The organism is Okeania sp. (assembly GCF_035285525.1).
Lineage (GTDB): Bacteria > Cyanobacteriota > Cyanobacteriia > Cyanobacteriales > Microcoleaceae > Trichodesmium.
Window position 1 is genome coordinate 1 of sequence record NZ_JAYKGW010000235.1, and the last position, 57671, is coordinate 57671.

The 57671-nt window shown below is 34.8% G+C and carries 48 protein-coding genes (1 of these 48 running past the window's edge); 19 read left to right on the plus strand and 29 right to left on the minus strand.

The annotated features are described in order from the left end of the window. Window positions 1–188: 188 nt before the first annotated feature. The 8 genes from VKJ25_RS22135 to VKJ25_RS22170 form a co-directional block, all read right to left on the minus strand. Window positions 189–584, minus strand: coding sequence for a four helix bundle protein (locus VKJ25_RS22135; protein ID WP_324238814.1), 396 nt, complete (start codon window positions 582–584; stop codon window positions 189–191). Between the two features lie 409 nt (window positions 585–993). Next, window positions 994–3477, minus strand: coding sequence for an ATP-dependent DNA helicase RecG (recG, locus tag VKJ25_RS22140; protein ID WP_324238815.1), 2484 nt, complete (start codon window positions 3475–3477; stop codon window positions 994–996). A gap of 407 nt (window positions 3478–3884) precedes the next feature. After that, complete coding sequence (locus VKJ25_RS22145; RefSeq protein ID WP_324238816.1) at window positions 3885–4892, minus strand: hypothetical protein; 1008 nt, start codon at window positions 4890–4892, stop codon at window positions 3885–3887. Window positions 4893–5542: 650 nt separating this feature from the next. After that, a complete protein-coding gene (tsf, locus tag VKJ25_RS22150) occupies window positions 5543–6202 on the minus strand; it encodes a translation elongation factor Ts (RefSeq protein WP_324238817.1) in 660 nt (219 codons plus the stop codon). 393 nt (window positions 6203–6595) lie between these two features. Beyond that, complete coding sequence (gene rpsB, locus VKJ25_RS22155) at window positions 6596–7414, minus strand: 30S ribosomal protein S2 (protein ID WP_324238818.1); 819 nt, start codon at window positions 7412–7414, stop codon at window positions 6596–6598. A 242-nt stretch (window positions 7415–7656) separates the two neighbouring features. Further along, window positions 7657–8322: an HAS-barrel domain-containing protein gene (locus VKJ25_RS22160; RefSeq protein ID WP_324238819.1), complete on the minus strand. Its 666-nt coding sequence runs from the start codon at window positions 8320–8322 to the stop codon at window positions 7657–7659. An 815-nt stretch (window positions 8323–9137) separates the two neighbouring features. After that, window positions 9138–9332 (minus strand): NAD(P)H dehydrogenase subunit NdhS, encoded by a 195-nt coding sequence (locus tag VKJ25_RS22165; RefSeq protein WP_324238820.1) that lies wholly within the window; start codon window positions 9330–9332, stop codon window positions 9138–9140. Window positions 9333–9549: 217 nt separating this feature from the next. Then, entirely contained in the window at window positions 9550–10620 is a 1071-nt protein-coding gene (locus tag VKJ25_RS22170; protein WP_324238821.1) for an Mrp/NBP35 family ATP-binding protein, read from the minus strand. Window positions 10621–12034: 1414 nt separating this feature from the next. On the opposite strand from VKJ25_RS22170, the gene hemF reads away from it, so the two are divergent. The 3 genes from hemF (at window position 12035) to psb29 (ending at window position 14648) form a co-directional block, all read left to right on the plus strand. Continuing rightward, a complete protein-coding gene (hemF, locus tag VKJ25_RS22175; RefSeq protein WP_324238822.1) occupies window positions 12035–13069 on the plus strand; it encodes an oxygen-dependent coproporphyrinogen oxidase in 1035 nt (344 codons plus the stop codon). Window positions 13070–13144: 75 nt separating this feature from the next. Then, the gene (locus VKJ25_RS22180; RefSeq protein ID WP_324238823.1) at window positions 13145–13519 is read left to right on the plus strand and encodes an STAS domain-containing protein; all 375 of its coding nucleotides are present in this window, start codon (window positions 13145–13147) and stop codon (window positions 13517–13519) included. Window positions 13520–13928: 409 nt separating this feature from the next. After that, on the plus strand, window positions 13929–14648 hold the full coding sequence (psb29, locus tag VKJ25_RS22185) for a photosystem II biogenesis protein Psp29 (protein WP_324238824.1): 720 nt from the start codon (window positions 13929–13931) through the stop codon (window positions 14646–14648). Between the two features lie 732 nt (window positions 14649–15380). Here psb29 and VKJ25_RS22190 read toward each other — a convergent pair. From VKJ25_RS22190 to VKJ25_RS22200, 3 genes are all read right to left on the minus strand, one after another. Further along, window positions 15381–15920: a late competence development ComFB family protein gene (locus tag VKJ25_RS22190; RefSeq protein WP_324238825.1), complete on the minus strand. Its 540-nt coding sequence runs from the start codon at window positions 15918–15920 to the stop codon at window positions 15381–15383. 200 nt (window positions 15921–16120) lie between these two features. Further along, window positions 16121–16999 carry a M23 family metallopeptidase gene (locus VKJ25_RS22195; RefSeq protein WP_324238826.1) on the minus strand — a complete coding sequence of 293 codons (879 nt, stop codon included), beginning with the start codon at window positions 16997–16999 and terminating at the stop codon, window positions 16121–16123. 796 nt (window positions 17000–17795) lie between these two features. Then, window positions 17796–18008, minus strand: a complete 213-nt coding sequence (locus tag VKJ25_RS22200) for an Hfq-related RNA-binding protein (protein WP_324238827.1) — start codon at window positions 18006–18008, stop codon at window positions 17796–17798. 270 nt (window positions 18009–18278) lie between these two features. On the opposite strand from VKJ25_RS22200, the gene dapF reads away from it, so the two are divergent. The 8 genes from dapF (at window position 18279) to VKJ25_RS22240 (ending at window position 28406) form a co-directional block, all read left to right on the plus strand. Continuing rightward, window positions 18279–19115: a diaminopimelate epimerase gene (gene dapF, locus VKJ25_RS22205; protein WP_324238828.1), complete on the plus strand. Its 837-nt coding sequence runs from the start codon at window positions 18279–18281 to the stop codon at window positions 19113–19115. 498 nt (window positions 19116–19613) lie between these two features. After that, window positions 19614–20759, plus strand: a complete 1146-nt coding sequence (locus tag VKJ25_RS22210) for a hypothetical protein (protein WP_324238829.1) — start codon at window positions 19614–19616, stop codon at window positions 20757–20759. Between the two features lie 497 nt (window positions 20760–21256). After that, window positions 21257–21517 (plus strand): hypothetical protein, encoded by a 261-nt coding sequence (locus VKJ25_RS22215; protein WP_324238830.1) that lies wholly within the window; start codon window positions 21257–21259, stop codon window positions 21515–21517. Window positions 21518–21820: 303 nt separating this feature from the next. Continuing rightward, complete coding sequence (locus VKJ25_RS22220) at window positions 21821–22117, plus strand: hypothetical protein (protein WP_324238831.1); 297 nt, start codon at window positions 21821–21823, stop codon at window positions 22115–22117. A gap of 232 nt (window positions 22118–22349) precedes the next feature. Continuing rightward, window positions 22350–22511: a hypothetical protein gene (locus VKJ25_RS22225; protein ID WP_324238832.1), complete on the plus strand. Its 162-nt coding sequence runs from the start codon at window positions 22350–22352 to the stop codon at window positions 22509–22511. A gap of 211 nt (window positions 22512–22722) precedes the next feature. Further along, complete coding sequence (locus VKJ25_RS22230) at window positions 22723–22953, plus strand: FeoA family protein (RefSeq protein WP_324238833.1); 231 nt, start codon at window positions 22723–22725, stop codon at window positions 22951–22953. A 353-nt stretch (window positions 22954–23306) separates the two neighbouring features. After that, window positions 23307–25133: a ferrous iron transport protein B gene (feoB, locus tag VKJ25_RS22235; protein WP_324238834.1), complete on the plus strand. Its 1827-nt coding sequence runs from the start codon at window positions 23307–23309 to the stop codon at window positions 25131–25133. A 414-nt stretch (window positions 25134–25547) separates the two neighbouring features. Beyond that, complete coding sequence (locus tag VKJ25_RS22240) at window positions 25548–28406, plus strand: chloride channel protein (protein ID WP_324238835.1); 2859 nt, start codon at window positions 25548–25550, stop codon at window positions 28404–28406. A gap of 431 nt (window positions 28407–28837) precedes the next feature. On the opposite strand, the gene argJ is transcribed toward VKJ25_RS22240, so the two are convergent. The 5 genes from argJ to wecB form a co-directional block, all read right to left on the minus strand. Next, window positions 28838–30079 (minus strand): bifunctional ornithine acetyltransferase/N-acetylglutamate synthase, encoded by a 1242-nt coding sequence (argJ, locus tag VKJ25_RS22245; protein WP_324238836.1) that lies wholly within the window; start codon window positions 30077–30079, stop codon window positions 28838–28840. A gap of 91 nt (window positions 30080–30170) precedes the next feature. After that, window positions 30171–30617 (minus strand): DUF29 domain-containing protein, encoded by a 447-nt coding sequence (locus VKJ25_RS22250; protein WP_324238837.1) that lies wholly within the window; start codon window positions 30615–30617, stop codon window positions 30171–30173. Between the two features lie 626 nt (window positions 30618–31243). Then, a complete protein-coding gene (locus tag VKJ25_RS22255; protein WP_324238838.1) occupies window positions 31244–32836 on the minus strand; it encodes a glycoside hydrolase family 57 protein in 1593 nt (530 codons plus the stop codon). 380 nt (window positions 32837–33216) lie between these two features. Continuing rightward, entirely contained in the window at window positions 33217–35370 is a 2154-nt protein-coding gene (locus tag VKJ25_RS22260; RefSeq protein ID WP_324238839.1) for a macro domain-containing protein, read from the minus strand. Between the two features lie 659 nt (window positions 35371–36029). Next, window positions 36030–37142 carry a non-hydrolyzing UDP-N-acetylglucosamine 2-epimerase gene (wecB, locus tag VKJ25_RS22265; RefSeq protein WP_324238840.1) on the minus strand — a complete coding sequence of 371 codons (1113 nt, stop codon included), beginning with the start codon at window positions 37140–37142 and terminating at the stop codon, window positions 36030–36032. Between the two features lie 1281 nt (window positions 37143–38423). Between wecB and VKJ25_RS22270 the strand changes: the two genes are divergently transcribed. After that, the gene (locus tag VKJ25_RS22270) at window positions 38424–39956 is read left to right on the plus strand and encodes a diguanylate cyclase domain-containing protein (RefSeq protein ID WP_324238841.1); all 1533 of its coding nucleotides are present in this window, start codon (window positions 38424–38426) and stop codon (window positions 39954–39956) included. Window positions 39957–40202: 246 nt separating this feature from the next. Here VKJ25_RS22270 and VKJ25_RS22275 read toward each other — a convergent pair whose 3' ends face one another. The 6 genes from VKJ25_RS22275 to VKJ25_RS22300 form a co-directional block, all read right to left on the minus strand. Further along, a complete protein-coding gene (locus tag VKJ25_RS22275) occupies window positions 40203–40784 on the minus strand; it encodes a molybdenum cofactor guanylyltransferase (RefSeq protein ID WP_324238842.1) in 582 nt (193 codons plus the stop codon). A 453-nt stretch (window positions 40785–41237) separates the two neighbouring features. Beyond that, window positions 41238–41606, minus strand: coding sequence for a hypothetical protein (locus VKJ25_RS22280; protein WP_324238843.1), 369 nt, complete (start codon window positions 41604–41606; stop codon window positions 41238–41240). 276 nt (window positions 41607–41882) lie between these two features. Continuing rightward, entirely contained in the window at window positions 41883–42647 is a 765-nt protein-coding gene (cobA, locus tag VKJ25_RS22285) for a uroporphyrinogen-III C-methyltransferase (RefSeq protein ID WP_324238844.1), read from the minus strand. A 26-nt stretch (window positions 42648–42673) separates the two neighbouring features. Further along, window positions 42674–43516, minus strand: coding sequence for a FeoA family protein (locus VKJ25_RS22290; RefSeq protein WP_324238845.1), 843 nt, complete (start codon window positions 43514–43516; stop codon window positions 42674–42676). 1200 nt (window positions 43517–44716) lie between these two features. Beyond that, entirely contained in the window at window positions 44717–45376 is a 660-nt protein-coding gene (locus tag VKJ25_RS22295; RefSeq protein WP_324238846.1) for a glutathione S-transferase family protein, read from the minus strand. A gap of 200 nt (window positions 45377–45576) precedes the next feature. Further along, entirely contained in the window at window positions 45577–46299 is a 723-nt protein-coding gene (locus tag VKJ25_RS22300; RefSeq protein ID WP_324238847.1) for a tRNA1(Val) (adenine(37)-N6)-methyltransferase, read from the minus strand. Between the two features lie 214 nt (window positions 46300–46513). Between VKJ25_RS22300 and VKJ25_RS22305 the strand changes: the two genes are divergently transcribed. Both VKJ25_RS22305 and VKJ25_RS22310 read left to right on the plus strand, forming a co-directional pair. Beyond that, the gene (locus tag VKJ25_RS22305; protein ID WP_324238848.1) at window positions 46514–47434 is read left to right on the plus strand and encodes an aromatic ring-hydroxylating dioxygenase subunit alpha; all 921 of its coding nucleotides are present in this window, start codon (window positions 46514–46516) and stop codon (window positions 47432–47434) included. Window positions 47435–47536: 102 nt separating this feature from the next. Then, a complete protein-coding gene (locus VKJ25_RS22310) occupies window positions 47537–48004 on the plus strand; it encodes a hypothetical protein (protein WP_324238849.1) in 468 nt (155 codons plus the stop codon). A 687-nt stretch (window positions 48005–48691) separates the two neighbouring features. Here VKJ25_RS22310 and VKJ25_RS22315 read toward each other — a convergent pair. Both VKJ25_RS22315 and VKJ25_RS22320 read right to left on the minus strand, forming a co-directional pair. Next, window positions 48692–48973 carry a PepSY domain-containing protein gene (locus VKJ25_RS22315; protein WP_324238850.1) on the minus strand — a complete coding sequence of 94 codons (282 nt, stop codon included), beginning with the start codon at window positions 48971–48973 and terminating at the stop codon, window positions 48692–48694. 258 nt (window positions 48974–49231) lie between these two features. After that, entirely contained in the window at window positions 49232–49549 is a 318-nt protein-coding gene (locus VKJ25_RS22320) for a hypothetical protein (protein WP_324238851.1), read from the minus strand. A gap of 286 nt (window positions 49550–49835) precedes the next feature. On the opposite strand from VKJ25_RS22320, the gene VKJ25_RS22325 reads away from it, so the two are divergent. From VKJ25_RS22325 to VKJ25_RS22345, 5 genes are all read left to right on the plus strand, one after another. Next, window positions 49836–51293, plus strand: a complete 1458-nt coding sequence (locus VKJ25_RS22325; RefSeq protein ID WP_324238852.1) for a multicopper oxidase family protein — start codon at window positions 49836–49838, stop codon at window positions 51291–51293. A 142-nt stretch (window positions 51294–51435) separates the two neighbouring features. Next, window positions 51436–51993, plus strand: coding sequence for a DUF411 domain-containing protein (locus VKJ25_RS22330; protein ID WP_324238853.1), 558 nt, complete (start codon window positions 51436–51438; stop codon window positions 51991–51993). A gap of 308 nt (window positions 51994–52301) precedes the next feature. Next, window positions 52302–52949 carry a DUF488 domain-containing protein gene (locus VKJ25_RS22335; RefSeq protein WP_324238854.1) on the plus strand — a complete coding sequence of 216 codons (648 nt, stop codon included), beginning with the start codon at window positions 52302–52304 and terminating at the stop codon, window positions 52947–52949. A 157-nt stretch (window positions 52950–53106) separates the two neighbouring features. Continuing rightward, entirely contained in the window at window positions 53107–53553 is a 447-nt protein-coding gene (locus VKJ25_RS22340) for a DUF488 domain-containing protein (RefSeq protein ID WP_324238855.1), read from the plus strand. Continuing rightward, complete coding sequence (locus VKJ25_RS22345) at window positions 53541–54215, plus strand: dual OB domain-containing protein (RefSeq protein ID WP_324238856.1); 675 nt, start codon at window positions 53541–53543, stop codon at window positions 54213–54215. The genes VKJ25_RS22340 and VKJ25_RS22345 overlap by 13 nt, the downstream gene beginning before the upstream one ends. A 221-nt stretch (window positions 54216–54436) precedes the next feature. On the opposite strand, the gene VKJ25_RS22350 is transcribed toward VKJ25_RS22345, so the two are convergent. The 5 genes from VKJ25_RS22350 to VKJ25_RS22370 form a co-directional block, all read right to left on the minus strand. Continuing rightward, complete coding sequence (locus VKJ25_RS22350; RefSeq protein WP_324238857.1) at window positions 54437–54772, minus strand: XisI protein; 336 nt, start codon at window positions 54770–54772, stop codon at window positions 54437–54439. Continuing rightward, entirely contained in the window at window positions 54760–55176 is a 417-nt protein-coding gene (locus tag VKJ25_RS22355) for a XisH family protein (protein WP_324238858.1), read from the minus strand. Before VKJ25_RS22355 ends, VKJ25_RS22350 begins: the two co-directional genes overlap by 13 nt. A gap of 320 nt (window positions 55177–55496) precedes the next feature. Then, on the minus strand, window positions 55497–56264 hold the full coding sequence (locus VKJ25_RS22360; protein ID WP_324238859.1) for a ParA family protein: 768 nt from the start codon (window positions 56262–56264) through the stop codon (window positions 55497–55499). Next, window positions 56224–56571, minus strand: coding sequence for a ParA family protein (locus tag VKJ25_RS22365; protein WP_324238860.1), 348 nt, complete (start codon window positions 56569–56571; stop codon window positions 56224–56226). Before VKJ25_RS22365 ends, VKJ25_RS22360 begins: the two co-directional genes overlap by 41 nt. 222 nt (window positions 56572–56793) lie before the next feature. Continuing rightward, window positions 56794–57671 carry the final stretch of a heavy metal translocating P-type ATPase gene (locus tag VKJ25_RS22370; RefSeq protein WP_324238861.1) on the minus strand. Its footprint extends 1399 nt past the window's final position, so the window shows 878 of its 2277 coding nt (coding positions 1400–2277); its start codon lies beyond the right edge, outside the window; the stop codon is at window positions 56794–56796.

The window sequence follows — 57671 nt, forward strand, 5'->3', positions numbered from 1 at the left end:
AAGGAGGGCAAGGAGGGCAAGGAGGGCAAGGAGGGCAAGGAGGGCAAGGAGGGCAAGGAGGGCAAGGAGGGCAAGGAGGGCAAGGAGGGCAAGGGAGAAAAAAAGCTAATGCAGAGTTTTAGGCGTGTTAGTCTACTACATGAACTTTTTGAGGGTTATAGTTATAGATATTTGTGATGTAACGTAGCTCAACCAATTAACCAATTTTCTGGACTATTAATCATTTTAACTAATCCGCTCAAAACTTGATTATATGTATGAAATAATTCTCTTCCTTGTTCTATAGACATATAACCACATTTAACAGCAAACTTCAGCCAAACTTGGCTTTCTGCGCTTTCTGCTTCACAATCACTTAATTTAGCTACAAATGCTGCTTTATATCTTCTCTTTCTCCAAGCTTCTGCAAAATTTGCACAAACTGAGCGAGAAGAACGACGAATTTGATCTGTTAAAGAATATCTCTCTTCCACAGGAAACTTTTTTGATACCTCAAAAATTGTCATAGCTGCACCAAATGCTTTTCGATAAATAACTAAATCTTCGTGAGTTGTAATTTTCTTTGTTTCTGCTCCCTTATCCACTTTCCCTCCAGTTGTTAAGTTTTACCATCTTAATCCACTTTATCTCCCTTATCCCCCTTGTTCTCCCTGTCTCCCTTGTTCTCCCTGTCTCCCTTGTTCTCCCTGTCTCCCTTGTCCTCCTCATCCTCCTCATCCTCCTCATCCTCCTTGTCCTCCCTGTCTCCCTTGTCCTCCTTGTCTTCCCTTGTCCTCCTTGTCCTCCTTGTCTTCCCTTGTCCTCCTTGTCCTCCCTGTCTCCCTTGTCCTCCCTGTCTCCCTTGTCCTCCCTGTCTCCCTTGTCCTCCTTGTTCTCCCTGTCTCCCTTGTCCTCCTTGTCCCCCTTGTCCTCCCTGTCTCCCTTGTCCTCCTTGTCCTCCTTGTCCTCCCTGTCTCCCTTGTCCTCCTTGTCCCCCTTGTCCTCCCTGTCTCCCTAATTCAAAATAGAACCTCCCATCATTTTCTCATATCGCAACTCTAACTCCCTCTTCAACAAAGGTAAACTATGCAAAGTTTCATCTTTCTCCATCACCCGAAAAGCAGCACCCCGCGCCAACTCCAAAACCTCCTGATCTTCGACCAAACTCGCTAAAGCAAAATCGGGCAACCCCGACTGTTTCGTTCCCAAAACCTGCCCAGGACCACGCAAACGCATATCCATCTCGGCAATAAAAAATCCATCTTGAGACTGCTCCAAAACACTCAATCTTTCCACAGCATCGGTGGAACCTGCACCTCTCATTAATAAACAATAAGACTTATGAATACCACGCCCTACTCTTCCCCGCAACTGGTGTAACTGAGATAAACCAAATCTTTCGGCATTTTCAATTAACATTACCGTCGCATTCGGAACATCTACCCCCACTTCCACCACAGTTGTAGATACTAATATCTGAGTTTCATTATTCCGAAATGTACTAATAGTTTGCTCTTTTTCGGCACTACTCATTCTGCCATGAAGTAAACCTATTTGAAACTCTGGAAAAACTTTTTCTGCTAATTTTTGATGTTCTTCTACCGCAGATTTAACATCCAATTTTTCGGACTCTTCAACTAAGGGTAAAACGATATAAACTTGTCTACCTTGAACAATTTCTCGGCGGATTAAATCATAAGCTTTTTTACGTTGTCTGCCAGTTAAAGTTGTAGTTTGAATTGGTTGTCTTCCTGGTGGAAGTTCGTCTATTTGACTAACATCTAAATCTCCATGTAATGTCAAAGCTAATGTTCTAGGAATGGGAGTTGCTGTCATAGCTAAAAAGTGAGGAGATTCACCTTTTTGTTGTAATTTTGCTCTTTGTTGCACCCCAAATCTGTGTTGTTCATCTATTACTACTAAACCTAATTTATGAAAATTTACTGCATCTTGAATTAGAGCATGAGTACCGACTAAAACAGGCAATTCTCCAGTCTCCAGTTGAGCATGAATTTCTCGACGCTTTGCTATTTTTGTGGAACCAGTTAATAATTCCACAGGCAAATGTAAGAGATTAAACCAACTAACTAATTTCCGATAATGTTGTTCTGCTAATACTTCTGTCGGTGCCATTAAAGCAGCTTGATAACCAACTTGAATAGCTGCTAACATAGCTACAACTGCTACTACTGTTTTTCCAGCTCCCACATCTCCCTGTACTAATCTTTTCATTGGTTCGGGTTTTTGTAAGTCGTTAATAATTTCATTAACTACTCTATTTTGAGCATTAGTTAATTGAAATGGTAGTAGTTCATAGAATTTATTAATCAGTTCTCCAGTCACAGGTAAAGCTATTCCTATTTCTGTAGTTTTTTGCATTTGCCGACGTTTTAATAAACCTAATTGTAAGTAGAAAAATTCATCAAAAACTAACCGCCGACGAGCTGCTGCTAAACAATCTCTATCTATAGGAAAATGAATATTTTTAACAGCATTTTTTAAGTCTATTAATTGATATTGATTCAGAAAACTTTCGGGCAATGTTTCTGACAAATTTTCTGCTGCTGGTAAAACAGCAACCATTGCTTTTCTGACAACATCCGCTCCGACTCCATCCGTTAAAGGATAAACTGGTACTAAACGACCAATTTTCATAGATTCAATTTGACCACCTTCACTATCAAGAACTTCAATTTCTGGATTATCTAAATTCTTCCCATATTTGTTTTCTTTTACTAAACCTGAAGCAGCAACAGTTGCACCGACTGGATAGAATTTTTTTTGCATCATTTGCCAACCTTTATTACTAAATCTAGGTCCGGCAAAAAAGCGACTAATTTTAATTTGCCCTGTGGCATCGGTAATAGTAAGTTCAAGAATAGTTAATTTCTTATTTTTCGGACTAGAAAAACAATTAAACCTTTTGATTTTGCCAATAATAGTAACAGTTTCTCCCGCTTCCAAATCCCGAATATTAACTTGCCGAGCATAATCAATATGATCTCTAGGATAATAATAAAGTAAATCTCTAACTGTAAATAAACCTAAACTTTTCAAGCGATCGCTATTTTTAATTCCGATACCTTTGACATCTTTAAGAAGCTGTTGTAATTCAAAATTATTAGTATATCTTTGGGAAAAATTGGAATTATTTTGCTGTATTTTGGCAGTGACTTCTAATGAATTTAATTCTGATATGTTTGTTTCTTTTTTCGTTGTCCATAAATATTGCATTTTATTTAAAAAATGCCTAGTTTTCTCCACTAAAAATTCTCGTTCCTCCCTAGTCATTCCTGGATAAGAAGTAAACTTTTGAGATAATTCCTGAAATTGATTCTGATAAACTTGTAATATTATTGGTACTTGACTTAAACTAATACTCAAAAAATCATTAAAAATATATTGTCTACCTTGGATATTTTGAAATCCACGTTCTGCTTCTACCAACAAAGCTTTTTTAAGTCTTTCCCAATCTATCGTTTCATTTTCATTATTCATATATTTGTTTTAATTTTAGATAAAAGCTTTATTAACTGAAGAGTACAAATTTAGAACTTAGAATTTAGAATTTAGAATGGGAGAGTACAAATTTAGAACTTATAGCAATGTGCGCACTTAATATTTACAAATTCCCGGAGATGCCCAATAGGTAAAAACCTTATATTATAAGCTATTCATTCTTCCTCCATACCTGTTTCCTGTTGCCTGTTCCCTAAAAGCAGCGCTATAGAATTTATAATTTAGAATGGGAGAGTATTATTGGAAAAAGCTTACAGCACCTGATTGAAGTGTTCACCATTTACTGGAAGCTCTGATTGACTCATAATCCTACTTTATCCTAGTTTGTTTTTTTGTCAAGCGAACCAATATTCTTGAATTTCCTTCTAAGAATCCTTACTTCTTCCTTAATCTTCATACCAACTTGATCGCCATGCAGACTCAGCTTCCATAACAGCTAGTTCCCGTTGCTTTTTATGATATTCTCGTTGTAGTTGACTAACCTTTCCTAAAAGACTACGAACTTTCTTCCGCCAACTTGCCACATTAATATCAGTAAATTCTATCTCAGATAACTGTAGATTTATTGCCATCATCCGAGTAATTTTATCATCATCATCATCATCATCAGCATCTTCTGCTTGAATCAACAAATTTAAGATATGAGGCCGCCCACCCACAGGAGAATCAGCAGATTCCATTTTGGTCGCAGCTTCTAAAACTTTTGCTGGGATTTTTTTCGGTAATATTTCTACTTTCTGAAGTATACAATTTGTCAAATGAGAAAGCTTTTTCAAAATTACTGGTATTTGCTCTTCTATATTTTCTTGCCAACTAATTAATGTATCAATATCGCTCAATTTATCAATTATATCTTCCGGAGAAATTTTGATTTTTTCTCCCTCAGTTTCATTTGCTTTCTCTTCTTCTTTCTCTTCTGCTTCTTGATCCTGAGAATCTGTTTTAGGTTGTGCAGATATTTTACTAGCAAATAATTCAGAAGAATCAAACTCTATAGTTTCTTTTTTCTCTTTTACTTTAGGTTCTACTTGATCTTTTTGCTTCTCTTCCTCATTCAAAAGAATCTTCATTAATTCTGCAAAAGAACTATCATTAGACTTTGGTTTCGACTCTGGATTTCTATTTAATAACTTTTGTAATTCTTGAGCTGCAAACTTAGACTTTTCTCGCAACTCTTCCTGCATTTTTTGTCGCTGAGAAAACGATAACTTGAGAAATTCTTGTGGATATCCCTGAGTACATATATGATAACTAGCCAAAATTAATTGTTGGCGCATCCCTTGCCCCAAAACTTGTAAATAGCCTTGATATGTGGTATATACTTCCTGGGCCATATCAGCGATCGCCTCTTCAATTCTTTGTAAATCTTGTTCTATTTCTGTGATAACTCCCACTATTCCCAAATATCTCTAAAATAAATATATTCTCAATTTAAAATAAATCTAACCATTTCCTGCGGAATGCGCTCGCATTCAGCATTCAGCTTTATTACTTAACTCTAGTTGATATAGCAGTCCTTTAATTTTATCTCCCTTTGTAAGCTATACTTTATAAACATCTTTGCTTAACATAAAACTTGGGTATTAATGACAAGTTATGTGTAAGTCTGGGAGTGGCTTTTTGGCTTTTTTGGCAAAAAAATGTATTTTTTTATACATTTTCCTGGGATTATTTAAGTATTTTCACTTACCTAGCATAATTGTTTCTCCCTTCTCCCCTTAATCCCTGTTCCCCCTTCCCCTCCTGGGAGGGGCTAGGGGTTTGCCCCACAACTGTTTCAGGAGTTCCTAATCGGGGATAGCTTTGTAAGCGTAGCAACCTTCAAAGTACCCCTTTCAAAGGGGTATTTAGGGGGATTTGCCATACACTTTATAACTGTAGGAATTGCTATAACTAAACTAGAGTTACTTATACTTGTTCTTGTACTTTAATTCTATGGTTTAAAATCTAGTATAAATTAAGCTAATTTTTACTTCATTTAAACCCCACTTTTAAAGGCTTATTAAAAAGCTGTTTGGTGACTGCTAATAGCTAAATGCTGAGATTATTTTTGTCCTGTTTGTGCTGCTACTTCTTCAGCAAAATTACTTTCTTTTACCTCAATACCTTCTCCCAAAACAAACCTAATAAAACGACGAACTTTTACCTTTTCACCCAACTGAGCGCTAGTCTCCTTAATCAACTCTGCCACCGTTTTATTTTGGTCACGGATAAAAGGTTGATCCATCAAAGTTAATTCTTTTAACCGCTTTTCTATACGACCTTGAACAATTTTTTCCCTAATATTTTCAGGTTTATTGCTCAAGTCTTCCCTACCCATTTCTATAGATTTTTCACTTTCTACAAATTCAGTTGGAACATCATCAACCGATACATATTCTACCTGTGGACAAGCGGCTATTTGCATAGCAACATTCTTAACTAATTCTTTAAAAGCCTCATTTCTGGCCACAAAATCAGTTTGACAGTTGACTTCTACTAAAACACCTATTCTGCCACCTGTATGAATATAACTCTCAACCAGTCCTTCTGCTGCTACTTTACCCTCAAGTTTTCCAGCAGAAGCAATACCTTTTTGTCTGAGCCATTCTGTAGCTTTATTAATATCGCCATCATTTTCTTTTAGGGCTTTTTTACAGTCCATCATACCTGCGCCTGTTTGTTCGCGCAACTCTTTCACCAACTTTGCAGATATTTCCGCCATCTTTTTTTTTCCTTTTGTATTTGAGTTTTAGTACAATGCCATTTTAGGAGATAATCCTAACTTTATTTTTTTAACTTTCAGATAGAACTTTTAGAAAAAATTCACACTATATTTTATCCCTAAAAATTCTACCTCTCCTATTCAACAATATTTTTTATATATTGATATATCGATAATGATGGAAATCTTAAACTTTGAAAAGACTTACCCATACAAACTCATAAACCCGGTTTCTCATAGATGTTTATTGTCAAAAACTAATGATTTACCCTAGAAACCGGGTTCCTCCCGTGTAAGTTCTGTTTAAGTAACCAGGAAACTTTTTGAATGCAAAAAGTCTTCTATCTATTACAAAAATAAGCAATCAAATAATTATCAATTATCAATTAATTATTACTCTTCTTCTTGACTTTCCTCAGATGATTCCCCTATATTACTATTATCTATATCAAACTCTTCTTCAGCTCCCTCATAATCATCTTCATAATCTTCGTAATCTTCATAGTCTTCTTGATAGCTAGTTTCCAGTTGACCATGACGGCCCTCATAAATAGCATCAGCCAACTTACCCAATATAAGTTTAATTGACCGAATCGCATCATCATTTGCCGGAATGGGAATATCAACTTGAGTCGGGTCACAATTTGTATCTAACAAAGACACAATCGGAATATTCAACTTCTGACATTCTTGAACAGCATTATATTCTCGTCGCTGGTCTACCATAATCACACCATCTGGGATACGACGCATATTTTTAATCCCACCCAGATATTTTTGTAGTTTAGCCATCTCACGACGAAGCATAGAAGCTTCTTTTTTGGGCAACAAATCTAGTGCCCCATTTTCTTCACGACGCTCCAAGTCCTTCAATCTTTCTACACGAGTCTTAATCGTAGTCCAATTAGTTAGCATTCCACCTAACCAACGTTGGTTAATATAGAAAGCTCCACATCTAATAGCTTCTTGAGCAATAATACCAGCAGCTTGACGTTTTGTACCAACAAATAAAAATTTTTGCCCTTGTTCTGAGGCGGTTCTGATATAATGGTAAGCTTCATCCATTAATTGAGCTGTTTGAACCAGGTCAATAATATGAACACCATTACGCTCAGTAAAAATATACTGGGACATTCTTGGGTTCCAGCGACGGGTCTGATGCCCAAAGTGGACTCCTGACTCTAATAATTGAGCCAAACTAACAACTGGCATAATTTTATCTCCTATTCGGGTTAATCCTCCATCCAGATGTATTCCCAGAGATTAAAAATCTGTAGAACACCCGATTACCTAGATGTGCGATTTTAGACAACTTTTCCAGGATAGCATATAAATTGCCAAATAATTTAAAGAAATAAAAATGTAGTGGTTTGGTTTCTTTTCCCCAAGTCCAAGTATGATTTAGCTTCTCAACCCCTACTTTCATTAATTATCAATTATCCATTATCCATTAATTAAGGATGTATTTGCCCTAATATTATTTTTAAACGGTCATAATCATCTCTCAACAAAACACTCATATTTCTACCTGCTTGAACTAACCAATTACGATCTGCTTTTCTAAGTTGATAAATCTCTCTAATAGTAGCTGCAACTAAAGCATCAACAGGAGCATTAGCTAACTGTAATAATGTTCGTAAAAAATCTAACTTTTCACTAAACCTAATTATTTCTTCTGGTTCGCACAAATAAACTGCTTGATGGATTTGAGGTGGACGAGGTGGAATATATTGATAAATTCTCCCATTTTCTGGTTTAGAACCATTAAAATTTTCGGGAGATAAAAAACCTACTATTGCTGCTCGAAATTCTGTCTTCAACATAGCAAAAATCTGTGGTTGTTGCTCTCGTAACTCAGGCAAAGACATTCCTAAAGCTCTAGCTCTATGTACTGAATCTATAGGTAAAGTAGTAGCATAATAAACTACTCCATAAATCATATTTCCAGATTGTTCATCTTGAGATTTTACCCAAGTACCAAAAGCCGGCATCATCGGAAAATCTAACTCTTCTGGTTCTAAACATTGAGCTAAAAATTCTGTAGTTGCTGTTTCTATGACTTCAGCTATGTAATTATTCTGAGGATTTGTATTAGAAAATTGTGGTAAAGGAAGACGCATTATTTAGTTATCAGTTATCAGTTAGCTTTTAGTTAAATGGTATTTATTTTTTAGATAAACTACTATTTAACTAAAATTTCCCATCGGAATATTTCCTTGCTAAATGTCAAAAAGTTTATCTTCTGAATTAAGAATAATACTGAAAATTCAGTTTTCATCTGTCTGTTAGATTTTCTGATTTATTCTTTCGATAAAACTATTATTTAAGCAAAATTTATTATCGGAAAATTTCCGGTTTCCCAGTCAAAAAGTTTATCTTCTGAATTAAGAATAATAATTAAAATTCAGTTTTCATCTGTCTGTTAGATTTTCTGATTTATTTTTTCGATCAGACTATCATTTTACCTAAATTTACCATCAGAAAATTTTGGGCTTGAAAGTCAAACAGTTTACCTTTTGACTTCAGAATAATACTGAAAATTCAGTTCTCATCTGTCTGTTAGATTTTCTGATTTATTCTTTCGATAACTACCATTTTACCTAAATTTACCTAAAGAAGATTTTGGGTTTCAAGGTCAAACAATTTACCTTTTGACTTCAGAATAATACTGAAAATTCAGTTCTAATCAAATAGAAAAATTTCTAGCTTCAATCTAGAAGAAAACTTAATTTTTAGTCAACTGAAATACTTGAAATTAGGAATCTACTTGAAATTAGGAATCTAGAAGTTTTCAAGTTGGGTTGTAAAATTTAACAGCTCAAACAAACTACGAAACTTTTGTTCTTTGCCTATTTCCTATTATCCTATTTGAATTTGATTCGGAAAAAATTACAAACTCCTAAAAATATTATTTTTCCTTCTTCCTTCTTCCTTCTTATTTTTTCTTCCGACCTGCTGTGGCATCAACTACCTCTAATTCTGATAATCTAAATGTTACTAACTTATCCCAATTTCCACCTTCAAATAAAACAGCAGCTTTACCATCACTTATTCGTTGAACTTGCCCTTGGAAACCATAGTAAGTATCACCAATATTGTTAACTCTAACCGCTACACCAGGTAAAATCATTATCTTTAACTCCCATTAAAATATTTACTAAATTGTACTTGATAAAACTGTAATTTTTTTCTGGTAACTTTTGGCAGTTTATCAGCAAAATTAATTGCTGAAAAATTAAATTATAAACCTTCCTGACTTATGGATAAAAAGACAAAAGATTAATTTTAGCCAATCCTTTTATTTATAAGAATAAATAATTATTAATTATTAATTATTCCCTGCCTTATTATGTCAAAGCAGCAACAGAAACTCTAGCAGCAATTTTCTGAGCGATCGCCCGTAACTCTTGAGCAGAAACAGAACTAGGTTCACCTACTACAATAGGTATACCAGAATCTCCCCCATCTCTCACAGGCATTTCCAAAGGAACCCCACCCAGTAAAGGTACTCCTAAATCTTGAGCCGTTTTTTCACCACCACCAGAGCCAAAGATATCATACCTTTTCTCTGGCATATCTGGAGGTACAAAATAACTCATATTTTCCACTATCCCCAACACAGAAACACCCAACTGCTGGAACATTTTCAAACCCCTACGGGAGTCAAGTAAAGCCACATTTTGAGGAGTCGTCACAATTACAACTCCAGACATAGGCACAGCTTGAGCTAAAGTTAATTGAGCATCACCAGTACCAGGAGGCAAGTCCACTAATAAATAATCTAATTCGCCCCATTGCACCTGGTACAAAAATTGACGGATAATGCCATTCAACATAGGGCCACGCCAAATCACAGGTTGGTCTTTGTCGATGAGGAAAGCCATAGATACCAACTTTACCCCATGATTAAAAGCAGGTTCTAATACTTCCCCAGATTGTCCTTGTTGTACCATAACTTGAGCATCTGCTAGACCCAACATCGTCGGATCATTAGGGCCATAAATATCAGCATCAATTAGACCCACCTTAGCACCCATTTGAGCCAAAGCGACGGCTACATTTACTGCTATTGTGCTTTTACCTACTCCACCTTTACCACTGGAAATAGCGATAATATTTTTTACTCCATCAATACCTTGGCGATCTGGTACAGCTTTTTGTTGAGGAGTTTCTGCTGTAACGTCTACTATAACTTCTTTAACTCCAGGTAGTTGCTTTACGGCTTTTTGGCAGTCTTCTACAATAAATTCTCGTAGTGGACAAGCTGGAGTTGTTAGAACTAAAGTAAATTTGACTTGTCCATCTACAACGTTAATATTGCGAATCATGTTTAGTTCTACTAAACTTTTACGCAGTTCGGGGTCCTGTACTGGTCGTAATACATCTAAAATTGATTTAGTATCGGGTATATTAGACATTTGATTTGTTTGTAAAATTGCTCTTAGAAAAAATTACTGGTTTTGAGTAATTTTATCCATCTCGTTTGTGAATGGGTTGGATATGATCTGGACTAACCATTTAAGCCACTTAAGTGCTTTGATTAGATTTGTGGTTACTCTAAGATTATATAGCTTTAAGTATTTAGTTATCAGTATCTACAATTATTTATAATAAAATCAAGGTAAGGATAGCATTTTTCATTTCTATAACAATGTTTTTATGACTATAATCAAACAGCCATACCAATTCCTATATTTGTAAGCATTTCCTCCGGAATGCTGCACAAACAGACTTCAGCTATGAGCTTTAAGTTATTAACTAACTTATTATTATGCTAAAGAAGGAATTAGCCTCATAGGGAGAATTACAAGTTATATTTATGAAGCATTCCGCTGGAAATGAAATTGGTCATCAGCTAACTTTATAATTGCTTGATTCTTGACAAAAGCTAAGTGCTTACCTAAATTTATTGTTTGTTTTTATTAAATTTAAGAATATGACTGGAGGAAGTTTTGTTATAGGCTTGATTTTCACCCTAGCTCAATGGTAAGCATTTGCTTCGGAATGCTGCGCCAACAGCTATTAGCTGTCAGCTAACAGCAATAAGACGCTGTTTTTAAGGATAGGGTGTTATTTCAGTTATCAGTTATCAGTATAGAGGGAACCTCCTAGTTTAGTCAGAGGCTGAAAATGCTGAAGTTAAATATTTTTTTCATCCCCTTAAAAATCAATAAGCATTCAGGTATTAGCTGTCAGCTATTCCTACGGAATGCGCTCACATTCAGCAATAATACCCTATGTTTAAAGATATATTTTAAGTGAATATAAACTTTAAAGCTGACTTTTACAGTAATTTTTTTATAGCTGAATTAATCAAGCTTTTAGTGAGTAATAAAAGGAATAGCTGATGACTGAATGCTTACGTTTTTACTAAATTTATTTTTACTGGTACTGAATCTAAGACCAAATAAATAATTGAATATGTGATTGCTAGTTTTTTAATTGTCTTCTTCTTGAGTGTAACTTTATCTAAAAATATCAGCAATAATCTTCTTAGTTAAAAACAAAATAATAAAATAATTGGTATACTAACTTAATCAATAATCTATCAAAAATTTATCTATTTCATAAAAAAAATCTGGAATTATTATCCCTATTATTTGTTTCTAAAATTCCCAGTAGTAATTGTTCATTAACAAAAAACTGGAAAAATAACTATAAATAATGCAACCTGAAATTATAATTTTTATCCTCAGCTTTTTTTTGTTAAGTATTATGTACTCAAAACAATGCCTAAAAAATTATAAAATAGTAAATACATCATAAAGAGCATGGTAAGATTGCAGTCTTAGGAAAAAGTTAATTTTTAGGCAACTTTAAAATATCATAATTATGGTAGTTTCAACTAAACCCCAAAAAACATCTTCATCTGAACCAGTGGTGAGTAACACAAGGAAACAAGTCAGTGAATTTATGCAGACTATACAAGATGAAATTTGTCAAGGACTAGAAGAATTAGACGGAGTTAAAAAATTTCAAGAAGACAGTTGGCAACGTCCAGGTGGTGGCGGAGGTCGGTCTCGCGTAATTAGAGACGGTGGTGTTTTTGAACAAGGAGGAGTAAATTTTTCAGAAGTATGGGGAGAGCAACTACCTCCAAGTATACTTAAGCAAAGACCAGAAGCGGCAGGTCATGGTTTCTATGCCACAGGAACTTCTATGGTACTACACCCGAAAAATCCCTATGTTCCAACAGTCCATCTAAATTATCGCTATTTTGAAGCAGGCCCTGTATGGTGGTTTGGTGGTGGTATAGATTTAACACCATACTATCCTTATGCCGAAGACGCAAATCACTTTCACCAAACTATTAAAGAAGCCTGTGACAAAAGCCATAAAGAGTATTATCCTGTGTTTAAAAGATGGTGTGATGAATATTTTTACTTAAAGCATCGTCAAGAAATGCGAGGTGTAGGAGGTATATTCTTTGATTATCAAGATGGTCAAGGAGAATTATACAAAGGCCCAGATAGTAACGGGCCAGCAGCAACCTATAGCCAGCAGTTAGGAGTTCCCGAATCTCGTAATTGGGAATCTTTATTTACATTTGTACAAAATTGTGGTAAATCTTTTTTACCAGCTTATAAAACAATTGTAGAGCGACGGCAATCCATGGAATATGGAGATCGGGAACGCAACTTTCAGCTATACCGACGTGGCCGTTATGTTGAATTTAACCTAGTATATGACAGAGGTACAATTTTTGGTTTGCAAACCAATGGTCGTACAGAATCAATTTTGATGTCTTTACCACCTTTAGTTCGTTGGGAATATGGCTACAAACCAGAGCCCAATACACCAGAAGCAGAACTGTATGAGGTATTTTTAAAGCCTAATAATTGGGCTGAATGGAAACCAAATAATTAAATTAATTACTCTCTGAGTTAAACTACAGTTAGATGGGCAACCACCGCAAGTAATATCATCCCGAGGGAAGGGTCAGTGATTCAGATTGAGCAAAAAACCCACACAACTCCGGACGGCACAACAGTAATCGTCCTAACACCAACTGGACGCTTGGATATCACCACAGCTTGGCAGTTTCGCCTGAAGTTGCAAGAGTGTATTTCCAAACTAAGTCGTCATGTAGTGGTAAATTTAGGCCAGGTTAACTTTATTGATAGTTCTGGACTGACATCCCTGGTAGCAGGGATGCGAGATGCTGACAAAGTTAAAGGTAGCTTCCGTATTTGTAGCGTTCATCCAGAGGCCAAATTGGTGTTTGAGGTGACAATGATGGATTCTGTGTTTGAGATTTTTGAAACAGAAGAGGAAGCTCTTAATTATGATGATGTCCGCGAAGGAAATAGAGCTTAAAAGTTTCACAGCAGAACCTGTTAATTTGATGGTAGGAATAATATCTTGACAGTTAAAGTTATACTTTTAAAGGACTATTATTTATACCTTCGGTTTCTCATGGTATATCTTGCCTTGGAAATCAATTCAACTTCAGTAGCATAAATTCTTAGTTGTAGTGAGATACTTATTTAGTTGGACTAAGCTATTCAAATCAAAATTTAAAATTTTGATTTGAATAGCTGCCAACTATAAGCTACTGATTACCAGCTTGTGGTAGGATAAACAAGATACCTATAAGTACAGCGTTGGGGTAGGTACTTTAAATAGCAAAACCCACTCTGCTTTTCTTGTGACTTATATGCTGAAAAATGGTACAGTAGATAAGAAATCAAGCTTTAGAGATGGGATTATATAACTAGAACACCAGGTGAATAATATTCGTACTGTTTCAGATACTAAAAAAGCCTTTTATAATTTTCACACTCGTCCGATTAATTCAATATATAATCGGGTCGTTGAAGAGTTGCTAGTGGAAATGCACCTGATTTCCGTTAATACTAATTATAACTATGATCCGTTTTATGCTTTGGGTGTAGTTACAGCTTTTGACCGTTTTATGCAGGGGTACTCTCCAGAGGAAGACAAAATTTCGGTTTATAATGCTTTGATCGAAGCACAGGAAGAAGACCCCAACAAATACCGTACTGATGCGAAAGGATTAGAGGATGCAGTTCGACAAATGTCAGCATCGGAACTCCTGTCATGGATTTGTTTGTCAACCAATATAGATGGTACTCAAAAATGGCAAGATTATTTAAGGGGTATTTCTGAGGAATCAAAATTTAAGTATAGTCGCTTGTTCGCTATAGGTTTATTTACTTTATTAGAAATAGTAGATACAGAATTAATCAAGGAAAAAGAGAAACGCACGGAAACTCTCAAAAAAGTTTGTCAAGCTTTAAATTTGCCAGAAGAAAAGTTTATGAAAGATATAGATTTGTATCTTGGTAACTTGGAAAGAATGTCTCAAACTCTTAGCGCTATGGAAGATACTCTCAATGCAATGAAGAAAAAACGAGAACAACGTAGTTTAGAAAAAGAAAATAATTCTAATACTCTTAAGAATAGTTCAGAAGGTAGTAACTGACAAATTCTTGACACTACTCTAATACAAGACAGTGTGGTATTTCTAATTCTCACTAAGTGTCACGGTTGGGAATTCTATTTTATACTTATTGCTAATTAAATGCCAAAAAACTGACAAATAAAGATTTGAGCTTTTTTGGCTTGAAGTTAAGATAAAATTAGGAATTTGGGTAGGGAAGTACAGAAAGAAATATCAAAGAATAATTAGGGTCTGCTGATTAAATCTAATCTAAAATAACCTTTAGCTGTAAATATTTTAGGATTTTATTTACTTTGTAAAAAAAACTAAAGTAACATTTTTTAGGTTGCTCAGATTAAAAAAAAAAGTCATAATTTTCGGTTGACTATGGTAGAAAAATTGAGATTTAATTCTTTAAGCTACCTTGGCTCCGTTTTTTTTGTGACTCTACTCTGACCCATAAGATTTTTTTAGCAAACCCTGCTTGACTTTAACCCACCCATTCTCATTTTTGTGATGAAAAAAATTTGTATATCCTAACACAACAAAGTGATTTGATATCTGAACTTCCTCTCTCCGTAAAAATCTACCATAAAGCTTTCCATTCTGTCAGGGTGGCTATGTAAATTGTAATATTCATTAATATAAATAGTAATAGAAAAGATCTGCTAAAACTATAGCTATGTATGTTGACTTATTGGATAATTTAATATGTACAGATTTTACCCAGCAAATCTAGGTGGACAATTTATAATAGATGAATAATCAAAAAACCTAATCTAGATTCAAATCTTGAGCTTCAAACTGATCGGCATAAGATTTAAGTAAGTTACTTAATTGTAAACCAACGTTAGGAGAACTGCCAAAAACTGTAGAGTGAATTGGTTTTCGAGTAATATTTTGCTCGATCGCTTCACCTACCTGTTGAGAAATCAACTGTTGCAACTCATCCTTAGCTTTAGTTCTTTGAAACTGCGCACCCTCTTCAGTAGTAGCATACAAAGGAGGAAGTCTATTCAAAGCATAAGCGGCAATATCTCCTACATCAAGGCTTTTATCGCTGGTTGCCTCTATTTCCGCTACTTTGGCGATCGCCTCAGATAATACTAACTCCTCCATCACGTTAATAAATTGTTTCCGTGGTAAAACAACCACTTCTCCTGTTAATAAAGCCCCCATTAAACGATCTAAGGCCATATATTCTTCAATTGACAATTCAGAAGCTGTATTACAAATTTTTCCTACCTCTGCTTCCATCGAAGGTGTTAAATAACCATCTTGTAAAGCTTGTTCTACAATTCTTTCTATAGTCATAACTTTTATTTAAGCTTACTGATAAAAATTTTTCTATAAGATTTCTAACTTAATAATTTAGAATAAAGTGAGAAGTTTATCAACGTTAACATAAACAACTCCATTGAATTATTCAAATAATTAATAAATTACAGATATTTTTATATGGAAAAAAGTCTTTAATACAGAAAGTTTTCCATAATTAGACTGTAAAATAAAATCTATTCCATACCATTGTACCGCCAAGGAACCGGGTCTACAGCTTGACCATTTACATATAATCCCCAGTGAAGATGAGGGCCTGTAGATGCACCTGTAGTTCCTACAGTACCAATTTCCTGGCCAGCTTTCACCATATCACCCTTCTTGACATTAATACTATTCAAATGCATAAAAATACTGGTTACTCCTTGACCGTGGTCAATACCTACAGTATTACCATGAATTTCATAACCTTGGGATTCTAATCCTACCAGGGCCACACGACCAGAGGCAGGAGCTACTACAGGGGAGCCATTGTAATCTGCATAATCTACTCCACGATGATAATAGTCTTCAGCAAATTCTCCATTATAGTATCTTCTTACCCCGTATACGGTACTAACCGGACCATTGTTGGGGCGAAGGAAAGGACCATTCCACAATTTTTCTGGTGTGACAAGTTGTTTAAATGCTCCTACTGTATCAAATTCTAAATCTGTTCCTTCGAGAGATTCTTTATCAGGGGACAACCAAATAGATTGAGTTGGAAAAGAACGATTTTGCAAGTTTATAGTGAGGTTTTGTGTACCTGTATTAGTTGTTACTTGCACTTGTCTGGAGCCAGATTTATCTAAGGGAGTTGTCGGTAAGAATGCTCGAAATTTATTTTGTCCAAGAGAAAAGGAGGGGTAAGTTTTTCCATCCATATTAACAGTAGGAGGGGGGAGGTTTCCATCTGGTTGCTGAATGAAAACAGATATAGTATCTCCTAGTTTTGGGTTAGTGGGAGTTATCTGTACGGTTTGACTGAAACCAGGTAAAACTAAGACTAAAACTGCTGTCACAGTAGCTAATATTAAACTTTGAATAAACTGCTTCAATTTAGATGATAAAAACATTGATTATTTTTGTTGAATATTCTCTAGATTAATGAAATTAAAGTTGATTTTTTTTGACTCCTACATCTAGGGTGTGTCATCAATTAGATGTTAGAAGCTTTATCAATAAAAGTAGTGGACTGACAAAGTCAAAACTGTTCATTACATCATTGGGGGCGGGTTTATCTAAGCTTGTGAAAATCGTTTTTAACTGAGAAACCCGCCCCTACCGACTGCACAATTTCAGGTATGTGCTCACTGTATCTGAACCTACTCAATCGCAATCACCATTTTTACATAACAGAGAATAGCCTTTTTGTCAACTTATTTAATTAATGACACGCCCTAATCTAAGTATTTTCAAAATTAATTGATCATCGGGTATAGTTAGGGCTGGCTGATTAAATATGGAAGCATTAACAAATAAAGGTTTCAGCAAGTTTAGGTCTGGAAGAAGTACCAGCTTTTAGGCCTGGAAAGCTAAAAAATCTAGTATTTTTGGCTAATTGTGACAGAAAATCCAGGGATAATTCTTCCTCCTACCTCTTTTGTAATTCCCCTGACTCCTGGATTGCAGGATGGCAGGATTCTGACTCCTCCCCCTACCACTCATACTTTTTCAGCAAACCCTAGTTAGTTAATGTCGGGCAAAACTGAGGTTACTTTAGTCATTATACTCTGTGTTTTGAAAATTACTTCAGAGCTATTAAATTGGGAATTTTGGATGGAATTGTGATTAGGCATCTCCAATAATAAGAAAATTAAATCAATTATGGCAGAGAAATTATCAATTATTTCTTCCTACTCCCTCTTTATATTAGTTTTTTGGTTTAAGATAAACAATAGATTGTCGCCAGATGAGAATTGGTAAATCATACTGATCTAAAAGACAGATACAATCTGGGTCTTGCCAGAAAATTTTTCCTACATGGAGGTCGTTAGTAATTAGTTTTAGTTCTACTTCTTTTTTTTCTTTAATATAAGTTTGAATCTGGCGAACACTAGGTAAACTGGTATCAAATTCAGACATAATAATTATTTAATATTTTTTCTAAAAAATCTCAGATTATAAGGTAAGCATTTCCTGTGGAAGGCTGCGCAAACAGCCTTCAGGTAACAGAAGAGTGCTTTTAGTTTTAGATAAAAGCTTGACTAATTGAGTTAGAATTAAATCTTAACTATAAAAGCTCGCTTTCAAGTTATATTCTATTAAAAATCTCTCCTTTCTGAGAGCTGACAGCTAATAGCTGAATGCTTACAAGTAAAGTAAATTTTAACTTGATTATTTGGATAATTAATAATGACAATATTATTTACAAAATATCATGGCCTGGGAAACGATTTTATCTTGATTGATAATCGTCATCAGACACAACCTATACTAACACCCGAACAGGCCATAAAATTATGCGAGCGCAATTTTGGCATTGGTGCAGATGGTGTAATTTTTGCCCTACCAGGAGCGGAGCAAGCAGATTATACCATGAGAATTTTCAATTCTGATGGTTCAGAGCCAGAAATGTGTGGAAATGGAATTAGATGTTTAGCTAAATTTATAGCAGAACTAGAAAATAATAACAAGAGTAAATATAATATTCATACTGGTGCTGGTCTAATTGTTCCAGAATTAAAAGGTGATGGTCAAGTAACAGTTGATATGGGACAACCAAGACTATTGGCATCGGAAATACCGACAACTTTAGCTACTGCTGATGAAAAAGTTGTGGCTCAACCTCTAGAGGTAGCTGGAAGGTCTTGGTCTGTTACTTGTGTTAGTATGGGAAATCCCCATTGCATAACTTTCGTAGAAGATGTTAGTATTATAGACTTAGCCAAAATAGGTCCTGAGTTTGAACATCATTCAGTATTTCCAGAACGTACTAATACAGAATTTATTCAAGTAATTAACCCAAAATATGTGAAAATGAGAGTCTGGGAAAGAGGTGCTGGTGCAACATTAGCTTGTGGTACAGGTGCTTGTGCGTCAGTGGTAGCAGGAGTTTTAACTGGAAATAGCGATCGCTTAGTTACAGTGGAGCTACCGGGAGGTTGTTTGGAAATTGAATGGTCAACTACAGACCAAAAAATTTATATGACTGGAGCTGCGGAAAAAGTATTTACAGGGGTTATAGCATAAATAAGTCAGGACTAATTGTTGACTTAGTTAATCTTTACTTTGACTGCTATATATAAAAAAATTGATAATAAACAGGACTTACACTACTGTACTAATGTTGGGTTGGGTTCCTCAACCAAACCTATGGCTACTGTACTAATGTTGGGTTGGGTTCCTCAACCAAACCTACGGCTACTTGAGCCAACCTAAGACTATTGCAGGATTTTAGATGTGTCAAGCTTAAAGTGATCATATAGGTTTTTGACTAAAAATTTTGAAAAATTAGCATTCTACCATTTTCCTAAAGTCAAATTTGAAGCTTAATATGGCAGTAGTGTTTAAAACTGAAAAATGTGTAAGTCCCGATCAAATAAATCATTAATCAACGGTTAGTATTTCAAAGTGTATAATAACTAACAGCTAAATACTATTTATTTAATTTTGTAGGAAAAGCTAACAGTTTGTCAAATTATAATTTGTAGTAATTTTAACTTTTAACTTAACAATAGGGGTAAATTAATGGGGGGAGGTATTTATTTAATTCAAGATAATGACCAACTTGTGGAAATGACTGAACAAGCTTATGATTCTGAAGATCAACTGCAAGAATATCTGGAAACTTATCCTAATCTTTTAGCAGGAGATGATATAGATAGAGGTATTCCTAGAAGATGGTTATTAATTTCACAGGACATAGCCACATCAAAAGAAGAAGATATAACTCAGGAATGGGCATTATCTCATTTATTTCTTGACCAAGAAGCAATTCCGACATTAGTAGAAATAAAACCGACTCATAATAGAGATGTTCGGCAAAAAGTGGTTGGTCAAATGATTGATTATGCAGCTAATGCCGGAGTTTATTGGCCTATCGAATCAATTATTACTAAGTTTGAGGTTAATTGTCGAGAGCATGGTCGCGATCCAGAACAAGTATTTGAAAAGTTTCTAGGGAAAGATGCTCATGAGGAGAAGTTTTGGCAGAAAGTGAAAACTAATCTACAAGCAGGTAAAATTCGTTTAGTATTTGTAGCAGAGAATATTTCAGCAGAACTACGAAGGATTGTAGAATTTCTGAATGGACAGATGGATCCAGTAGAAATTTTAGCACTAGAAATTAAACAGTATGTTAGTCAGGATGGTTTAAGGACTTTAGTTCCTAGGGTAATTGGTCAAACTACGGAAGCGCAACTGAAAAAATCAAGTACCACTCGCGAGAGAAGGAAGTGGGATGAGACATCTTTTTTTCAGGAGTTTAAAACGAGATGGGGTGCTGATGAAGCATCAATAGTGATAAAAATTCATAACTGGGCGAAAAATCAAGGACCTTTGGTGAAAATTCAGTGGGGTAGGGGGGACGTTTATGGTGGTTTTGCAGCAATAGTTAATCAGCAAGGGAGAAAAAATCTAGAGTTGTTTAGTATTGATATTTCTGGTAGTCTAGAAATTTATTCTAATAATTATAGTTGTCAACCTCCATTTAATAGTAATAGTAAATGGTTAGAGTTGAGAGGTAAACTTAGTTCTATTGGTTTAGCTTTACCTGGAAATGCTGAGGAGTTTAGAGCGCCTAGTCTACGTTTATCAACTTTGGAAGATGATGCAGCATTGGAGCAAGTAATAGAAACTTTTAATTGGGTTATTGAGGAAATTAATCAAGGTTAATTCAGTTATTAGTTATTAGTTATCAGTTATATCAGACCTAGATAATTAATTATTGTAGTCATTGTGACTGTAAGGGAGTGAAAGGAAGCAATGTTAGGATTTTAGGAGATTGTTTCCTATTGTCGAATGTGATATTCAAACAAATTCTATATTATTATTTAGCTTCTTCCCTAGAAGCTAAGTTTTTCATGCTGTGGAGCAAAATAGTACCTCCAGAAATAGGAATGTAGTAAGACAGTGTTTTCTTTTTTTATCCTTATTAATGGTGCTGATAAATTTTAATGTTTAGGGATTTAGTTAGCTAAAACCTCAAGTAAATTTATAGCAGATTTTATCGAGCATTTAGTAACATTAATATTATAGGTAGGATACTTGTGTTACTGTTTAACGGTGCTGATAGATTTGAATGTTTAGGGATTTAGTTAGTTAAAACCTCAAGTAAATTTATAGCAGATTTTATCGAGCATTTAGTAACATTAATATTACAGGCAGGATGCTTGTGTTACCTTATTTATGATCTTGATAATATCATACTTTTATATCTAGGTGTAAATAATTTCAAAATAATTATATCTGATTCTCTTGTCGGTGAAATTCTTGGTGGTAGGTATGACATTTGGGCTGATATTGGAAAAGGTGGAAGTAGTTTTGTTTATTTGGCTAAAAAATTAAATAACAATGAACGTTATGCTATGAAAACAATTTCTACAGATGAAAAAAATGCAATTAAATTCTTAGAAAGAGAGACTGATACTTGAAAACGTCTTAATCATCCTCATATTGTAAAGATTATAGATTATGGTTATGAAGAACGTCATAATTTGGTTTATTTAGTATTAGAATATTTAGATGGTCAAGATATTAGAAATTATTTTGATAGTGGGATTGATTTAAAAACAAAGTTGAGTTGATTTTTGCAGATTATTGATGGGATTAGTCATGGTCATGGAAAGAATATTATTCATAGGGATATTAAACCAGATAATATTAAGGTGATAGATATTGATGAGGAACCACAAGCAAAAGTTTGAGATTTTGGTATAGCTATTATTACTACTACTTTGTTAACAAATACGATTAGAAGTTATCATACACCTTTATTTTCTGCGCCGGAACAAATTAATCTTGAGGGAGTTTCTAGAGATTCGGATGTTTTTTCTTTGGGGATGACTTTTTTATATTTATTATCAACTCCGTCGGAGGGAATTAAATTTCAAGATGAAAGGGATAAAAATATTCTTTATGAGTCTGTTGAAGAAGTTTTAAATGATTATGAAAATTCTCAAAATTTAATAGAAAATTTTCAAGCTGGGACAAGTATAGATCGCGAACAACGTCTTCTTACAACAAAATATTGAGATAGGTTTGCGAATTAAACCGACAGAAAATAAATTGGAAAAAGATATATAAGTTTTTTTGAGGGGAGGGATGGATAACGAAATTAAAGATTTTGAAAATAAGATTAGAAAATATCATTCACTTCTTGAAGCAATAGTGCTTGATTATAAATCAGTAGGCTATCCTTTCTATGTCTTATGTCTTCACTTAACTTATTTGGCAAATAGAGAATTACAATTATTAGAATAGTTTGTGCTGAAATCTATTACTAATGGGTTGGCAAGAATACAAGAAATTTATAGTTTTCTTGGTATAGAAATTTATCAAATAGAAAAAGTATTATCAGAATTAATTTCTAGAGATTTAGTCAAAAAACTTGACAAAATAGAGAAGTTATGTGCTTGCCAATATTGATTTTATCCTCCAAAGGTGGATTTGATATAATAGTAAATCCGGTTATTATAGACTGATTATAAAGTGAAGCATAATATATATATTTGTAATCAGCTTTTCGTTCATCGGATTTGGTATTAATAGCTAAAGTGCTGACTACTAATAGTTGTTGGAGCAGCATTTCCCAGGAAATGCTTACATTATTTTAATAATAAATTTAAAGGTAATTAAAATGAATTTAGCTGATTTAAAAATAGGAGAAACAGGAATAGTCAAGCAAGTATTAGAGGTTGGTTGTCAACCAGGAATAGTTCAGAGATTAACAGCAATGGGAATAGTTTCTGAGAGGCCAGTGCAGGTCTTACGAAAGGCTATATTTAATGGACCTTTGCACATTCGAGTTGGAGCAACCACAGAAATAGCTATTCGACTTCAGGAAGCAGAAATGATTATTATTAAATAAGTCAAAAGTCAAAAAGACATCTCCGGAAAAGAGGGAACACTTAACTGGGAACAGGTATGGAGGGAATAGGGAATACAAATTGATGATTTATGAATAATAATTGATTCTATTTTTTATTTTTGGAGATGTCTAAAGTAAGAAGAAAATTATAGCGGTCAATAGAATTTAATGATGGTGACTGCTAATAGCAGAAATGATTATTATTAAATAAGTCAAAAGTCAAAATTAAGAAGAAAATTATAGCGGTCAATAGAATTTAATGATGCTGACTATTAATAGCTGAATGCGAGCGAATTCCGCAGGAAATACTTACCTGTTAACTAATAACTAATAACTAATAACTGATAAATGAAATGACTTGCCATAACAATAATACATCAACAATTACTAAATCTAATTTAGCCAAAAGAGTTGCTTTAATTGGAATGCCAAATACAGGCAAATCTACTTTTTTCAATCAAATTACTGGAGTTTCAGCTCATGTAGGAAATTGGCCGGGAATAACAGTTGATGTCTTGGAAGCTGAGGTGAAAATAAATAATGAAATAACGCAATTTATAGACTTACCAGGAGTCTATAATCTTAACGGTTTTTCTGAAGATGAAAAAGTTGTACAAATATTCCTAGAAAATAATCCTGTCGATCTAATAATAGTAGTTATTAATGCTTCACAAATTGACCGTCAAATTATCCTGCCATTGCAGATAAAAGCTTTTGGTTTCCCCGCAATTTTGATGCTAAATATGTCAGATGAAGCTAAAAAATATGGAATTAAAATAGACACGGAAAAATTATCTCAACGTTTGGAAATGCCAGTTTTTTTAATAAGTGCTAAATATGGTAAAGGTTATATGAAGGCATATTTGGCAATTTCTGAAAAGTTAAAAGAGAATCAAAGTTCAACTACATTAGATATCTTAAAAGCACAAGAAAATATTTCCGTTAAAGAAATAAATACTGTCTTAAATGAAGTTGTGACTATGCCTTCAGAAATAGCCAAAAATTTCACAGCTCAAGTCGATAAAATTCTGCTTCATCCTGTCTGGGGTTTACCCTTATTTTTCCTGGGAATGTTCTTAGTTTTTTGGGCAGTTTGGAATATCGGACTTCCTTCAGTAGACCTCTTGGATATGGTGGTTGAATGGATACAATTATTAATTGTTGAACCTCTAGTTCAACCTTTACCACAGTTACTTCAAGACTTTCTAATTAATGGAGTTTGGGCAGGGGTGACAACAGTTGCTTCTTTTGTGCCTTTAATTATTGTATTTTTTATAATTATGGCAGTCTTAGAAGATAGTGGATATCTATCACGTTCTGCTTATTTAATGGATGCCTTTATGGCAAAATTAGGTTTAGATGGACGTAGTTTTGTACTGCATATAATGGGGTTTGGTTGTAATGTTCCAGCATTAATGGGAACTAGAGTAATGCGATCGCGTGCTTTACGACTTTTAACTATGTTAATTATTCCTTTTGGTTTATGTTCGGCACGACTTCAGGTATTTGTATTTATTATTGCTGCGATATTTCCAAATGGTAATGGAGCGATAGTTTTATTCTCTCTATATATCCTCAGTTTTTTGGTTGCTATGATCGTTGCAGCCTTATTTCAAGGAATATATAAAAATGAAGAACCTTTCCTTTTAGAACTACCTCCTTATCGTTTACCTACATTAAAACAAATTTTACTGAGAAGTTGGGGAGAAGTCAGAGAATTTTTAGTTAGAGCATCTGGCTTTATTACTTTTGGTTGTATTGCAGTTTGGGTACTTACAAATTTACCTCCAGGAGCAACAGGATTAGATACAATTGGTGGTCAAATTGGGCAATTTATGAGTTTTATTATGGAGCCTATTGGCATCAATCCTTATTTAACATTATCTCTATTTTTTGGGTTTATTGCTAAGGAAATTGTGATTGGTTCTTTAGCAGTTATTTATAGCATGAGTGAACAAAATGTTAGTAGTAATATTGCGGATACAGTTACTTTTATTCAAGGATATAGTTTCTGTATTTTTTGTTTGCTTTATACCCCATGTTTATCTACTTTAGCTACTTTAATTAAAGAGTCAAAATCATGGAAATTTTCTCTACTTTCTTTAGTATTTCCATTAGTTTTAGCTTGGTTATCTAGTTTCATTTTTTACCAAAGCGCTCTGGCTTTACTGAAGAATTAATTAATAATAATTAAGGAGTAGGGAGTAGGGAATAGGAAGAGAAGTCAGAAACCGGTTTTCTCTCAGGGATTAGGGACGTTGCATACAACCTACATCTACGGGAGAAAAATTTTTGCCCTTGTTTCGGACCTGCATCCAACCTAAATCTATTCCATCATTTAAGATGAAACAATCCACTACCAATAGCTTCCCACTCTTCCCAAACTTCCCACCTTTGCTGTATTTCGGCAAGAGTTGGGCATAAAAACCAAGGGATAATTTTTCTGATTTCTCGGGAACCGTGTACGTCTTGTATAACTTCTCTAAATCCTCGCTCTTAACTACTCCCTACTCCCTGTTCCCTACTCCCTTTAAAAAAAAACAACTAAGGAGTAAAATTAAAGACAAATCTGCCAAAATTCAAGCCAACATTTAATGATGTGGTATCAATATAATATCCAAGAAGAAGTACAAACTTATCTTAAGACATTTGTCTATCCGTACACAGGCTTTCTAACCAAGTCTTTACTCAGACCTAAAATTATAGCAATTTTTGAAGCCAGTTTAATCGGAATAACTTCAGGGTTAGCTGCCGTTGCTCTCAAAGAAGGTGTCGGATGGCTAGGTAGCTGGCGAGTAGCAGCATCCCTAAAACTTCCCCCTTGGTTATTACTACCTATTTTTGGCTTAGTTGGAGGATTTGTCACGGGTGCATTAGTAAAAAATTTAGCTCCAGAAACTGCGGGAAGTGGAGTACCACAAGTAAAAGCAGCACTAGCAGGTATGCGAGTCCCCTTAAACTTCCAGATCGCTATTGTCAAAATGCTGACAACCATTCTGACAGTTGGTTCTGGATTAACACTAGGAAGACAAGGCCCAACTGTACAAATAGGTGCATCTTTGGCAGCTTGGATTAGTCGTTGGCTGCCCACTTCTCCCAGGTATCGTCATCAGTTAATCGCTTGTGGTGCTGCTGCTGGATTAGCTGCTGGGTTCAATGCTCCTATTGCTGGAGTGTTATTTGTTGTGGAAGAACTGATGCACGATATTTCTGGTATTACCTTGGGTCCAGCAATTATCGCTTCTTTTCTTGGTGCAGTTGTTCCCCAAATGCTAGGGGGAAAAAGTTCCTACTACAGCAGTTATCAGCTAGATACATCAGTTACCGGATTTTTAGATTTGAAAGAAATTCCTGTCTACATAATTTTGGGACTGTTAGCAGGGTTACTAGGAGCATTATTTAGTCGGGGAATTATTAAAATTTCAAGATTTAATCAGCGTCAACTGAAATTAGAATTACCTTGGCGAATAGCTATTACTGGATTAATTAGTGGTCTAGTAATTGCATTTTTACCAGAGTCATTTCACAATTATACAGGTTTGAGACAATTATTAGGTACTGAGGAAGCTGACTTGAAAGTGAGTTTTATTGCTTTTACAGCCCACTTTATCTTAACGATACTGGCAGCAGGTTCAGGTGCCCCCGGTGGATTATTTGCACCATCATTAGTTATTGGTTCTGCTTTAGGTCATATAGTTGGCATTTTGCAAAATAATTTAGTTGGTGTTGAACAACCAACTGTTTTTGCTCTCGCTGGAATGGGGGCATTTTTTTGCGCGGTATCAAGAGCGCCGATCACAGCAGTAGTAATTATTTTTGAACAGACACAAGAGTTTCGGTTAGTCTTACCGCTGATGATTGTTTCTATTGTAGCTTTATTGATGGCAGAAAAGATAGATAAGAAATCTTTGTCTGACCAAATTTTAGATTTAAAAGGTCTACAAATAAACAAACCAATGTCAGCAAATGATTATTTAAGTTACATTCTTGCCGATAAAGTGATGCACACTCCTGTAGAAACCCTAGATTATAATTTAACTTTAAATGAAGTGAAGCAGAAATTTTCTAATTCTCACCATCGAGGTTTTCCTGTAGTTGATAATCAAGGTTTGCTGATTGGTATCGTTACTCAGACAGATTTAGCCAACACTCGAAAACGTCAACTTCCAGGGAATAGTATTTTAAAAGATTTTATGACACCCCATCCAATGACTGTTAAGACTACAGATAATTTGAGTGAAATTTTAAACCTTTTACATAGATACAAAATTAGTCGTTTACCTGTGATGGAAGGTCGTCATCTGGTGGGAATTATTACTGATACTGATATTATTAAAATAGAATCAGAACAATTAACTGACAATATAAATTTAAGAACTAATCTTTCTGTACCATCTTATGTAGTTTATCAAACTCAATCCCCTCAAGTTGGTAATGGTAGGTTATTAGTACCTTTGAGTAATCCTCGCACTGCTCCTGCATTATTAAAATTGGCTACTGTTATTGCTCGACAGCGCAATTATGAATTAGAATGTTTGCAAGTTGTCATTGTACCTCGTCAAAAATCTCCTGCTGAAACCGTTGTCGATACAACTGAGAGTCGCCGTTTGTTGGCAATGGCAGAACGTATAGCTAAAGATTGGCAAATTCCTATCCACACTCAAGTGCGCGTTAGTCACGATACTGCGGATGCTATTTTGGAAACTGTGAAAGAGAGACATATATCTTTAATATTGATGGGTTGGAAGAGCGAGCTTGCTCCTGGTCGTATTTTTGGCAGTATTGTGGATACTCTGATGCAAAAAGCTACCTGTGAGGTGGTAGTAATTAAGTGGGGTTCGATAAAATTGAGATATGGAGAAAAGGGTATTACTGATTTTGGCTATGATTTGTATTTGTTAGCGATCGCTAAGCTTTTAAATGACCAATACTTAAGATTATTTAGTGTTTATTTTTGCTGGCTCCAGCAACGCCAAGAAAAGTTAGCAAGTGTTGCCAATGAAAAATTTCATCCTGATTATTCGTACTCATTTTTAGGATGGCGAAAATGGTTAGTACCTCTCAGAGATATTTCTACTCAAGCAGCAGCAGTCAAACTTTTGCCTGCTTTGGTTTCTTTGAGTGTGAAGCCAGAAATTATTCTATGTCAAGTTTCCAAGCAAGTTGGTACTGCTCCTGATATTTACGAAATGAACGAAGCTGCTAGAATGCTGCAAAATAGGCTAAATACAGAGGTGACGACTACTTCAGTATGTTCTAACTTTGTCGCAGATGCTGTGATTGATTTGGCTAATGCTCATCACTCTGATGTGGTGGTTATTGGTGCTAGCAAACAAGGGTTTTTGAAGCAGATGATGAATGGTAATATTCCGGAAGCGATCGCTCGTGGTTCTAATTCTACTGTAATTTTAGTCCGAGCTGCAATTAATTATGCGATCTCCTCAAATAGTTAGGGTTGGCGCTTCTTCAGTCTTTTTTAAGGGTAGGGACGTTGCACCGACAAAAATGCGTTTTCCTTAGGGAATGCTCTGCTTTCCATGTCGCCGAGCGATACGCTCGGCGACATAAAAAGCGTACTTCTACTCTATAGAACCCCTAACCGTATCTTGACAAAGCTGTGTTTTTTTGCCTAAGTCAGGAGTCAACCCACCCCTAACCCCTCCCAGGAGGGGAAATAGGGAAAAAGCTAGCTAGAGTTAGAGCCTTAGATTCACCATCTCCCGATCTCCCGATCTCTCCATTTCCCCAACTAATTTTGGAGACCCGTTGAGGGGTTCTATATGTATTGCCTTTGCGTATCAATAACCACTTCTTCTACAACTCCAGGTTTCTCCTAACTCTTAACTACTCCCTACCCTAATCATCAGACTTTTGAGCGCCAACCCTAAGTAGTATACTCAGCGTTAATTTTTACATAGTCATAACTAAGGTCACATCCCCAAGCTTTTCCACTACCAATACCATCTCCAACTTTTATAGAAATTAACACAGTATCATCTTTGAGATATTCTCCTGCTGCCCTCTGTTTTAGATATTCACTAGCAGCAGGGCGGTCAAAATCTAAAGGTTGACCGTTCTCCATGAGCAAAAAGTCTCCCAACTTTACCTGTAACTTTTCCTGTTCAAACTTGACTCCAGCGCGACCTGCTGCTGCTGCTATTCTTCCCCAGTTAGGATCGCGACCAAAAATAGCTGATTTGACGAGAGAAGACCCGGCAATAGTTTTGGCAATTTGATTAGCAGATGCTTCATCAGAAGTTCCAGTAACTTGAACCTCTATCAAACAAGTCGCTCCCTCTCCATCACGAGCGATCGCTTTGGCTAAATAAATACAAACTTCTGTTAACATTGCCTCCAACTTTTCTGCTTCTGCTCCCATATTCGTAATCGCAGATGTGCGAGACTGACCGTTGGCTAGAGCAATGACTGTATCGTTGGTACTGGTATCTCCATCAACAGTAATTTGATTGAAACTGCGATTAACTGCTCTGGTTAACATTTCTTGCCATAATGGAGGAGAAACTGCTGCATCACAGGTAACAAATGATAACATTGTTGCCATATTCGGATGAATCATTCCCGAACCTTTCGCAATACCACCAATACGAACTGGGCGATCGCCTACCATAGTTTCTAAAGCGATTGATTTTGTAACTAAATCTGTAGTGATAATAGCTTTAGCTGCTGCTTCCCCACCTTCTGGAGAAACTGTAGAAAGTAAATTGGGAATGGCTGCTTTGAGAGCATCCATTTTAATTCGTTTGCCAATAACTCCGGTGGAAGCTAGTAAAATCGAGTCTGGGGAAATATTGAGTGCTTTACCTAATTCTGCTGCACTTTCCACAGCATCTTGCCAACCTAAATCTCCTGTAGCAGCATTTGCTTGTCCAGCATTACATAAAATTGCTTTAGCGCTTGGTTTCTCTTCTAAACGCTGGCGACAATAATCGACACAAGCTGCTCTGACTTGACTTGTGGTAAATACTCCCGCAGCGATCGCATCTACGTCGGACAAAATCAGAGCTAAGTCTGCTGCCCCAGAAGGCTTTAACCCTGCAATTATTCCTGTTGCCTGATATCCCTTGGGAGCTGTTACTCCACCAGTTATTACTTGCCAGTCTGACATTTTTCTTTCCTTATATTGGATAATTGTGACTGATTATACTAATGACTTAAAAGATAGCCGTTTAAATTTCATTAAAAATTTAGTATTACACTTATTTTGGCAGCCAATCTTCATCCAATATTTGTTCCAGAGAATAAGGGTTAATTTCTCGTAATTGAAGTTCTGATTTAACTTGAGCAATTTTTCTAGCTTTGCCATAAAGATAGTCAAGTCGTTCAGCTAAATAATTGCGTAAATTTGTTGTGAGTTTGTATTCTAACTGAGTCCGAAAAGTTAAAATTTTTCCACGCCAATGCCTGGAGTTATTAGCTCTTTCTGCTGACCAATATTGATAAAGTAGTAAATGTTGAATAATTAAAGTCACGAAACTTTCTACAGCACTTTTTTCACTTCTACCCAATCCTTCTAACTCCTCAATTAAATTATCATAATCTAGGTTTTCTAATTGACGATTATTTAGTAGTTTAATTATTTCTTCTAACCACAGGAAATAATCTACTTCATACAGTAATTTTAGATCGGTAATTTGATGAATCATGTTGTATATCTATTTGTGTTGTGAACAAGTTAACGATCACTTGTCTTAACATTAGTAACTTTTCGCTGGCTATTCTAATGCACCATTTTAGATGAAACGATCCACTACTGAACTACTTTACGCCATGTGCAACTTTTCCTGACTTACTAAATTTAAGGAGTTATTAAAATAGCCTTTTCAACTTTATGGCGGTTGTTGTATTTTCGTAGAAAGTTGCACACCGCGTTACTTTAAGTGTTATCAGCCTTTTCCCATAATACTTTCAGTATACTCTCCCATTCTAAATTCTAAATTTTAAATTCTACAGGACTTAGGGCGTGTCATCAATTAAATAAGTTGACAAAAAGGCTATTCTCTGTTAAGTAAAAATGGCGATCAGGGTTGGGTAGGTTCAAAGATAGCTCGCGCATACCTGAAATTGTGCGGTAGGTAGGGGCGGGTTTCTCAGTTAAATGAACGATTGTCACAGTTAGTTAGATAAACCCGCCCCCCCAATGATGTAATGAACAACTTTAGCTTTGTCAGTCTACTACTTTTGTTGATAAAGCTTCTAACATCTAATTGATGACACACCCTAAGCAAATGTACTATATCTAGGGTTGTTGCGTAAGTCCTGTATTTTTGACTTAAGAAATTGGCCGATAAACTCGATAGTCAATTTCTGGAAAAATATTGTCGATCGCTTCAATTTTTTCCAACCAACCAGAGTCAATCTTTCCTTCTAAAATATCTTCATACAGCTTATTAAAACGCATTAAATGCGATCGCGTCCTCCGCACAGCATAAGGAACCATAGTACCCGTACTCATAATAAACGCCCAGTCAGAAGATTGAGCCAGTAATAATTCTCGACTGGCCTGATTTAGGGCCTTTAGTACCAATTCATCCTGTGCTTCGTATCGCGCCAATTCAACCATCCTTTCTGCGGCCTGATGCAAATGAGGATAAATCCAAGAATTAGTATGATTGAGCCAATATTCATGGAAACCCTTATATCCCCAACTCGACTGTGCTGGAAGACAAACTTGATGTTCAGGATGTTTCTGTAAATAATCTGCTAAATGAATCATTCGATAACTGCTCTGGTCATACCAAGTTTTACGGAATAGGATATCCAAAAACCAAGGTCCTTCATACCACCAGTGACCAAACAACTCAGCATCGTAGGGAGAAACAATTATTGGCAACCTCTCCATAATATGGTATAGATGCTCGACCTGCCGTTGCCGATTAAACATAAAATTACCAGCGTGTTCTGCTGCTTTTTCTCTTGCCCAGTATGGGTCATAAAGTTGTTTATCTGCTAACCCTAGATCCCGACCTGTAATTTTATGATATTTAATCCCTGTATTTTTGCGCTGGCCATTCGGCATAATATAAGGCTTAATATATTCATATTCTGCTTCCCAGCCTAAATCTTTATAAAATTCTCTATATTCTGGGTCTCCTGGATATCCGAGTTGGGAAGACCATACTTGTTGAGAAGATTCATGGTCTCTCGAAAAAACGGCGACTCCTGATTTAGTAAAGATAGGAGCATAACTCCCGTATCTGGGCCTGGGTCTAGCATAGAGTACACCATGACTATCTGTTAAGAAATAACGTATACCAGCATCCGCTAGTAATCGTTCTAGACCTTCATAATAAGCACATTCTGGTATCCAAATACCTCTGGGGCGACGGCCAAAATTTTGTTCATAATGTTGACAAGCAACTTCTATTTGTGCCCAGACTGCCTGGGGGCACATTTTCATTAGTGGGAAGTAACCGTGGGTAGCGCCACAGGTCATAATTTCTAGATTATTACTGTCTTGAAATTGCTTAAATGCTGTAATTAGGTCACGGTCATAACGTTCCCAGACTTCTCTGACATTGTTAAAGTGAGTGGCGTAATGTTCTGCAAGGTAGCGGACATGACCGTTGTGGATATTGTGGTCAATTTCCTTTTCTGCTAATTCTTCCAGTAAGGTTAGGTGATGTTCGTAGCGGTCTTGTAGTAGGGGGTCTCGTAGCATGGACACCAAGGGAGGTGTTATGCTCATGGTCATTTTAAAGTTTACACGATCTTGCTTTAACCCCTCAAACATTTGGATGAGGGGGACATAAGTTTCCGTAATTGCTTCAAATAGCCACTCTTCTTCTAAAACATAATCGCTTTCTGGATGTCTGACAAAAGGGAGATGGGCATGAAGAACAAAGGCGAGGTAGCCAATAGCCATAGTCTTTAATAGGTAATAAAGTAAGGTGAACTGAAATTGAAATTGAAAAAAATTATAATATTTTCTTTATGATTGTAATGCTAAAGAGTACAAATTTAGAATTTAGAATTTAGAATTGGATAGTATCAGGAAGGCAGAACGGAAGGAATAAGGTAAGAAGGTTAGGATTTACACGGGAGGAACCCGGTTTCTAGGAGAAATCGTTGTTTTGAGCAGTAATAATCTACCCTCGTACCGGGTTTCTGGGTTCATCTGCGTAAGTCCTGAAGGTATAAACTTTTTCATCGACTAATTATCCGGATACAAGTGTATATGTTCATAATTTTATCTACAGTTCAATCTCCCCATCTCCCCATCTCCCACAACTATATAACGAGTATTTAACCGGATTTTATATTATATATAACTTCACTACTATCAAGAACTGCTTCCTGTAATGCTCCTACTGAAAACTTGGCTCCTGTTAAATTAGCTCCCCTCAAATCAGCGTTAGTAAAATTTCCTCTCTCACAGTTGGCATTTTGAAGATCGGCAGCTCTGAGATTAGCATCTTGAAAATTTAAGTCTTGCAAACTTAAACCAATTAGCACACAGTTAGAAAAATCATTATTTCCTGCATCTAATCTTTCCCTAATTTGCTGTCGCCATAGCTTGTTAAACATTCCTATCTCAGATAACTTAGAAATCAAATAAATTAACTTATTATTAGACTCTATACCGCGAAGAGTACCCTGAACATCATACCAGTTGAGCCAAGGTAATAATCCCTCTGGAGACTGAAGGGAAAAATTGACCTTATTTTCGTGATAAGCATCAGCAGTTTGAGCATAACCACGACCTACACAATTAATAAAATTTTTCTCTACCTTTGCCAGATCTTCACTTTGAGTAGATAGGGTGCGCCAAATTCTTTCTTGCACACTAAAACCAAAATGCCCATGAGAATATACTATCCACAGTAAATCAATGGTTCGGAAATCCAGTAAAGGTAATTTATAAACAAATTTTTCATTCAGACAACTGGAAAAATGACCATAAAACGAGGAAGCCGGAAACTCTTCCCGATGGATACTTTCCAGCATTTTTTGATAATTCTGTAGTAAGCGAGTAAGTTGATTAAATATCTCAGACTGAATATTTTTGTTGATTGTCTTCAAAACCTCTTTGGCTTCCCGAATACCTTCGTATATATCTATTCTAAAAGCAATTTCACACAATAAGCGGAAGGTTTCCCTATCCGCTTTTTGCCATTGAGATGCTGCTAGTAAATCTTGCAGTTTTTTGTAGTTAACTCCTAATGCTGAGTGCAACTCTATATCCGTAACCAATTTTTTCTTGGGATCAAAAATGACATCTCTAGGACGTTGCCAGACTTTTTCAATGATTTCAGCGATCGCTTCCCCAAGTGTTTCTGATGAAATATTCTCTTCTCCCAACTTTTGCCACAACTTAGAAGATATGTAGTAAGGACGAGGCATTTGTTCATAAAGCCGTTTAGCATAACCCCCTGTCACCCCCACCGGAATTACCACTGCACCCATTTCTATTGCAGTTTCAGCTTCTTGTTTTGCACCTGGTCCCCCTTCTATAAGTACATAAACCGATGCCATGCGAGCTAAAATTTCTCGACGCTCAAATAAAGTTTTACCTCCATAAAGATTTAGACCATATTCCCAGGGTTGAAATCCTTCTGGTTGGATATGATACACTAAAGCTGGTTGATGTTGCTGATAGCATTCTTGCCAAAAACTACGGGAGACTGCTTCAGGTATACCTGTGACTCCACCTGTTAAGAGAGCTAACTTTTGAAATGATGTAGCAAGTTTTCTACCAGTAGCATTGCATATTGCCTTGGTAGTTACACCCCAAAATGAGGTACTGCCAATGATTGCTACTCGATACTCAGATTGAATTTGAGTAAGTAACTGTCTAGCTATTTTGCTTTCATATTTTTGCCTAGAAGTGGGGGAAGTTATGGAAGTTGGCAGGTTTATTTTGTATTGTTCGTAATTATCCAGCTCGTGACAAACAAAAATTATTCTCCATGGTAAAGGGTGATTTTCCAAAAATGTCAGGGCTTCTGTGAGAGCTATTTTCGCAGCCCAATCTCTAGGAAAGCCACGCATTCCGGTGCTAATACAGGGAAACGCGAGACTATGAATTTGGTTTTGTGCTGCTAGTTGCAAACAGTTCCGATAACATCTGGCTAGCTGTTTGCTGGATATTTTACTATTGGTTTTATCCCAAACTGGGGCACAGGTATGAATGATGTATGAAGCTATAAGTTTATAGCCTTTAGTAATTTTAGCTTCGCTAGTTTCCAGCCATTCTATTTGTCTTGTGGCTTTTATTATTGCTTCTCCTGCTGCTTGGTAAATTTGACTAGATAATCCATGACCACGAAGACTATTGTCAGTAGGATTCACGATCGCTTCTACCGATTGATAAATAATATTGCCTTGAGTAATGCTCAAGCGTTTACCACATTGTAGATTTTTCCTAGAAGTCTGCGTACTTTTCCCTGGTTTATTCATACTTGATTTTATATATAAAAATAATTAATTTTCATTATTATACAGATTTTCCTTGATATTTGCTGAGTATAAATTTATGTGTTTATTAAAAGCAGAAATTACTAATAGATATTTCCAGGGAACAGGGAACAGGTATGGAGGGAATAGGTATGGAGGGAATAGTTGGAAAAGTGTTTTCTAGTCTAAAAGCCATCATCAGTCGATGTCCTAATTGCCTTGTCGGTTGCTATACTTTTTGATTACCCGTAACCTATTTAGGGTTTGCTGATTTATCGGGAACCGTAAAAGTCTTTTTTAAGGGTAGGGATGTTGTATGCAACGTCTTTACGGAAGCGCTTGAGTAGGGAGTAGTTAAGAGTTAGGAGAAACGCGGAGTTGTACAAAAGGTAGTCATTCTTAGTTTCTCCTTATTTTTTCTGTCATAATTACCCTAAAATCCTTACTTTTTCCTCTCCATAAACCGAAAATTTGGTACTTTTGCGGTTCCCGATAAATCAGTACCTAAAATTATTCAAACCTTTATTGAATAGTGCTTTCCTCTTTAATCAGCTAACCCTATTTAGGATTGCTATATTAGGAATTATTCACTAACACAAGAAACCGAATTTATGCAGGAAATTCTGGGGAATAAACCAGGTTTCTGCATAGGTAATTTCTAACTAACTAAAATAACTTTTGACAATCTTGATAATTCTCTCCGAGGCATAACCATCACCAAAGGGATTAACTGCCATTGCCATTTCTTTATATTTGCTAATATCACTCAATAATTCTCCAGCAGCAGTCACAATATTATTCGTATTAGTACCAACAAGTTTAGCAGTTCCCGCCATTATTGCTTCTGGTCTTTCTGTTGTTTCTCGTAATACTAAAACTGGCTTACCCAAACTAGGAGCTTCTTCTTGTAAACCCCCAGAATCAGTTAATATTAAATAAGAATTTTGCATAGCTCCTACTAATTGACTATAATCAAAAGGTTCTTCTAAAAATACTCTTGGATGATTCCCTAAAATTGCTTTTAAAGGTTCCCTAACTGTGGGATTTTTATGGAGAGGTAAAACTAAAGCAGTGTCAGGAAATTTATCTAGAATTTGCAAAAATGCTTGAGCAATTTTTTCTAAAGGTTCTCCCCAATTTTCTCGCCGATGAACTGTTGCTAATATTACTCGATATTTAATCCAATCTAAACCATTAATCTGACATTGAGGTTGAGATTTTGCTACTTTTAACAAAGCATCAATTACCGTATTTCCTGTTTGATGAATTTCTCCTATGACCCCTGATTTTTGTAAATTTTCCATAGCCAAATTTGTAGGAGCAAAATGTAATTGAGCTATCTGAGAAATTAAACGACGATTGGCTTCTTCTGGATAGGGATTAAATAAGTCATTAGTTCTTAAACCTGCTTCTACATGACCAACAGGAATTTTTTGATAAAATGCAGCTAAAGAAGCAGCAAAAGCGGCGCTAGTATCTCCCTGAACTAATACTAATTGAGGTTGCAATTGGAGAAATAATTCTTCTAGTCCTTGTAAACTTCGACACAGAATATCTGTCAATGTTTGTCTAGTTTGCATAATTGCTAAATCTTGGTTAGCTTTAATATTAAATAATTCCATTACTTGGGTAACCATTTCTTTATGTTGACCAGTCAAAATTACCAGGGTATCAAAATTAGGAGAACTTTGAAAAGTTTGGATAACTGATGCTAATTTGATAGCTTCGGGGCGAGTTCCTAAAGTGATTGCTACTCGAATAGGAGTGTTGGGCATTTCTATTTAATTTGATATGTTTTTCAGACAATAATCAGAATTATATAGCAATTTTGATACTGATAAGTTACAAAATTTCTAAATATTTAGCAGTTAGGTATTTATTGTAGTGTAAGCATTAAGCATTTAGCTTTTGAACTTAATAAGTGTTTGTGCAAAATTAATTACACATCTATACAAACTGAATTATTTTCCTTCTCAAGAGTACAGAGAATTAGAATAGGTAAATAATTTTGCTTAGGTACTTAACTTACTAAAGTTAGTTAATGGCCTGTTTATTTCCTACGGAATGCTAGGCAAATATAAGTTTGACTTCTTTTTCAAGGCTAATTTATATTTGGTGTGCTATTAAGTTAGTAATTCATAGCTAATAACTGAATGCTTATAGCTTACTTTAAAGCTATTTTAAGGTAATAAACTACATAGCTCAATAGACTATTAAGGTTAATTAATGGACTTTTAACGATACTTTTAATTCTTGGAAATTTCTGAATTGTTTTTCCCTCCTTTAAAAGTAATAAAGCTATTAGGGCAGCTCCTTCGCACCAGGCTAGCTAATGGCTGACTGCTCAATGCTGAATGCTTACCTAAATAGACATCTGCAAAAATCAAAAATATAATCCATTATTATATATAAATCATCAATTAGTCCCCCTGTTCCCTGTTTCCTAAAAAAGCTTTATTAGTTGAGGTCAATTGTATCTTACTATCAAAACCGACTTTAAGGGTTATATTCTTCATTTAAAGCCATTTTTAGGTTTAGATAAGGTCAGCTCTCAGTAATAATATCTAAATCTTAAGAAATAGCCGTAAACAGACTTTTCCAAAAATTAAAAATATAATCAATTCTTATCCATAAATAATCAATTACTCCCCCATTCCCTGTTCCCTAAAAAAAGCTTTATTATTCGAGGTCAATTGCATCTTACTATCAAAGCCGATTTTAAGGGTTATATTCTTCATTTAAAGCCATTTTTAGGTTTAGATAGGGTCAGCTCTCAGTAATAATATCTAAGCCTTAAGAAATAGCCGTAAATAGAAATCTGCAAAAATCAAAAATATAATTAATTCTTATCTATAAATCATCAATTACTGCCCCTGTTCCCTGTTTCCTGTTCTCTGTTCCCTCTTTTCGGAAGATGTCTAATGAATATAGACCCTAGAGAATTTCATATTTTTCAGTTAAAAATTTCATATTTTTGGAGCAAATATTCTGATAGTTTACCAGTTAAATAGTAGTCATTTTATGTAATTTATAAGATTTTTGAATTAAAATTTTTTATGAATGGACAAAAATCACATAATACTTCACCTACTATAATGGTGGTAGATGACCAAGAATATATGCGTTATTTGCTGTCTAGAGCTTTAAAATTAGAAGGGTATGAGATAATAGAAGCAAGTAATGGCAAAGAATGCCTGGAAAAATGTAGCACTCAAATACCAGATTTAATTTTACTAGACCTAATGATGCCAGAAATGGATGGTTTTAATTGCTGTGTTAAATTGCAAAAACTTTTTAACGAGAGTTTATCAAATAATTTTTGTCTTGGGAACCTAGATAGCAACCCTTTAATTTATCAAACTCCATTATTAATAATCACTTCTCTTGAAGATAAAGAATCTGTTGATTTAGCTTTTAAAGTTGGGGCAATGGATTATATTACTAAACCAATTAAATTGACAGTTTTACTGAAGCGAGTTCATCGAATTTTGCAAATTAATGAAGTGGTAAAAGAATTAAGGCAGCAAACAGAAAATGCCAAATTTATGAGTTTTATTCAAGAACGGATACGTCAATCATTACAACTTGATGAAATTCTAAAAACTACAGTAGATGAAGTCAGAAGTTTTCTGAAAACTGACAGAGTATTTATATATAAATTCAAGCCTGATGGAACAGGAGAAGTAGTTATGGAATCTGTGAGTTTTTATCAAACATCTGTTCTAGAAAGCATGAATAAATTTAGTAATAATGGACATAATAAATTGGCAGATAAAGAAGATATACCTATTGCAGATCTAATTCCATATCATGTTAAATTTCTGACTCAGTTTCAAGTAAAGGCTAACTTAGTAGTACCAATATCAAAGATTAATACAGAACAAAAATCTGCAGAAGATTTTGATTATACTCAAGAACAATTGTGGGGATTATTAATTGTTCATCACTGTTCAGAACGAAGAAAATGGCAGCCTTTAGAAATTGAATTTCTGGAACGTTTAGCTGGACAGTTAGCGATCGCTATTCAACAATCAGAAATATATCAAAAATTAGTAATTGCTAATCAAAAGTTAGTTGAATTTGCCAACTATGATAGTTTAACTAAGGTTGCTAACCGTCGTGTATTTGAAGAATATATGGATAAAGAATGGCAACGTATGGCAAGGGAAAAAACACCAATGACTTTGATTTTATGTGATGTTGACTATTTCAAAGGTTACAATGATACTTATGGTCATTTAGCAGGAGATAGATGTCTGCAAACTATTGCTAATGTAATTAAAACAGAAGTTAAGCGACCGGCAGATTTAGTTGCACGTTACGGTGGGGAAGAATTTGTAATTGTATTACCTCTAACAACTGCTCAAGGTGGATTTGATTTAGCAGAATTAATTCGTCAGCGACTTTTAGATTTAAAATTAGTTAATTCTGGTTCCAAAATATCAGAATTTGTTACTCTTAGTTTAGGTGTAGCAAGCACTATTCCTTTATCAGAAGTTTCCTGGGAAAAATTAGTAAAAATAGCAGATAAAGCCCTTTATAAAGCAAAGGAAGAAGGACGTGATCGCGTAATTATTAAAAATTTTTAAATTTTGGTATTTAAGCTTTAGTTTGGTAACACAACCTTCCCAGTTGTTACAGCTACCGAAGGCTGTGTGACAAATAATAATTTTAGTATTTAAGCTTTAGTTTGGTAAGACAACCTTCCAGGTTGTTACAGCTACCAAAGGCTGTGTTACAGGGGATAGAGATTAATCTTCAAAAGTTTGGTAATACAACTTTCCAAGTTGTTACAGCTACCGAAAGCTGTGTGACAATTGAACATTCCTTCTTTTCTAGAATGGAGTATTGCAGTTAAATAACATTTTTTCTATCTGAGAATCAATAAATAATGGTTGAACTGGAATTTTAACAAGTAACTTTTGAAAGGAGCAATTATCTTGGCTAATAGTTTTTTCTAACTCTATTTTGATTTGTTGCCGATAGAAACCACATAATGGTTCCCACCTTTGAGATTTTTGAGGAACTAATGCTAAAATTTCTGGAGAAAGTTGGTTTAATTTAGTTGCCCAAGTTTGAATAATATTCGAGTTCAACAGAGGTAAATCACATCCTAATAATAAAATCCAATCACTATTAATTTGAGTTAATCCCTCAGTAAAAGCAACTAAAGGACCTTCATTTTTTAACTCAATTAACCATTCACATTCTATAGGTATAATTGGTTGATATTTTTCCGGCCACGGAGTAATAATATAAACTTTTTCTGTACATTTATTTGCTACTTGATACACCCTTTTTAACATAGGTATATTTTCCCAAAGCATTAAGGCTTTATCTTGACCCATACGAGAACTTTTTCCACCTGCAAGAATGAGTGCTACTAAATGATTTTTAGAGAGTGAAGATTTATTCATATCTAAGCTTGATAGATGTTTGTTATAACGAAAAAAACTGTAGGGGTTTAGTCTCCAAATCCCTTAGCACTTGGATTTGGAAACCAAACCCCGCACTTATAAAATCTTACAACCTAATTTAAGATTGCTATAATTTTCTTAAACGAGGGAATAGTTAGGGAGTTTCATACAACCTTTGTAGCGAGAAGCCAAAATAAAAATACAAGACTTACGCAACGGCAATAATTGTAGAGACAGTATCTGGCATAATTGCCAAATTATACACCATACAGCAGTTTTCATTTCGGTAGACCACAGTAGGGACGTTAGCATTTTTGTTATGCAACGTCCCTACCAGGTTTTGGTAATAGGGATATGATTCATCAATTTTAAAAGGACTGTATATTGGGGTAATGCGTAATTCCTGAAAATAGTTAATACCCTACTGAGCGATCGCTATTTTTGTAGTTATACTTAAGCTAACAACTTAATCATTTCTTCAGTAACAACTTCTACTTTCAGAAAGCGGCAAATAGCTTCAATTTTATTCCCTTTACCAATTTTAAATTCCAGATGTAACCAATTTTCCGGTGACAGACCAAGATTCTCTATCCAAGATGAAGGAGTAACTTGCCTCCATCCTACGATTGTACCAAGATTTCTGGGAGAAGTGACATTTGTAAGCAAACCTATCTGAGGTAAAAATTCTATTTGGAGATGAGTACAGGAAACCAAAGTAACCTTAAGCGGTTGGTCAACTGTTGCTACTTCTGCTTCACTTGAGTCTAATTCCCAGTAGTAGTTAAGATTAAGTATATAATCGTTAGGAAATTGCCAATTCATTGAAAGTAACTCAGCTTCTGTAAAATCGTACTCTAAACTGCTCCCTGTTCCCTATTCCTTTTCTTCACTAACAGACTTTTTCAGTAAACCCTAACTACAAAATAGAGCATTTAGGTGACTATATCACAAGTCAGTATCTTAAAATCACCCATCCTAACCTCTAATTTTTTCTGGAGATAGATTTGCTAAAAATCTTATTCCAAAAGGTTTTTACTTTAATTGTCACCCCTCCAGTCAATTGAGAACAGTTGATGACAGATATCTATAAATTATGCTTCACTCCATAATCACAGGATTTGTATTAGTCCTAAAATTAACCACATTGCCAATAACAGCGATCGCTGGTGCTTCAAATCCAGTCGCTTCAATTTTTTCTACAATATTATTGAGAGTACCAATTAATTCTTTTTGCTCTGGACGAGTTCCCCACTGAATTAAAGCTACAGGTGTTTCTAGGTCACGTCCGGCAGCAATCAGTTCTTCGATCACATTATGCAAGTTATGCACACCCATATAAATCACTATTGTTTCTGAACCATGGGCGATCGCTTCCCAATTAATTTCGGGTCGATATTTACCTGCTGCTTCGTGACCTGTAACAAAGGTGACTGAGGAACTATAGTCTCTGTGAGTTACAGGGATACCAGCATAAGCAGGTGCAGCGATACCGGAAGTGACACCAGGAACAACTTCCACAGATACTCCTGCTTGCATTAAGTCTTGGAGTTCCTCTCCACCGCGACCAAAAACAAAGGGATCGCCTCCTTTTAAACGTACTACTACTGCATGGGTTTTAGCTTTTTCTATTAGTAGTTGAGTTGTTTCTATTTGCTCTAGGGAGTGACGACCGCGACGTTTTCCTGCATTAATTTTTTCCGCAAGGGGGTTGATCATTCCCAGAATAGTTGGACTGACTAGAGCATCATAGATCACAACCTCAGCTTGCTCTAATAGAACTTTGCCTTTGAGTGTCATTAGTCCGGGATCTCCGGGTCCTGCTCCTACTAAATATACTTTGCCTACAAATTTTATGTGCTTCATATTCTGGGATGGCGATAAAAACTAAATTACTTTAATTGTACCTCTAAATTACCATTATCATAAAATAGAATCGTAAACTCTGCCCACTCTGTTTTGAGTGATTCTTTTTTAAGATTAGCTTCAGAATTAACTAGACTAGGTATAGGTGTCTTTTCCAAATTATCTACTGCTATTTGATTAAAAGGTTCATAATCAGCGATCGCGCCATTTTTATCTATTTTAACTAAGTATATTGAAGTTAGATTTACCGGAGTTTTCCAGTTTTTATAAATAGTATTGTATAGTTTTTGTTTTAATTGTAATAATTCTGTTTCATTGGTAATTTTGTTAGCTATTGGTTCTACATTTTGAGGTGGAGAATGAGTATTTTTTTTCCAAGAATTTTTATTTAACAACTCAAATTTATTATACAGCTCGTCTAAGGTTTTATTTTTTTCTGTTGAAGTTGAATCGTAAACAACATTAGCCACAACTTTTTCTTTATTTAATCGATGAATATCTCCAGTAATCAGGATACGATAAAATCCAGAAATTATCACCAGAACAATAGTAGTTAATGAAACTAATGATGCTGTTTTAAATCGTTCGGTTAATTCCGTTGTACTATGAGCAATCATATCTTGCTCTGAAATATCTGTTTTCACCATTATCATTTCCGCTTCTTGGCGTTGGATAGTTATTTCTCTGCTTGAACCAACCCTAATGTGCAATGGACCCAACAATTTGCTTTTACCCAAAACTTGCACTGGTTTATTAGAAACTATTCCCTTTTTTTCTAGTCTCTGAACAATTCCTCTTGTATCGTCATTGCTGATAATTCGTTCAACTATTCCTATTTGTCCTGTTTTTAAATGCAATAAATTCATCATCGTTTTAACTTATTTTTTTATGTACGTTGAAAGAATTATATTTTTTTTTAGAAAAAATTTCAATACTTAATACTAAATTTAACATACCTCTACAAAAATTAAAATTTACCTAAGTAGTCGGACCAAGTTAATTTCCTAGTTGAGAGAGGCTACAAGAAAGGGAGAAAAGAGAGTCAACAGAATATGTAATTAATTTTGTTTATGTACTTATTAAAAATTAGTGAGGTACAAAGTTTTATCCGTAAATGAGAAATAGAGATATTAGTTTTGAGCTATAGAAATCCTCAATATTTTTTGACAAATCAAAAAGTAAATAGAAAAACTGATTTCTGGGGAACCGTAACTCTCACCTGTTCATAGTTAAGCGTTTCCTGTTCCCTAAAAGCTTTTGAATTTTGTACATAAATAAAATAGGATTGCTATATATCTATGTCACTATTCTAAAAAGTGCTGTAATTGTTGATACTAACTTACTAAAATACAGTTGTAAGTATTTATTCATCTTCTATTAGCTATAGCAATTTTCAATACGTTGTCATACTTTATCTCCCCTTGTATTATAAGTTGTATCTCACAATTAGCATAAAAAAGAAAGTAGCTTAGTAAGTATTTATACTGTATTAATTATTTCTATTTAAGTTTCTCATTGGTCAAATTATCAGGAAAGTATTAAGTATAAATACTTACTTATATGGATTCAGTTTAACAGTTTTAAAATAATCTATGTTTTGTAAAGCTGCAAAAATTCCTGTAAATTCTATTAGTTTGCTAATGTCAAAAATTCCGGATTTACCATCTTAAAATTTCCGATAAAGTTGAGAGTTTTCTTGATAGCTAAATTCTATGATATCTTTTAACATAATTTACTCCAAAGATTCAATTTTTTCTAAAGGATTTTACTCTATAGTAATCCTAAATAGGTTGTAATATTTTATCTAAGGGGGTTTGGAGACCAAACCCCTACAGTTTTTTCTAATGAATGATTTTATATTGCTATATATTCAATTCCCTTACGGTTTTAACCAGAGGTAATTATCTATTAATGAATAATAGATAATGAATATTTTTTCCCGCTTCAGTAACCCAGAAACAGGGTTGATTTTTGTGGTATAAAAGCAGATAAACCTGGTTTACTAAATACCTCAAGATACTAATATATACCTGCCATAAACCCGGTTTATTATAGAGGGAAAAATAATCTTATTTTTTCTGCTGCATTCGAGCTAACATATTAGACCTAAATTCGGCAAATGCTGCTTCTGTCGCTGCAGAATTTTGCCATGAGGAACGTGTCATTAAATTTTTACACCAAGCGCTAACTTTAGGATATTCATCTAAGGAAATACCTCCTCTGGAAATTAGAGGAATTATTGTTCCAGCAACAACGTCAGCTAAAGTAATATTGTCACTACCAAAATAAGGGCGATCGCCTAATAATTTCTCAAAGAATGTAAGGACTGTGGAAATTTTTGCTTCCGCTTTTGCAACTTTTTCTGTGTCTTCTCCAGGCATATCTAAAATTCGTGATATTAATGGATTAATTGCAGGCAATAATTCATTAACACTCACCATTTGTACCATCCTTACAATTGTTAATTCTTCTACCTCTTTAGGTAACATATTAGGGGTAGGATATTTGGCTTCTAAATAGTCAAGAATTGCTAAAGATTCGACTACATTAAAACCATCATCTACCAAAGCAGGAATGTGATGAAAAGGGTTAATTGCTAAAAATTCAGGTTTAAATTGTCCTCCATTAAGTTTGACTTCTACTAATTCAAATTCAAGTCCTTTTTCTAATAGTGTTATCCAAACACGGCGGGAGTTAGGAGATACGGGGGTGTGATAAAGAGTTATCATTTAAAGAACCTCACAAGTTTATGAATGAGTTTAGCATTATTGATTTTAGCATTAAACAGGACTTACCCAGGGTGAAGCCAGAAACCCGGTTTTTTTTCGTAAGTCCTAATTCAACTTAATATTTCAGGTAAAAGTCTTGGGTTAAAGAAATAAATTCTCAACCCAGAAACCGGGTTTCTTTTCGTAAACCCTAATTCAACTTAATATTTCAGGTAAAAATCTTGGATTAAAGAAATAAATTCGGGTGTATATATATCTTGTTTATTTTTGATAGTAAGAATATTTTCTTGTAATGGTAATTGTTGTTTACTTAGTTCCAGCAAAATTCGTTTCACAGGAATTTCTTGGTTATGTTTAACATACAGTTTTCTCTGACAAAATAATCCCAAATCTTCTGCCTTTTCTTGAAAATTTATAGCTGGTTCCACTGGATAAATTACAGCTAATTTACCTGTTGCTGATAAAAGTTTAATTGCTGTTTTTAATAAATCAGTTTGTGAAAGGAAATCGGTATGTCTGGCAACATTTCTTGCCTGATTTGCAGCTTTATAAGCATTTTCAAAAAAAGGTGGATTTGAGACAATTAAATCATAACGTTTTTGGCAAATTTTTGTATATTCTTGGATGGAATAATTGAAGATTTTAATTCGGTTTGACCAAGGCGATCGCTCTACATTTTCCTTAGCTTGAAGAAATGAGTCTTTGTCAATTTCTACAGCATCAATAAATGTTCCATATTGTTGACTAGAACGCTGTGCCAACATTAAAGCAATTAAACCAGTACCAGTGCCAATATCTAAAATTTTTTCTGCACCCGAAATATCTACCCATGCTCCCAATAAAGTACCATCAGTACCAACTTTCATAGCACATTTATCTTGCCAAACAGTAAACTGTTTAAATTGAAATTTATTTCCTTTCATATTCTAAATTTTTCTCCTGATATCTATATCAATAATTATCCTCCTCAAAATTTACTCTGATTTAGCTGAAATTTTTTCATAATTACGTTATCTTAAAATAAATGTAAATTTATTAGGACTTACACTGGAGGAACCCGGTTTCTAGGAGCAACCGAGTTTCTGGGTTCAGTTCAGTTTCTGCGTAAGTCCTGTTTATCTGAAATAAGGACTAATAATGGTAACAGAAAAAATTCTCAAACAAGACACCCAAAAGACAATAGAAACAGAAACATTTCAGTGGACAAAACAATGGTATCCAGTAGCAGTTGTAGACCACACTGACTCATCTCGACCATATCCATTTCAGCTACTGGGGAAAAATTTAGTTCTGTGGCAGAATAATAGTGGAAAATGGTCTTGCTTTGAAGATGTTTGTCCTCACCGACTCGTTCCTTTTTCCGAAGGTAGAGTAGAATCAGATGGAACTCTGATGTGTGCATACCACGCTTGGCGCTTTAACTCCGAGGGCAAGTATGTCAGCATTCCTCAGTCTAAAAATAAAGAAACCGAAGCCAAAAATTGTGCTGACAGTAAATCTTGTGCTATTGTCTATCCCACCCAGGAACGTCAAGGTTTACTTTGGGTATGGGCAGAATCTGGAGAACAAGCTCAGGTAGAAAGTCAGTTACGGGAACCCAGGGTTATTCCTGAACTAGAAAACCCATCAGACAAAGTTGTGAAACTATATTGGAGTATGCGCGAACTTCCCTACGGTTGGGATTTATTTATGGAAAATGTTTCAGATCCAGCTCATGTTCCAGTTTCCCACCACGGAATAATGGGTAGCAGATATGATGAGGATAAATATTATGACATGATTCCAGTGAGGAAATTTTCTACCCAGGAAGGTTTCTCTTTTGAAATCAGACCAATAAAAGTACCTGGTATGAAACAAGCTATCCATGATTTTCAACCACCTTGTCACATGAGAATTTTCACTGAACTTGAGGGTGGTGGAAAATCCATTTTGGCTTTGTATGCTAGTCCTTCTCGGCCTGGTTGGTGTCGAACTATTGGATGTCAGGTGTTTGTAAAAGATGACCAAGGAAAACGAGCGAAAGGTTTAGGATTCTTTGGTTTGCCAATGCCTGAATGATTGAGTCATGTATTAGGTCCTATATTTTTACACCAAGATTTGGTCTTTCTTCATTATCAGGAGAAAATCCTAGCAAGGCAACAGCAAGGAAAATATCTAGATATGATTTATACGCCTAATCCTCAAGATAAAATGGTGATTACATTCCGCAGATGGTTGGAGAAATCTGCTGGAGGTGGGATACCTTGGAGTCAAGAATGTAATCCCGAAATACCACTACCAGAATATGACAAACGTAAGCTTTTTGATGTTTGGGAAACTCACACGAAACATTGTCTGACTTGTCAGAATGCACTGAAAAATATTAATCGCTTCAAAATTTTGACCTACGTTTTGGCAGCGTTATGTTTGTGTTTGGGGATAATTATTGATGCACGGACGATCGCTATTCAAGTAGCTACAGCAGCAGTAACTGAAACGGCAACTTCTGTTTCTGGTTTGGCATTGCCTCCACTAGGATTTTGGTTGGCGGTTGGAGGTGCAGCTTTATTTGCTTTCGGTGGATATAAGTTGCAACAGTTGACTAGATTGTTTTATGTTTATGAGTTTGAACACGCAGATAATGATTAAGCTGTTTCAGTTATCAGTTATCAGTTATCAGTATCTCTCTGAAGCATCTGGATGACAGCAATTTTCATTTGGGTAAATCACAGTCGGGACGTTACATGAGATGTCCCTAAAACATTAATTGATTTTATTTTTAATTTTTAGAGATATCTATGTAGATAGTAAATCCCATTCACATTTAGGAGAAAAGAGATTAGGAGTTACCCATGAACGCTATTCGTAGTGGATTGTTTGATCTAAAATGGTGCATTAGGAAGACACCGTAGGGGCGGGTTTTACAGGTGAGTTAACGAGTTGATCTAGTTTACTAGATCAACCCGCCCCCAGTGATATAAGCCACCATCTCAGGGGTGGGTTTATGTAAATTCTAGAAATCTATGAAAATTTCCTGAGAAACTCGCCCCTACCTATTGCACCATTTTAGATGAAACGGTCTAGTAGGGTGCGTTTTGCGTTCCGCAAAGCTCCGCTTTATATGTCGGCTCAAGCGCCGAAACGCTACGCGACATGTAAAGCCTATCTCGTAATGCACTGATAATCTATATCTAGTGCCTCCCGTGTAAGTCCTGAGAGATATTACCGTTAAAAGTCAACTAGGCAAAGGCAGTTTATTCACGATTCATCTACCTTGTATTTCTGAGACATTTGATTGAATACTAATTACTGGCGATTTTTTTTGCATATTTCCTTTTATCTCTTATATTGTCGGTTAATTTGGAACCACATAATAATTCCTGTCACTGCTAGCATTAACATTCCAAAGGCATTTAAAAATGGGTAAATCATCTCTAAATTAATTCTCCCAAACTTACCTCTATGCCATTCTAATAGCCAAATAAAATCATTGGCTTTACCAGTAATAACTGATATCTGAAAAAGAGAACCTGTAACTAAACTAAGTAGTACAGGAAATAACATTACTGGAGCAAATAAATAGTGAAGTTGGCGTAGTCTGGCTTTATTAATTTTCATAACTCAAAAACAAAAATTCAATTGAGGACAAAGATAATAAATAGGTAAGCATTCAGCGGTCAGCTATTACTTTTAGTTTGCGATCCAAGCTTTTTCATTTGAGAATGAAAAATTACTATAAAAGTCAGTTTCCAGGTCTATATTCGTTTTAATATTCTCCTTAAGCTTGAGGTTTTTATTGCTGAATGCGAGCGGATTCCTTAGGAATAGCTGACAGCTAATAGCTGAATCCTTACATAAATAAATAAATAGCTTCTATCAGTTTCTATATCTGAATATATACCGCTTAATTGAAAATAGTAAGAAAGGCATAATTAATAACAGTAAAAAAACAATTTCTCCAGGCTGTAGTAGAAAATTATTCGTTGGAGCTAAGTCAAGGAAATTGATAACTTTCTCTTCTACAACTGTTTCTACTTTAGTCTCCACCTTTGGGGAAGGTGTTTCTTGTATTTGATTTTTTTGTTTTTCATTAACCGAATTACTTTCTACTTGTTTTACTTCTGCTTTTGAATTATCATTTTTATTCGGTACATGAAATTCTGGTGTATGAGCAAGAAAAGATATAGTTGGCATTATTTGGTAATTCCTATTGGTTTCAGTCGGCTTGGATATAGTGATAATTATGTTTGGCTTTTTCAGGGAAAAAATTTATCTTTATTTCATAATTTTATTTGATATAAAAATCCTATTTTATGTGTGTATAAAAATCTTAACTAGGTAATAGGCAATTAACAATGGACAAGAGCTTCAGAATTGATGTCTAGTTTTTGAATTATTATAACATAGGCACGGATTGTTATAATGGTAATTTACTGAAATAAAATTTTTAATAAAGGGTATAATTCCCAAAATATTAATTATGAAAAAAATTAATCGCCGAAATTTTTTAATCCTAAGTTATAGTAGTATCATTGCTACTTTAATGTCTCAATGTCGGATAGCCAATACTCAAGAAAATCAACAAAATTTTTCATCATATTCTCAAATTAATCAGAGCCAAGATGGAATTTTAGAACTTGATTTAACAACTAATTTGAATCGAATAAATCTGGGAAATAAACCAGCTTATCTACTAAATTATAACGGACAAATTCCCGGACCAAGACTAGAAGCAAAACCAGGAGATACTATTAAAATTAATTTCACTAACAATCTCCCCCAACCCACAAATATTCATTACCACGGACTGCATATTCCCATTACCGGAAACGCCGATAACGTCTTTCTGAATATTCCATCAGGCGATCGCTTTACATATCAATTCCAAATTCCGGAAAATCATCCTGCTGGAATGTTCTGGTATCATCCACATCTACATGGTTTTGTAGCAGAACAATTATTTGGTGGGTTGGCGGGATTATTTATTGTTCGGGGAGAGTTAGATGAAATTCCAGAAGTGAAAGCTGCTGACGAACAATTTTTAGTATTGCAAGATTTTGCCTTAGACAAAAAAGGAAATATGCTCCCATCCCAGGAACTCTCAATAATGACGGGAAGGGAAGGAAATTTGATTACTGCTAACGGTCAACTTACCCCTAATTTTGCCATTTCTGCTCAAGGTTTATTACGACTACGAATCCTGAATGCTTCCACTTCCAGATTTTATCGGTTGTCTCTAGAAGAACATCCATTTTATCTCATCGCTACTGACGGAGGTGCATTAGCTGAACCCTTAGAAATGTCAGAACTGTTACTGACTCCTGGAGAACGTGCAGATGTATTAGTCCGAGCTAACCGAGAACCAGGAAAATATCGTTTGCTAAATTTGCCTTACGAACGAGTGGGTATGGGTATGATGGGAGGAGGGATGATGGGGAGAAATATTCCTGAAAATCAACCGCAAGTATTAGCAACAGTCAGTTATGACAAACAGGTTGCTGCTGTACCACTGCCAACAAAACTAATCCCAGTTCCATCATTGCCAGAACCTGAAAAAGTGCGTCGTTTTCAAATGAATCATGGCATGATACCCGGTCAAGGAATGGCGTTTTTGTTTAATGGTGAGTCATATCAACCAGAAAGAATTGATACTCAAGTTCAGCTCAATACTCTTGAAGACTGGGAATTAATAAATACAGGCATTATGGATCATCCCTTTCATGTTCATGGCAATGCTTTTCAAGTTTTGAGTCGGAATGGTAAACCAGAAACTTATCGCGCTTGGAAAGATGTGGTTTTGGTGAGAGCGGGGGAAACAGTTTTAATGCGGATGCCTTTTCGAGATTTTGCTGGAAAGACTGTTTATCATTGTCATATTCTTGACCACGAAGATTTGGGAATGATGGGAAATTTGGAGATTATAGGTAAACCGCTGTAGGAACGTTGCATGCAACGTTCCTACAAAACAAGGCCGAACAAAGCCATTTTTTTGCCTAAATTCAATATTGTTGGGTTGCGCTTTCGCTTAACCCAACCTACAATATAAATATTGATATCAAAGATTATTTGAGGTAATCGTTATGAAAAAGTTTTTTTCTAATAGGATGCAGTCTCTAATTATTGGTGTAGGGGTTGCTGGAGTTTTAGGAGCAGCATATTTTTCTTTCATCGTTTTGCCACAAAACTCCGCCGTTAGTACCGCAACCCAGAATGTTGCAAATTCTGGTTCACCTACAACAAATTTAGCACCAGAAGCACTGAATATTACTGTTTACCGCACTCCTACTTGTGGATGCTGTAAGGGTTGGGTGGAACATATTCAGAAAAATGGTTTTCAAGTAACCGATATTGTCAAACCTGAGTCAGAAATTCAAACTATTCGCCAGAAATATAATTTGCCTTCAGATTTGACATCTTGCCACACCAGTGAAATTGGGGGTTATCTTGTCGAAGGTCATATTCCAGTGGCAGATGTGAAACGTTTAATTGCCCAGAAACCAGATGTTGCTGGAATTAGTGTTCCCGGAATGCCTATTGGTACTCCGGGTATGGAAATGGGCGATCGCCAACAATCTTTTGATGTATTTGCCTTTGAAAAAGATGGTCAGACTAGAGTTTTTAATTCTTATAAATTCTAGAATATTGACTTAATCAAGGAATAAAGGTATAGTGCTTTATAAAAAGACTTATGCACTAAATTAGGGATGACGCAAAGGCACTATATAATATAGCGCATAGGTGCGTTAGCGAAGCGTAACGCACCCTACTAATAGCGTTCATGGCTTTAGTCCTATTTATATTATCGGCAATGTATTCTCCCTGTTCCCACCTTCTGTGTTCCCTGTTCCCTGCGCGTAGCGCTATAATAAACAGAAAATTCTGATGGTTCAATACTCTGGTATAGTAATACATATCTAACACAATTAGAAAATTTTTTTAATCAACAATGATGAAATTATTTACTGTTGGTCATTCCAATCATTCTATCGAATTTTTTTTAAGTCTTTTACAAAAACATCAAATTACAACTGTGGCAGATGTTCGTTCTTTTCCTTATAGTAAGTATTCACCTCATTTTAATCAAAAAAATATTCAGCAATCTCTACAGGAAATCAATATTTCATACATTTTTTTAGGCAAAGAATTAGGTGCTAGAACTAATGATTTAAGTTGCTATGTTAATGGCAAAGCTTTATATGAATTAATTGCTCAGACAGAAGATTTTAAAAAAGGTTTAGAAAGAGTTTATCAAAGTTGGGAAAATCATAATAATATTGCTTTAATGTGTTCTGAACAAGACCCCATTACTTGTCATCGTGCTATTTTAGTGAGCCGAAATTTAAAAAATCAAGGTTTAGATATTTATCATATTCTTAAAAGTGGTGAATTAGAAAATCACTCCGATTTAGAAAAAAGACTATTAGAGATTAATAATCTTGTAGAAAAGCCTCAGTCATTTTTACAATTAAGTCTTTTTGATACTGAAAGCTTCAGTCAAAATGTTACGCAATCTACTCAAGATTCTGAATATACGAAACTTGAAAAAGCTTACAAAATTCAAGGGGATAAAATTGCTTATGTAAACAAAAAATAATGTAAGCAATCAGCCTTTAGCTCTTAATAAACCTTGACTAAGAATTAAGGTATGATTAATGATTATTTCATTCATTTTTATTGCTGTTTGCGTAGCATTCATCCGGAATAGTTGACAGCTAATGGGTTAATTTTTACTTAGTTAGGAATTAAATAAAATGGAAAAAACTATTGAACTTTTTACAATTGGATTTACGAAAAAAACGGCTCAAGACTTTTTTGAAAACCTCACAAAATCAAAAGTAAAATGCCTTATTGATGCAAGATTTAATAATGTTTCTCAACTTGCCGGATTTGCCAAAAGAAAAGATTTAGAATATTTTCTCAAAGTTATTTGCGATATTGAATATATTCATATTCTAGATTTAGCACCTACTAAAGAACTTTTAGATGATTATAAAAAAAAGAAAATTACTTGGGATACTTATGAACAAAATTTTAATAATCTGATGAAAGAAAGAGAAATTGAAAAAAAGGTTTCACCTCAACTTTTAGACCGAGGTTGTTTACTTTGTAGTGAAGCTAAACCACATTATTGTCATCGTCGTTTAGTCGCTGAATATCTTAATCAACAATGGGGAAATATTAAAGTATGTCATCTCTAAAAAAAATAATTTGTTTGGCTAATTCCTACAAACAAAATGAGCGTTGTATAGCAGGAATTGATTTAGATACAGGAAAATGGATTCGTCCAATATGCGATCGCCAATTTCCTGAAGATGGAAGAGTACCTTTAAGAATTAGACTTGTGGAACATGGAGAACCAAAACCTCTTGATATTCTGGAAATTCCTCTTGATAATAAAGGAAATGATTTTGGTTTTGAAAGTGAAAACTTTTCAGTATTAAAAGGTAAATGGAAATGTTTAGGTAAAGCTAAAGTTGAGGATATATTTCCATACTGTAATAATTCAGAATATATCCTACATAATAATCGTAAATATATTTATCCTTCTTATCTAAAAAGAGTTCCCTGGCATCTACGTCGAACAATTGAAATTGTTAAAGTTAAAAAGCATAATTTTTCTTTTGTTCAAGATAAAAGAGGGAAATTTCGAGGTAGTATTAAAAGTAATCATGGTTATTGGCTTTTAAATAATGCAAAAATTACCGATCCAGAGTTTATGAAAAACTTAGAAAATGGATATTCTCCAACTGCAAATAATCTTTTGGTTACTGTTAGTTTGAGTCTGCCTTATGCTCCTGAAGATTGGGAAGGTGAAGCTCCTTGTTGGAAGTTAATAGCAAATATTATTGAATTTGATTAGTTGAAAAATTAAGGAATGAAAATTATATCATTTCCGGATAATTAGCGAGCCAAAAAACTTGCTCCTTTTTATACCTTAAAACTTCTTCTTCTCTTCTAATTTTGTAGGGACGTTCCACTGGCAAAAATGCTTTTTCCTAAGGTTATGCTCTGCATTTCATGTCCGCTCTTAGGGGAAAACGTCCCTACAACCTAAAACAACCTGCTTTTTAATGCTTACATTTAATTGTTAGCATAACGAGTAAATTGTCGTTTAAAAGAAGAATGAAAACCAATGACAATATCAGTAGGAGGTACACCCATCTCTTCTAACCTTTCAGCAACAGACTCTTCTGTACCATTATATTGAATCCAAATTTTACCATCAATAATATCAAGGTGCATTACAGCACCAAATATTCGTTTATCTCCTCGCCAACCGATATAAGCTAATTGATAATGGTCCCGTTCTGTATCAAATATTAGTTCATCTTTGACTGTATCATTAGTATTGGCTATTTCCGCATGGGAAGTCAAAATTTCCCGAACAAGTTGTCGATATTTTTCTAATTTATCCATTCAGAAATTACCTCTAATTTAGGATTATAAATAATTAGTTTGACTTGATAACGTTTCAGAGAACGTTGGATAAAAGGAAGCTGAAAAAAATTTTGATAAGCTTCTACAGGAATAGCTAAATAAACAATTCTGTCTGCTTCTTGTTCTTCAAGTGCTTGACAATAATTAAGATATTGACCTAAAGCAGTATGAAATGAGCTAATATCTGAATCTGCAATAAAACTTTTAATTTCTACAGCAATTTTTTCAGAACCTTTTTCTGCTGCAATAGCATTTTCTGCTGCTAAATCAATATGTAATTTGACAGCTTCACTAATTCTAATTGTAAAAGGATCGTGAGTAATATTCCATCCATCTTTGATTAAAGAATTTTTAACCTGTTGATGAAAAATGTCTTTTGCCATTGTTGATAATTTTCATTATTGTTGGTAATTTTCTCTATATAATTACTTACACAAAGACTCTATTGTACCTCCAATTTTTTCTAAGACATAGGGGGGAGATTAGTTATTATTGTTAATTTCTTGCTTAGGGTTAATTTACCAGCACCTGCATTGCCAAAAACTGCTACTTTTTTCATAAATTTTCTCCTTAAAGTTTAGATATAAGAATCCTAAATAGGTTTTAATATTTTATCGCTGGCAGATGTTAAACTTTTCATTGCTAGAAACTAGCCTGATTTAGGATTCCTATATCATTAATGTAAAAATTATTCAAATGAAACTTATAATTTTGACACTAAATATTTGACGTTTTCGACAGCTTCTTTATATCTATGTTTAGCCAATTTAATATTTTTTCCATCTGGCATTATAAAAGTTTCTCCTTGGTCAGGAAGTTGATGTAAAGGAATGCCAAGAGATGCAGAGACTTTTCCTGAAGAATGAAAATCTTTGACATTGGTAACATAAGCAGTTTGCCATCCACTGAGACAATCTAATGAATTATTATTCTTAGTAAAATGTTCAGCAAATTTTTGATATTGTTCATAGCAAAAACTAATTAATTCTTCTCTAATTGAATTATAAGCATTAGCTACACCTTTATTGCTTGTGTAATTATTAAAAACAAATTGTTTTATTTTAGGTAATTTAAGCTCGAATCGCTGAACTTGTTTATTAAATGTGACAATATCACTCGCATATTTTTTGAGAGATTCTGAAGGATATTGTTCATAAAGTAACATTAAAATCCCTTTAATTCCTTCTAATGAAGTAAAATCAGCCATCATAGGAATTATTAAATAATCAGAAGAAAGTAACGCCATCTGTGTATAGATAGAAAAGCTAGGATTACAATCTATAAAAACAACTAACTCTTTGTATTTTTTCTTGTCAAATTCACTTTGACATAATCTTTGTATTGCTGTCATGTAATCTTTCCATGCTGAAATTTTTGCTGGATTAATTACGGCATAATTAAGAGCTAAAGATAAAGATTCTAAAAAAGAATCACCAGCAATTAAATACAGATTTTTTTGGAATATGCTCATTATAGAGAGACGCTCGAACTTTATAAGTAGAATTTAATGATTTAAAGTCAGCATTACCTTTCAAAATCCAATCAACAAAACCTACTACATTACGTCTTGAATAAGCTGATTGTAACTTTTGATTATTATCATATCCTTCCTTTCCGCCTCCAAGCAAAAATTGAGATATATTAGCTTGAGGACACATATCAATAACTAAAATTTGCTTCTCTGGATTTTGTTCAGCATACAATATTGAAGCATTGGAACATAAAGTTGTTTTACCAACACCACCTTTATTATTGTAAAAAGCATAAACTTTTGTCATTTAACATTTCCTCTTAATCTAATAATATACATTTTTAGAAAAGGTTTTGAAACCCTGATAGCACTGTTCCAAAATTAATATTTTTGGAGAGGTCTAATAAATTAATATAGCATATAACAATCCTAAATAGGTTTTAATATTTTATCGTAGGGATTTAGTCTCTAAACCAAAGCCCCAATGGAATTTGGAGAGAAAACCCCTACAGTACAAGTATGAAAATTACTATAGATTTATTTTTGGTCTAAATTTTCTCAAACGTAAAGCATTTGTCACTACAGAAACCGAACTAAATGCCATTGCTCCTCCAGCAATAATTGGATTTAATAACCAACCTGTTAAAGGATACAAAATACCGGCAGCAATAGGAATACCTAATACATTATAAATAAAGGCAAAAAACAGATTTTGCTGAATATTTCTCATTGTCGCCCGACTCAATTTAATTGCCGTAATAATACCACTTAAATCTCCAGAAATTAAAGTAATATCACTAGCAGCGATCGCTACGTCTGTTCCTGTTCCAATGGCTATTCCGACATCTGCTTGAGCTAATGCTGGAGCATCATTTATTCCATCTCCTACCATTGCCACAATTTGATGATTATCGGTTCTTTTTTTCTTTTCTAATTGCAGATTTTTGACAGTTTCAGCTTTTTGTTCTGGCAGCACTTCAGCAAATATTCTATTAATGCCAACTTCGGCAGCAATAACTTCTGCTGTTTGCCGATTATCTCCGGTTAACATGACAACTTCTATTCCCATTTTTTGTAATGTTTGAACTACCTTTTTTGAGGATGATTTTAAAGTATCGGCTATACCAAATATTCCTTCAATTTTTCCATCAACTGCTATCCAAGCAGTAGTTTTACCATCAGCTTCTAATTTATTTTGATTAGTTTGGAAATTACTAATCTCAATTCCTAATTTATTCATCCATCTAAAAGTACCAATTTGTACTAATTTATCAGAAACAATTCCTTCTACTCCCATTCCCGAAATTGCCTCAAATTTTTCTGGTTCTGCTAAAGGAAATTCTATCCCTTGAGTTTGAGCATATTCAACAATAGCTTCTGCCAAAGGATGTTCTGATTTTCTCTCAA

Excerpts from the sequence above, each read along its gene's own strand:
- VKJ25_RS22350 (WP_324238857.1), bottom strand. The coding sequence starts at position 54,772 with ATGGATAAATTAGAAAAATATCGACAACTTGTTCGGGAAATTTTGACT.
- VKJ25_RS22305 (WP_324238848.1), top strand. The coding sequence starts at position 46,514 with ATGGTAACAGAAAAAATTCTCAAACAAGACACCCAAAAGACAATAGAA.
- VKJ25_RS22210 (WP_324238829.1), top strand. The coding sequence starts at position 19,614 with ATGGGGGGAGGTATTTATTTAATTCAAGATAATGACCAACTTGTGGAA.
- wecB (WP_324238840.1), bottom strand. The coding sequence starts at position 37,142 with ATGCCCAACACTCCTATTCGAGTAGCAATCACTTTAGGAACTCGCCCC.
- VKJ25_RS22275 (WP_324238842.1), bottom strand. The coding sequence starts at position 40,784 with ATGAATAAATCTTCACTCTCTAAAAATCATTTAGTAGCACTCATTCTT.
- recG (WP_324238815.1), bottom strand. The coding sequence starts at position 3,477 with ATGAATAATGAAAATGAAACGATAGATTGGGAAAGACTTAAAAAAGCT.
- VKJ25_RS22330 (WP_324238853.1), top strand. The coding sequence starts at position 51,436 with ATGAAAAAGTTTTTTTCTAATAGGATGCAGTCTCTAATTATTGGTGTA.
- VKJ25_RS22250 (WP_324238837.1), bottom strand. The coding sequence starts at position 30,617 with ATGATTCATCAAATTACCGATCTAAAATTACTGTATGAAGTAGATTAT.
- VKJ25_RS22325 (WP_324238852.1), top strand. The coding sequence starts at position 49,836 with ATGAAAAAAATTAATCGCCGAAATTTTTTAATCCTAAGTTATAGTAGT.
- VKJ25_RS22170 (WP_324238821.1), bottom strand. The coding sequence starts at position 10,620 with ATGTCTAATATACCCGATACTAAATCAATTTTAGATGTATTACGACCA.
- VKJ25_RS22160 (WP_324238819.1), bottom strand. The coding sequence starts at position 8,322 with ATGCGTCTTCCTTTACCACAATTTTCTAATACAAATCCTCAGAATAAT.
- VKJ25_RS22280 (WP_324238843.1), bottom strand. The coding sequence starts at position 41,606 with ATGAATTGGCAATTTCCTAACGATTATATACTTAATCTTAACTACTAC.
- cobA (WP_324238844.1), bottom strand. The coding sequence starts at position 42,647 with ATGAAGCACATAAAATTTGTAGGCAAAGTATATTTAGTAGGAGCAGGA.
- VKJ25_RS22315 (WP_324238850.1), bottom strand. The coding sequence starts at position 48,973 with ATGAAAATTAATAAAGCCAGACTACGCCAACTTCACTATTTATTTGCT.
- VKJ25_RS22255 (WP_324238838.1), bottom strand. The coding sequence starts at position 32,836 with ATGGCTATTGGCTACCTCGCCTTTGTTCTTCATGCCCATCTCCCTTTT.
- VKJ25_RS22360 (WP_324238859.1), bottom strand. The coding sequence starts at position 56,264 with ATGAGCATATTCCAAAAAAATCTGTATTTAATTGCTGGTGATTCTTTT.
- VKJ25_RS22320 (WP_324238851.1), bottom strand. The coding sequence starts at position 49,549 with ATGCCAACTATATCTTTTCTTGCTCATACACCAGAATTTCATGTACCG.
- VKJ25_RS22290 (WP_324238845.1), bottom strand. The coding sequence starts at position 43,516 with ATGATGAATTTATTGCATTTAAAAACAGGACAAATAGGAATAGTTGAA.
- VKJ25_RS22165 (WP_324238820.1), bottom strand. The coding sequence starts at position 9,332 with ATGATTTTACCTGGTGTAGCGGTTAGAGTTAACAATATTGGTGATACT.
- VKJ25_RS22260 (WP_324238839.1), bottom strand. The coding sequence starts at position 35,370 with ATGAATAAACCAGGGAAAAGTACGCAGACTTCTAGGAAAAATCTACAA.
- VKJ25_RS22365 (WP_324238860.1), bottom strand. The coding sequence starts at position 56,571 with ATGACAAAAGTTTATGCTTTTTACAATAATAAAGGTGGTGTTGGTAAA.
- VKJ25_RS22230 (WP_324238833.1), top strand. The coding sequence starts at position 22,723 with ATGAATTTAGCTGATTTAAAAATAGGAGAAACAGGAATAGTCAAGCAA.
- VKJ25_RS22335 (WP_324238854.1), top strand. The coding sequence starts at position 52,302 with ATGATGAAATTATTTACTGTTGGTCATTCCAATCATTCTATCGAATTT.
- feoB (WP_324238834.1), top strand. The coding sequence starts at position 23,307 with ATGACTTGCCATAACAATAATACATCAACAATTACTAAATCTAATTTA.
- argJ (WP_324238836.1), bottom strand. The coding sequence starts at position 30,079 with ATGTCAGACTGGCAAGTAATAACTGGTGGAGTAACAGCTCCCAAGGGA.
- dapF (WP_324238828.1), top strand. The coding sequence starts at position 18,279 with ATGACAATATTATTTACAAAATATCATGGCCTGGGAAACGATTTTATC.
- VKJ25_RS22190 (WP_324238825.1), bottom strand. The coding sequence starts at position 15,920 with ATGACTATAGAAAGAATTGTAGAACAAGCTTTACAAGATGGTTATTTA.
- VKJ25_RS22270 (WP_324238841.1), top strand. The coding sequence starts at position 38,424 with ATGAATGGACAAAAATCACATAATACTTCACCTACTATAATGGTGGTA.
- VKJ25_RS22195 (WP_324238826.1), bottom strand. The coding sequence starts at position 16,999 with ATGTTTTTATCATCTAAATTGAAGCAGTTTATTCAAAGTTTAATATTA.
- VKJ25_RS22240 (WP_324238835.1), top strand. The coding sequence starts at position 25,548 with ATGATGTGGTATCAATATAATATCCAAGAAGAAGTACAAACTTATCTT.
- hemF (WP_324238822.1), top strand. The coding sequence starts at position 12,035 with ATGGTAGTTTCAACTAAACCCCAAAAAACATCTTCATCTGAACCAGTG.
- VKJ25_RS22355 (WP_324238858.1), bottom strand. The coding sequence starts at position 55,176 with ATGGCAAAAGACATTTTTCATCAACAGGTTAAAAATTCTTTAATCAAA.
- VKJ25_RS22340 (WP_324238855.1), top strand. The coding sequence starts at position 53,107 with ATGGAAAAAACTATTGAACTTTTTACAATTGGATTTACGAAAAAAACG.
- VKJ25_RS22310 (WP_324238849.1), top strand. The coding sequence starts at position 47,537 with ATGATTTATACGCCTAATCCTCAAGATAAAATGGTGATTACATTCCGC.
- VKJ25_RS22295 (WP_324238846.1), bottom strand. The coding sequence starts at position 45,376 with ATGATAACTCTTTATCACACCCCCGTATCTCCTAACTCCCGCCGTGTT.
- VKJ25_RS22345 (WP_324238856.1), top strand. The coding sequence starts at position 53,541 with ATGTCATCTCTAAAAAAAATAATTTGTTTGGCTAATTCCTACAAACAA.
- VKJ25_RS22300 (WP_324238847.1), bottom strand. The coding sequence starts at position 46,299 with ATGAAAGGAAATAAATTTCAATTTAAACAGTTTACTGTTTGGCAAGAT.
- rpsB (WP_324238818.1), bottom strand. The coding sequence starts at position 7,414 with ATGCCAGTTGTTAGTTTGGCTCAATTATTAGAGTCAGGAGTCCACTTT.
- tsf (WP_324238817.1), bottom strand. The coding sequence starts at position 6,202 with ATGGCGGAAATATCTGCAAAGTTGGTGAAAGAGTTGCGCGAACAAACA.
- VKJ25_RS22200 (WP_324238827.1), bottom strand. The coding sequence starts at position 18,008 with ATGTCTGAATTTGATACCAGTTTACCTAGTGTTCGCCAGATTCAAACT.